Raw genomic sequence first — 56,512 nt, 5'->3', positions numbered from 1 at the left:
CATGTCGGCGGAGAAGAAAGAGGCGGGCAACCGCATGCTCGAGCAGTTGGGCACGAACGCCTCGCAGGCGGTGAATCGCCTGTACGACTACGTGCTGGAGAAGAAGCAGCTGCCGTTCCCCGAGCAGCAGGGGCGACGGAAGTACACGCAGGAGGAAATCGCGCAGGCGATCGCCTGGGTGGATAGTATAAAGATGCCCGATGTTTCCGGTCGTTTCGACAATATGACGCTGAAAGAAGTGAAGCGGGAGCGTCTTATCGCTCGGGGTCTTATGGATCCCGGTGATGGTCAATGAAGCTTATCGTTGATACGAACATCATCATCGATCATGTGAAGGATCGCGGTCCTTTCGGAAGCCCTGCGCAGAAGCTCATGATGTTGGGATTTCTTCATGAGTTAGAGCTTTGGATGAGCTCTTCCCAGATTACCGACGCATTTTACCTTCTGTCTGATGGAGGAAAGCCTTCGCTTGCAAGCAAAGTGAAGAGTAGTCTCAAAGGAGTGCGCGCTGCTGTACGCGTTTGTTCTTTCAGCGAGGCAGATGTCGACGCAGCGCTCGATTCGTCGTGGGTCGATCTGGAGGATGCGTGCGTGTACCAGTGCGCGCTCAGGTTGAAGGCCGACGCCATCATCACGCGCAACCAGAAAGATTTCGAGAAGTCGACCATCAAAGTGTTCGACTGCGACGAGTTGTTCGCCTACCTGGCCGAGGAAAAGGGTCTCACCTACGAGGAAATACCCTGGTAGCGAGAAGGCGGCCCCCGCAGGGCCGCCTTCGAAGAGCGTGCTGGATGCAAGTGCAGCCGCGCTAGTTCTTCAGGGAGTTCAGGGGGGCGGGCATGCGGCCGCCGCGGTGGGCGAACGTGGTGCCGGCGTACTGGTTCACGGGCATGACCGGGGCGTAACCTAGCAGGCCGCCGAAGTCGAGCTGGTCGCCCACCGTCTTGCCGATGGCGGGGATGAGGCGGACCGCGGTGGTCTTGCTGTTGATCATGCCGATGGCGCATTCGTCGGCGATGATGCCGAAGATGGTCTCGACGCTCGTGTCGCCGGGGACGGCGATCATGTCGAGGCCCACGGAGCACACGCAGGTCATGGCTTCCAGCTTCTCGAGCGACAGCGCGCCGTCCTCGGCCGCGCGGATCATGCCGGCGTCCTCGGACACGGGGATGAACGCGCCGGACAGGCCGCCGACGGACGAGGACGCCATGACGCCGCCCTTCTTCACCGCGTCGTTGAGCATGGCGAGCGCCGCCGTGGTGCCGGGGCCGCCGCACTGGCCCACGCCGATGGCCTCAAGGATCTCGGCCACCGAGTCGCCCTCGGCCGGAGTGGGGGCCAGCGACAAGTCGAGGATGCCCTGCTGCACGCCCAGGCGCTTGGACGCCTCGCGCGCCATGAGCTCGCCGGCGCGCGTGATCTTGAACGCGGTGGCTTTGATGGCTTCGGCCACCGACGTGATGTCGGCGTCTTTCGGCAGGTCGGCCAGCACGGCGCGCACCACGCCGGGACCCGACACGCCCACGTTCACCACTTCGTCGGCCTCGCCCGATCCGTGGAACGCGCCGGCCATGAAGGGGTTGTCCTCCACGGCGTTGCAGAACACGACCAGCTTTCCGGCGCCGATGCACTGGCGATCGGCCGTGGCCTCGGCGGTAGCCTTGATGATGCCGGCCATCTTGAGCACGGCGTCCATGTTGATGCCCGCGCGCGTGGAGCCCACGTTCACCGACGAGCACACGTTGTCGGTGACGGACAGCGCGTGGGGGATGGACTCCATCAGCTTGTTGTCGGCTTTCGAGGCGCCCTTGTGCACGAGCGCGCTGAAGCCGCCCACGAAGTCGACGCCCACCTCTTTGCCGGCCTTGTCCATGGCCACGGCGATGGGGGTGAGGTCGTGCGCGCTCGTGGCGGCGCAGATCTCGGCGATGGGCGTGACGGAGATGCGCTTGTTCACGATGGGGATGCCGTACTCGCGCTCGAGCTGCTCGGCCGTGGGCACAAGGCGCTCGGCGGCGGTGGTCATGCGGTCGTACACCTTGCGCGCCATGACGTCGATGTCGGCGTCCGTGCAACCCCGCAGGTTCAGCCCCAGCGTGATCGTGCGGATGTCGAGGTGCTGATTGCTCACCATAGCAAGCGTCTCGGCGATTTCAGCAGGCGTGATCTGCATGATGCCCCGTCTTTCTCTCAAGCGTTGTGTGATCGTGCGGAACAGCATAGCAAACCCCGTGGTCGGCGGCGTCGCGGTTCGCTCGATTTCGACGTTTCTTCTCAAGGGCAGCCCGAGGAAGGGAACGGATGTTTCACGTGAAACATCGGCGCGATCAAGTGGCGTGCGGGTTGCGTGCGGCGCGCGGCCACCCGTGCGGGCGGCGGGGTGGCGGGCTAGGTGAGCCGGGTGCTGACCTCGCCGTAGGGGAGCTCGCGGCGGGTTTTGTCGGGCAGTTCGACGACCAGCTTGAAGTCGGGCGTGAGGTCGACGGCGCGGGCGCGCACGCGCGAGGGACCCTGGCGCACGACGAGCGGTTGGCCCAGCAGGAAGCACCGGCGTCGGTACTCGTCGTAGAACGAGGCGTCGGCCACGTGCCGGTACAGGTTCCAAAAGCGCGCGAGGATGGCGGCGGCCAGCTCGCAGCGCACGGCGCCCGTGCGGTCGTCGAGCACGGCGCCCGCCACGTCGGCGATGTCGCGAGGGAAGCCATCGGCCGGCGGTTTCACGTTCACGCCGATGCCGAGCACCGCGTGCTCGAAGCGCCCCGACTCCATGTCCACCATGCCCTCGGTGAGGATGCCCGCCACCTTGCGCTCGTCGCAGTAGATGTCGTTCACCCACTTGATGAGGGCTTCCTTGCCGGTCACCTGCTCGATGGCCTGCGCGCCCGCCACGGCGGCGGCGCAGGTGAGGAACTGGCCGCGGTCGGCGGCCAGCGTGGGGCGCAGCACGATGCTGAGGTACAGGCCCGAAGACGCAGGAGAGAAGAACGTCTTGCCGGGGCGTCCCTTGCCGGCGGTCTGCTCCTCGGCCACGATGACGGTGCCCTCGGGCGCGCCCTCGGCGGCGCGGCGGCGCGCCTCGGAGTTGGTGGAGTCCACGCGCTTGCGCACGGAGATGGCGAAGGGGTGGCCGGGCGGCAGGAACCGCTCGATGCCCTGGGGCGACAGCAGGTCGTTCTCCTGCGACAGCGCGTAGCCCTTGTTCGTGACGGCATCGATGGCGTACCCCTCGGCGCGCAGCGCCTCGACGGCCTTCCACACCGCGTTGCGGCTCACGCCGATGGCCTGCGCCATCGCGGCGCCCGACACGTAGCGCTCGCGGTTCTCCTCCAGCAGGCGCAGCAGTTGTTCCTTGGTTCCCATGGGTGCATGGTAGGAGAGAGAGGCCGATCGTGTCAACGCGATCGGCGAAAGAAGGTGACAATGGGCGGAAGGCACGCGAGGCGCGCGAGGGCTTGGGCGCGCGAGGGCGGGGGGGGGTGGGCGAAGAAACGAACGAATGTTTCACGTGAAACATTCGGCACGCTGCCGCACGGGGAAGTGCGCGCGGCGCGCCGCAGGCGCGGCACGCCCCACGGGAGGCGGGCGCCCTGCGGCACGACGCGCATCGCGACGCGCCTCGCAGCACGCCGCGCCCCGCGACGCGCCTCGTGTGAAGGCGGGGTTCTCCCTCGTTGTGTTCCGGGGCGCGAACAGGTATACTGCTCGTTATTCGACAAGTTGTTCATTATTGACCCAACTGTTCAATTAGAGGTGATCATGACTACGACAACCGTTTCGCCCGCTCCCGTCGCTGTCGCGACGGCGCGAAGCACGGCTGCCCCGCAGGATCGCCGCATCACGCGATCGAAGCGCGCGCTCAGCGACGCGCTCATCGAGCTCATGGAGGAGCGCAGCTTCGACGGCTTCTCGGTGAACGACCTGTGCGAGCGCGCCGATCTCAACCGCGGCACGTTCTACAACCATTTCCGCGACAAGGACGACCTGCTGGCCCAGCTGGAGGCCGAGGTCATGGACGACCTCGACCGGCTCCAGGCGCAGATGCAGAACCTCACCGTGCGCGAGCTGCTGGGCTACCGGGCGCGCAAGAAGCCGCTGCCGCTGCTCGTGGAGCTGTTCGACTACCTGCGCGAGCAGGGCGCGTTCCTTCACGCGGCGCTGGGCCCGGGCGGCGACGTGGGCTTCGGCCCGCGCCTGCGCGACTCCGTGTGCACCAACCTCGTCCAATCCATCCTGCACGAGCGCTACCGCAACGATCCGTCGCCGTTCGTCGGCTACTACGTCGCGTTCTTCGCATCCGCGTACCTCGGCGTCATCACGCGCTGGATCGAAACGGGCATGCAGGAAAGCTCGGAGGAGATGGCCCTCATCGCCATGAGGCTGTTCTTCATCAAACCGGGCGAATCGATCAAGCTGTAAGGCAAGGGAGCTATGGAAGAGAACAACAACCTGCATATCGGCATCGACGTGGGCTCCACCACGGTCAAGCTGGCCATCCTCGACGAGGCCCACGAGGTGAAATTCTCAGTGTACCGCCGCCACCACGCCGACGTGCGCGCCACCATCGTGGAGGTGCTGTCCGAAGCGGCGGCCGATTTCGGCGCCGAGCGCATGACCATCGCCATCACGGGATCGGGCGGCCTGCTGCTCGCGCAGTGGCTGGGCATCGAGTTCGTGCAGGAGGTCATCGCCTCGAAGACGGCGGTGGAAACCTTCATCCCCGTCACCGACGTGGCCATCGAGCTGGGCGGCGAGGACGCGAAGATCATCTACTTCGACCAGGGCATCGAGCAGCGCATGAACGGCACGTGCGCCGGCGGCACGGGCGCCTTCATCGACCAGATGGCCGCGCTGCTGAACACCGATGCGGGCGGCTTGAACGTGCTGGCGCAGGGCGCCACCACGCTGTACCCCATCGCCAGCCGTTGCGGCGTGTTCGCGAAGACCGACGTGCAGCCGCTCATCAACGAGGGTGCGCGCAAGGAGGACATCGCCGCGTCCATCTTCCAGTCGGTGGTGACGCAGACCATCAGCGGCCTGGCGTGCGGCCGCCCCATCCGCGGCCACGTGGCTTTCCTCGGCGGCCCGCTGCAGTACCTCCCCGAGCTGCGCAAACGCTTCTACGAGACGCTGGAGCTGGACGACGAGCACATCATCGTGCCCGAGAACGCCCACCTGTTCGTGGCCAGCGGCTGCGCCATCGCGGGCGCGGCCAGCGAGACGGTGAAGGCCGAGCTGCTGGACGACGTGCTCGACCGCCTGAAGAACCTCGGCGACATCCAGGGCTCCGAAGTGGTGCGCCTGCCCCCGCTGTTCGCCAGCGAGGACGAGTACGCCCAGTTCAAGGACCGCCATGACGGCGAATGCGTGCGCCGCGGCGACCTCATGTCCTATGAGGGCACGGCCTACCTCGGCATCGACGCCGGCTCCACCACGTTCAAGGCCGCGCTCATCGGCGAGGACGGCGCGCTTTTGTGGTCGCACTACGCCAGCAACAAGGGCGACGTGCTGGGCTGCGCGCGCACCGCGCTGAGCAACCTGTACAACGAGATGCCGGTGGACGCCGACACGGGCGAGCCGCTCGTGCACATCGGCCACGCCACGGTGACGGGCTACGGCGAGCATCTGCTGCTGGAGGCGCTGCGCGTGGACTCCGGCGAGATCGAGACGGTGGCGCACCTGCGCGGCGCGCAGGAGATGCTGCCGGGCGTCGAGTTCATCCTCGACATCGGCGGCCAGGACATGAAGTGCCTGCGCGTCAAGGACGGCGTCATCGACCACATCATGCTCAACGAGGCGTGCAGCTCGGGCTGCGGCAGCTTCATCGAGAGCTTCGCCACGGGCCTCAACCTGGACGTGGCCGAGTTCGCGCAGACCGCCATCAAGGCCGAGCGTCCCGTCGACCTGGGCAGCCGCTGCACCGTGTTCATGAACAGCCGCGTGAAGCAGGCGCAGAAGGAAGGCGCCACCGTGGGCGACATCGCCGCGGGCCTGGCCATCTCCGTCATCAAGAACGCGCTGTTCAAGGTCATCAAGATCCGCGACCCGCACGATGTGGGCACGAAGGTCATCGTGCAGGGCGGCACGTTCCTGAACGACGCCGTGCTGCGCGCGTTCGAGCAGCTGTCCGAGGTCCAGGCCGTGCGCCCCGACATCGCCGGCAACATGGGCGCGTTCGGCGCCGCGCTGCTCGCGCGCGACCGCTACCACTCCGCCGTGGCGCTCGAGGCGCGCAAGGCCGAGGCCGGCGCCGCGTGGAGCTCCGAGAGCGAACAGCTGGCCGCGCCCGTCGCGGTGGGCTCGAGCCTGCTGTCGCTCGAGCAGCTGGCGGCGCTGTCGCCCACGCACAAGACCGTGCGTTGCAAGGCGTGCTCGAACCACTGCCTGCTCACCGTCAACGACTTCGGCGTGGACGAGACCACGGGCAAGCACCGCCGCTTCATCACGGGCAACCGCTGCGAGAAGGGTGCGGGCACGCTCGACGAGAGCAAGAACGTGCCGAACCTCTACGAATACAAGAGCAGCCGCCTGTTCGATTACGAGCCCCTCGCGCCCGAGAACGCCCCGCGCGGCAGCGTGGGCATCCCGCGCGCGCTCAACCAGTACGAGAACTACCCGTTCTGGTTCACCTTCTTCACGAAGCTCGGCTGGCGCGTGGTGCTGTCCGACCCGTCCACGAAGAAGACCTACGAGGCGGGCATCGAGTCCATGCCGTCCGAGTCGGTGTGCTACCCGGCGAAGCTCAGCCACGGCCATATCATGAACCTGCTGGACAAAGCTCCCGACTTCATCTGGTTCCCGTGCAGCAAGTGGGAGCGCCAGGAGGACGAGGGCGCGGGCAACCACTTCAACTGCCCCATCGTGGCCAGCTACCCCGAGGCGCTGCGCCTCAACATCGACGAGCTGCGCACGTCCGATGTGAAGCTGCTCACCCCGTGGCTGCCCTACGACCAGAAGGAGCACCTCAAGAAGCGCCTGTTCGTGGAGCTGGTCGAGGCGCATCCCGAGCTCATGGGCTCGGCCGCCGCGCCGACGCAGGCCGAGGTGGACGCCGCCGTGGACGCCGCGTGGGCCGAGGACGAGGCCTTCAAGCGCGACATCCGCGCGAAGGGCGAGGAGACGCTCGCCTGGATGGAGGCCACGGGCACGCACGGCATCGTGCTGGCGGGTCGTCCCTACCACAACGACCCCGAGATCAACCACGCCATTCCCGAGCTGCTGACCAGCTTCGGCCTGGCCGTGCTCACCGAGGACTCCATCGCGCACCTCGGCACGCTCGAGCGCCCCATCCGCCTCGTGGACCAGTGGATGTACCACACCCGCCTGTACGCGGCGGCGAAGGTGGCCACCGAGCGAGCCGACCTCGACCTCATCCAGCTTAACAGCTTCGGCTGCGGCCTCGATGCGCTGACCACCGACCAGGTGCAGGAGATCCTCGAGGCGGCGGGCAAGGTGTACACCGTGCTCAAGATCGACGAGGTGTCGAACCTGGGTGCGGCGCGCATCCGCGTGCGCTCGCTGCTGGCGGCGCTCAAGGACCAGGCCGACGAGAAGGCCGATGCCGAGCGCATGCCGCGCGGCTGCCCCGCCGTCAGCTTCGATCCCGACACGTTCGAGGCCACGCCCGAGGCGGCCATCGACGCGAAGACGGGCCAGACCGAGGCTGCCATCGCGGCGAAGCTGACCGGCGCCACCCCCGAGACGTTCACCCAGAAGGCGGCGCCCGAGGTTGCCGAGCGCTTCCGCCAGCGCGAAGGCGCCACCACCGAGTTCCCGCGCGCGGTGTTCACGCAGGAGATGAAGGATGCGGGCTACACGATCCTCTGCCCGCAGATGGCACCCATCCACTTCGACCTGCTCGTGGACATCTTCAAGCGCAACGGCTACAACTTCGAGCTGCTGCCGTCGGTCGACCACGGCGCGGTGGACGCGGGCCTCAAGTACGTGAACAACGATATTTGCTACCCGTCCATCCTGGTCACCGGCCAGATCATGGAGGCGGTCATGTCGGGTCGCTACGACACCGACAAGCTGGCCGTCATCATCACGCAGACGGGCGGCGGCTGCCGCGCCACGAACTACATCTCGCTCATCCGCAAGGCGCTGGCCGCCGTGGGCTTGCCGCACATCCCGGTGATCGCCCTGTCGTTCAAGGATCTCGGCGAAGAGAACCCGGGCTTCAAGGTGACGCCTTCCATGTTGCTGCAGGCGGCCTACGGCATCTTCTACGGCGACCTGCTCATGATGGCGCTGTACCGCACGCGCCCCTACGAGGTGGAAGCGGGCAGCGCGAACCGCCTGTTCGACCACTGGATGGCCACGTGCAAAGCCCAGCTGCGGCGCGGGCTCAAGCGACGCGAGTTCAAGGAGACGGTGCGCCGCATCGTGGAGGACTTCGACACGCTGCCGCTGACCGGCGAGGGCACGAAGCCGCGCGTGGGCGTGGTGGGCGAGATCCTCGTGAAGTTCCACCCGACGGCAAACAACCAGATCGTCGACGTCATCGAGCGCGAGGGCTGCGAGGCCGTGGTTCCGGGCCTGGCCGAGTTCTTCCTGTTCGGCATCGCGGGCGGCATCTTCCAGAAGGATCCGCTCGGGCGCTCGGCGAAGGGCGCGGTGGGCTCGCGCATCGGTCTGTGGGCCATCGCGAAGCTGCGCGCTCCCATCACGAAGGCGCTCGAGTCGTCGAGTCGCTTCGAGGCGCCGGCCGACATCTACGAGCTGGCCGAATACGCCAGCGAGATCCTGTCGCTGTGCAACTCGATGGGCGAGGGCTGGCTGCTGACGGCCGAGATGGTGGAGCTCGTCCGCACCGGCGCGCCGAACGTGGTGTGCACCCAGCCGTTCGCGTGCCTGCCGAACCACGTGGTGGGCAAGGCCGTCATCAAGGAGCTGCGACGCCGCTACCCTGACAGCAACATCGTGGCGGTGGACTACGACCCCGGTGCGTCCGAGGTGAACCAGCTCAACCGCATCAAGCTGATGATCTCGGTGGCGAAGGCGAACCTGGCCGACAAGGAAGCCGAGGCGAAGAAGACGCGCGACCGGTTCGTGAGCGCCGGGCGCCCCCAAGCCACCCAAGAGGACGCCGGCGAGCTCGAGATCGAGACGAAGCGCGCGTAAGGGGCGCCTGCGCGCCTGGAACCACCGATACGAGGAGGCCCGAGATGCTGAAACGGATGGTCGGGATCGTCATCGTCGCCGCGCTCGGCGCGGCGTTGACCGGGTGTGCGTCGGGCGTTGAGCGGCAAAATGTTCCGAACGACCGCGCCGTCGGCGAGCAGCCCGCCAAAAGCGAGCAGCCCGCCGGGGGCGCCGCTCCGACCGAGTCTGAGCCGCTTCGCGCGGGAAAAGGCGAGATCACCGTGCTCGTGCTGAACGCAAGCGGCGAGGAGGGGGCGGCGCGCGAGGCCGCCGATAGCATCGAGGCGCTCGGCTTCGAGCACGTCACGGTCGACAACGCCACGTATCACCAGAAGGGTAACCGGGTGTCGTACCACCACGAGGAGCATCGCGCCGAGGTGGACGAGGTCGCGGCGCTGTTCGACGCGCTCCCGCCTTACGACCCCTATTGCTACGAAGACGCCCGGAGCGGCGGTTGGAGCATGGACTACGACATCCTCGTCATGCTCGGCGAGCCGGGCACGGGGTGCCCTGTGCCCGTGTAGCGTACAAATGTTTCACGTGAAACACCGTCGGAAGCGACCTGCTCGCCGGGCCGTGTCTCGCGACCTCGCCTAGAGCTTCTCGCCCTTCGCCAGGTGGGCGAAGGTTTCGGCCATGACCTCGGGGGATTCTTTCATGCCGCTTTCCAGCCAGCAGAGCAGCACGTTGTAGAACGCGCCGGCGGAGAAGTACAGCCGGTAGCGCTCGGGGGAGCTTGCGGGCATGTCTCCTCCGGCAGCGATCTCGCAATCGGTGATGAGGTCGAGCAGCGACGTGCCCGCCTTCGCGCGATGGAACGCCAGCACGAGGCCGGCATGCTCCTGGTAGAAGCGGAACTTGAACTCGAGGCGCGCGCGGCTGTCGACGTCCCCATCCGGCATGCCCTCGTGGTAGCGCTGCGTCACTTGCCCGATGCCGTATTCGACCAGCTCCTCGACCGAGGAGAAGTTGCGGTAGAACGACGCGCGGGCGACGCCCGCCTGTTCGACCAGCTCGGTGACGGTCACCTTCGACCAGTCCTTGCGGCCGGCGAACTCGATCAACGCGGCCAGCAGCTGGTCTTTCACGCGCTGGTTCTCCTGCTTTCTCTTGTCCATGAGACAGATCACCCCGTTTTGTCTCCGGTGCACGGATTGACGGCGTACGCATATCTGATACAAAATGTATCACATCGGATGATACCACCGGAACGGGAGATACGCCATGATTTTGTACTTCAGCGGCACGGGCAACAGCCAATGGGCGGCGCGGCGGCTCGCCGATTTGCTCGACGACGAGGTCGTTTCCATCAACCGGGCGATGAAGGACGGTCATCCTGCGTCGTTTCGCTCAGAACGGCCGCTCGTGTTCGTCGCCCCCGTGTACGCATGGCGGCTGCCGCGGGTGGTCGACCGGTGGATTCGCGCTGCGCGCTTCGAGGGCAACCGCGACGCCTACTTCGTCATGACCTGCGGCGGGAAATGCGGAAACGCGGCCGCCTACGCACGGCGGCTGTGCGCGAGCACGGGTCTGCGCTATCGGGGGCTGGCCGGGGTGCCCATGCCGAAGAACTACGTGGTGCTGTACGACACGCCCGACGCCGAGGAGTGCCGCGCCGTCGTCGAGCGCGCCCGGCCGCGCATCGACGAGCTCGCCAGGCTCATCGGGCGGAACGAAGCGCTTCCGGAACAGCCCGTCGAGCTGAACGACCGCTTCCGCAGCGGCCCGGAGAACGCCCTCTTCTACCCGGCGCTCGTGCACGACGCGAAGTTCACCGCGTCGGACGCGTGCGTCGCGTGCGGGCGCTGCGTCGAGCGCTGCCCGCTCAACAACGTCGTGCTGGTCGACGGCAAGCCTACGTGGAACGGCACGTGCACGCACTGCATGGGCTGCATCGCGGGATGCCCGACCGAGGCCATCGAGTACGGCCCGAAGTCGAGCGGCCGGCATCGCCATGATCTGTGGACGGAGGAGCTCGCATGAGGCATGCGCACGACGTGACGATCGACGCGGGGCGCTGCATCGGGTGCGGCCTGTGCGAGGAGGATTGCCCCGCCAGCGCGATCGCGGTCGAAGGTGGGAAGGCGCGCATGGTCGCGCAGGACTGCCTCCTTTGCGGCCACTGCGTCGCGATCTGCCCGAAGGCGGCCGTGTCCATGACCGGCTTCGAGGACGAGCCGCGTGAGCTGGGCGTAGGCGCGCCGCCGGCCCTCGACGCGGATCGGCTGCTCGAGGCCATCGCCGCGCGCCGCAGCATGCGCCGGTTCAGCGACGAGCCCGTGGCGGAGGAGGACATCGCCCGCATCATCGAGGCGGGACGGCTGACGCCCACCGCGAAAAACGCGCAGGACGTGTCGTACGTGGTGCTGCGCGATGGCATCGCGCGCTTCGAGGCGCAGGCGGTTCGCCTGTTCAGGCGGGTGTTCCCTTTCGTGCGGCTCGTGAACTCGATGGCGCGCCGCACCAGCATCGACGACCGGTTCTTCTTCAAGGGCGCACCCGTGGCCATCGTCGTGGTCGCGCGCAACGATATCGACGGTGCGCTGGCGGCCTCCAACATGGAGCTCATGGCGCAGGCGTGCGGTCTGGGCGTGCTGTACAGCGGCTACTTCTCGATGGCCGCCGCCGTGTCGCGCGCGCTGCGCCGTGAGCTGGGGCTGTCTCGCGGCCAGAAGGTGGTCGCCACCCTCGTCGTCGGTCATCCCGCCGTGCGCTACCGTCGCACCGCCCCGAAGGAGGCAGCCGCGGTACGCTGGGCGTGAGGGGGTTTTCGCGTCGCCGCCGCGCGTCTGCAACGGATATATGACCGTTCCGTAAAATGTTAGTAACAAAGTATCATTAAACGGTATCATGGGTTCCACAACCGACGAACAACCCTCATCGAAAGAAGGACCCATGGCTTCCAGTATCTACGACTTCACCGTGAAGGACCAGCAGGGCAACGACGTGTCGCTCGCCGATTACCGGGGACGGGTGCTGCTCGTGGTGAACACCGCCACCGAGTGCGGCTTCACGCCCACGTACGCCCAGCTCGAGGAGCTGTACCGCGCGCTGCACGAGCGCGGGTTCGACATCCTCGACTTCCCGTGCGACCAGTTCGGCCACCAGGCGCCGGGCACCAACGAGGAGATCGCGGCGTTCTGCACGTCCCGCTTCGGCGTGACGTTCCCGCAGTTCGCGAAAATCGAGGTCAACGGCGAAGGCGCCGACCCGCTGTTCGCCTACCTGCAGCAGGAGAAGGGGTTCGAGGGCTTCGACGAGGGCCACGAGCTGACGCCGATCCTGGAGGACATGCTGGCGAAGGCCGACCCCGACTATGCCGGCAAGCCCGACATCAAGTGGAACTTCACGAAGTTCCTCGTGGATCGCGACGGCACCGTCGTCCGCCGCTTCGAGCCCACGACCAGCGTGCCCGACGTGGTCGCAACGGCCGTGGAGGAGCTGCTGTAGGTTCGCGCCCGGCACCCAAGATCGCGCAAGCCGCCGCGTCGAAGCTCGACGCGGCGGCTTTTTCGCGTCGGCGGGTCGGATGTTTCACGTGAAACATCCGTACGCGTTTGCGGTGCGGGGCGTTACGGTCGCATGCGACCGCGGTCGATGTCCGCGCCATCGAGGAACCAGTAGTCGTGGTGGTCGCCGACGAGGGCCGTGAAGGGTACCAGCTCGATGCCGCGCGCGGCGCCCTCGGCCAGCAGGTGGTTCCGCAGGATCCACGGGTCCTCGAGCCGCACGTTGTCGAGGTTCGCCACGCGGACGAGGTGCTGCTCGGTCGTGCCCAGGTCATGCGCGACCTGGGCGGGCGTCAGTCCCAGCCGGCGCAGGTTCTCGTCGAACTGCTCGATGGTGCTGGCTCGCTGCTGCGGGGATAACGACACGGTGCGGCTCCTTCCGGTCGGCGACGGCGGTCGTCGGCATCTATTGTAGCGCTGCTTCCGCCGCGATGTAGCCCGTCGTCCACGACATGGCGTTGCCGCCGAGGATCGTGGTGTTGTACAGGCCGGTGCAGTAGTTGCTCTCGCCGACCATGCCGCCCGCGGTGGAGAAGTTCGCGTACAGGCCCTCGATGACCTTGCCGTCGGCGTCCACCACTTCCATGCTGGGCGTCACGCGCACGCCGCACATGGTCTTGCCGAGCGAGGTGCCCAGGCGTGCTCCGTAATACGGCGGCTTCTGCACGGGCGTCAGCCAGTTGGGGTTGTAAGGGTACACCATCTCGGTGTCCTCTCCCTGCTCGCACAGCTCGTTCCAGTGCGCGACCGACTCCTTCAGCACCTCGGGGTCGAGTCCGAGCATGTCTGCCAGCTCGTCCAGCGTGTCGGCCTTCTTGATGACGCCGCGGTCGATGGCCTTTTCCACGTCGCCCAGCCAATCGCCGCTGAACAGGCTGCCTTTCGGCACGTTGTCGGTGTTCGTCACCGGCGAGGCCGAGGCGCTCAGCCCGTGCGCGAACACGTCTTCCGGATAGTTGCTGTCGAATACCTGGTAGTAGCGGTTGCCCATGCGCGACACCTGCGCCGCCACGACGCCCGTGTCGCCCATGCCGCCGTAGAAGTCGGGGCAGTCCTGCTTGCCGTCCGTCGCGTAGTACGGCACGCGGCGCCCGCGCTTGTCGATGGTCAGCCACACGTTGCGGCACAGCTGCGTCGCGCCGTCCCAGAAGTAGTGCCAGAACTCGCCCGTCTCCTGGTACTCCTCGAACCCTGCCAGCCAGCCGCACCACGAGTCGTGCCCGGACATGTCCGCGTTCAACCCCAGCGCCATGCGCGTGCACTCTCCGGTGTGGTAGAACATGGGACCGCCGAACGTCGCCACGTCGAGCGCCGTGGGCACGTACTTCTCCATCATGGCCAGGTTCATGCCGAACCCGCCCGAGCACAGGATGACGCCCCGCTTGCCGCGGTAGTGCACGGTGGCGCCGTCCTTGTCGGTGGCCTGCACGCCCACGACCTTCCCGTTTTCGACGACGAGGGCCGTGCACGTCGTGTTCGTGCGCAGGTCGGCCCCCTTCTTCGTGGCGCATGCGCCCATCGCGAGGCAGGTGGGCTGCATGCCGAGGATCTGGCTGTGCTCGCCGCTGATCACCTTCGTGTCCATGAACGCCTGGCCGCGGCAGGTCATCTCCACGCCGTCGTGCTCCTGGAGCCAGTCCATCACCCCGCCGGCCTTGAGCGCGATGTTCTTCAGCAGTTCGTCGTCGATGCTGAACTGGTAGTTCGGCAGGATGGCGCGCATGAACGCGTTGATGTCGAAGGGGTAGGACGGGTAGGCGTACTGCAGGGCCTCCTGGTCCTTCGAGCCGCCGGGCAGCAGGAACCAGCCGGCCGCATGCTGGGTGGCGCCGCCGATCTCGGCGTTCTTCTCGATGGCGATGACGGTGCTGCCGTTGTCCACCGCGTAGTTCATCGCGGCGAGGCCGCCGCCCCCGGTGCCCACGACCACGATGTCGGCTTCTCCGTCCCAGGTCGCGGGCGGGTCGACCGGGGCGATAGGCTCGGCCTCGGCCATGTCGATGTTCTTGAACACGCCGTGGTCGATGAGGCTCGCGCCCGCTGCCTCCTTGTCGGAGCTCGCGTCGGCCGAGCCTGCCGGGGCGCAGCCGCCGAGCGCGAACGCGCCGCTCGCGGCTGCCGTCGCCAAGGCCCCTTTCAAAAACGCTCGACGATCCATGCCCCGGTCCATTCCCCGTTCCATTCCCCGATCCATGCCCTCGGACTTCTTTTCGTTCATGATTCCCTCCTCGGCGTTCAGGCTGTGCGGGTTGCACGTTCCAACGGGCCCAGCTTCGCACGGCGTGGGCGCTCGCGCGTCGTTTCGGGAGGGTGATTGCGGCTTTCACACCGTTTGGGTGACGGATTCGGGCGGAGGTTCCGGCTGCGGCGCGCCCTTCTGCGACTATAATCGGCAGAGGAGAAGGATAGGTTGGTGGGGACGGGATTTCGATCCGGGTGAGGGGAGCGCTTTGTCCGCACGGGAGACGCAGAATGCGCAGGGCATATTCAAGGAGCAGCTGCTGCTCGTCGTCGCGGGCTCGTGCTTCGTGTGCCGCCATTTCCTCACGTTCTGGACATCGCCGTCCGATGCCAGCCTGATCTCGTCGTTCGGGCAGGGTTGGTCGTGGATGGTGGCGGTGGCGGCGTCCATCGTGTCGTGCGCCGCGTTCGTGCTCGTCTCGCGCCGCGCGGGTCGAACGACCGCGTCGGGGTGGTGGTACCTGAGCGGGTTCGGGCTGCTGCTGGTTGCGCTGTTGGTGGGCGCGTACGCCGGCTGGACGGGCTCCGACGAGCTGAGCTTCGCGGCAACCGTGCTGCTGGGGCTGGGCAACGGCGTGGCGTTCTGCATCTTCATCGGGGCCCATCTGGGCGAGAAGCCGGGGATCATCATCGTGCTGCTGGCCTCGGAGTTCCTCGTGGGGTCGGTGCTGTACCTGCTGGTGCACGCGTTCGTGCCGAACGTCGCGCTCGTGGTTCCGGCGCTCGCGCTGAACGTGGCGTCGGGTCTGCTGCTGTGGGCGTGCGCGCGATCGTCGGGCAAGCCGGCCTCCCTCGAGCCGGTGGCGAACCTCAGGCCGCCGGTCATCACGTTCAAGCAATTCTGCCTGGTCACCGTCTGTTTCTCGGCCTCGCACGGCATCGTTCGCACGCTGGTGACGCGCACGTCGAGCGGCTCGCTCGACATCGAGGTGCTCAGCACGCTCGTGGCGGCGCTCGCGCTGCTCGCGTTCGGCCTCGGGCGCGGCATCCGCTCGTCGCAGTCGTTCATCATGGTGATCGTCGGCATCTTCGCCGTGAGCTTCGTGTCCATTCCGCTGTACCTGTTCGACGTGTACGTGGCCTCGCTCATCCACGCGGCCGGATTCTCGCTGTTCCTGATCGTGTGCTGGGGGTTCGACGCGTTCTACGCGTCCGAGAACGGCGCGAGCCCGCTCGTGGTCGTGGGCGTCACCTACGCGTGCGTGCAGTCCGGCGAAGTGGTGGGCGGCCTGCTCATGCTGGTGTTCGTGCCGCTCTCGGAGCTGTTCTTGCACCTGCTGTCGTCGGCGCTGCTGTTCGGGCTCGTGGCGCTGCTCATGCTGTTCTTCATGCGGCAGCAGCGCACGAAAGAGGTGGACTACACGGCGTACTTCGAGCTGCTGGCGCAGGCGTGCGCCCGCCTGGCCGACGAGCACGGGCTGACGCAGCGCGAGCGCGAGATCCTCGAGCTGACGGCGCAGAAGAAGAGCAACGGCCAGATCATGAACGAGCTGTTCATCTCCCAGAACACGCTCAAGACGCACCTGCGCCACATCCACGCGAAGATGGGCGTCCACAACCGCAGCGAGCTGCTCGACCTCGTGGAGACGGAAGCCGCCCGCGCGTAGGTGCTTCCGGCGGACGAGGCCCCGGCGGATGTTTCACGTGAAACATTTGTTCGGAATCTGCTTGCGTGGCCGCGGCGTGGAGCGGCGGGCGGTAGCTTGCTGCGGACCGATGCGGGGAGGGGCGTCCGCCCGGTTTGTCAACGAAACGCGACAGGGGTTCGGGCTCGTGTCATCATCGGTTGGTGGATCGGGGCCGGTCGGCGGCTTACCATAGGTGGCAAGGAGTATGAATACCATGATCGGTTCGAACATTCAGAGCAGGCGCAAGATGATCGGGCTCACGCAAGAGCAGCTGGCCGAGCGCTTGGGCGTGTCGCGGCAGACCGTGACGAAGTGGGAGACGGGCGAATCCGCTCCCGACCTCGTGAACGCGGGAGCGCTGGCCCGCGCGCTCGACGTGTCGCTCGATGCGCTCGTGGACTACGACCCGCAGGGCACGGTGCTGCCCATGCCGCCGCGCGGCAAGCACCTGTTCGGCACCGTCACGGTGGGCGAGCGCGGGCAGATCGTCATCCCCAAGCAGGCGCGCGAGCTGTTCGGCATCGAGGCCGGCGACGCGCTGCTCGTGCTGGGCGACGAGGAGCAGGGTCTCGCCATCCTGAAAGCCGACGAGTTCATGGACCGCGTGTCGATGCTCCGCACCATGGTCGACCGATAGCCCCGCCGCCCGGCGGCGCGGGCTCCGAGGCGAGGAGGACGCATGAGCACCGTTGGGAAGAGGAGGATCGGCATGATCGCAGCTGTCGTCGTAGGAGTGCTGTCGGTGTGCATCGCGGCCGCGCTGGCGTGGTACGTGGATGCCAACCGCCACGGCGAGGAGCGCGATCTCGCGAAGGCGTACGCGGCCGGTTTCGTGGAGAAGCAGGCGCAGGTGAGCGTGCTGGTGCGTGGCGAAGAAGCGCCCGGCAGCGCCGCCATCGCCACCGTCAACTACGCCGAGGGCCCCGACAACGGCCCGGCGCTCGTGCTCGTGCACGGCCAGTCGATGCAGTGGGAGGACTACGCGCGCGTGCTGCCCGACCTGGCCGCACGCTACCACGTGTTCGCCGTCGACTGCTTCGGCCACGGCGAGTCGAGCCATGACGAGGCGCTCTACTCGTGCCAGGCCATCGGCGAGGCGCTCAAGGCCTTCGTCGCGCAGGAGATCGGCGGCCCGTACCTCGTGTCAGGCCATTCGTCGGGCGGCGTCATCGCCGCCTGGTTGGCCGCCAACGACGCCGAGCGGGTGACGGGGTGCGTGCTGGAAGATCCGCCGTTTTTCCGCGTGACGCCGGACGAGATGCGGCAGGAGCCCGGCTGCTTCGTATGGAAGGACGCATTCGAAGTGACGCACGCCTTCCTCAACCAGGACGAAGTGGCCGACCCCGCTGTGTTCTACGCGCAGCACAGCTACCTGTTCGGCCTGTTCGGCGGCTTGCAGTCCCAGATCGCCGCGTGGACGGAGGCCGAGCGCGCCGCCCGGCCCGACGCGCATCTCACGCTGGCGTGGGTGCCGCACGATTGGGTGCGCGGCCTGTACTTCTACGATGACTTCGACGTGCGATTCAGCGAGACGTTCTACGACGGCTCCTGGTTCGACGGCGTCGACCAAGCCGAGGTGCTGAGCCGCATCGCGTGCCCCACCGTGTACCTCAAGGCGAAGACGAACTACGGCGATGACGGCACCCTGTTTGCCGCCAACTCCGACGACGACGCCGCGCGCGTGCGGCAGCTCGTGGCAAACTGCGAGACGACGGTCGTCGAATCGGGCCACGACATCCACTACGAGAAGCCCCGGACGTTCATCGAGGCCGTGGACGCCGTCGGGGCCGCTCGTTCCACGAGCCGCGGCTGAAAAGGACGCCCCGCCGGACGCTCCGGAATGTTTCACGTGAAACATCCGTTCGCATCGCACTGCTTATCGCGCCGGCTCGCGGGCGTGCGGCTTACGCCTGCGGCGCGCGGGGGAGGAACAGCTCGCAGGTTTTGCGGGCGAACTCCTCGAGGGAGAGGCCCCGGGCGGTTTGCTGGAACTCGGGGGAGCCGCTGATGAACGCGGCCAGCAGCATGTCGGCGCGGAACGGCGCGTCGTCGCAGCCCGCGCGTTCGAACAGGGCGGCGAAGGGCTCGTGCAGCCGCTCGTAGACCGGGCTCTGCAGCGGCCCCGCCGCGCTGAGGGCCGACTGCTCCATACCCTTGAACAGGGGAATCTTCTGCTCCTTGAACTGGAGGTAGCGCAGCGTCATCCGCTCGAGCTCAGGGCGCGCGTCGTCGCGCGCGGCCGCGAGCGCGGCCAGCTCGTCGGCGAGCGTCATGAGGTGGTCCTGCATGAGCGCGAAGCACAGGTCGCTCTTGCTGCCGAAGTGGCGGTACAGCGTGCCGGCGCCCACTTCGGCCTCCTGCGCGATGCGGTTCATGCTGACGCTCTCCACGCCGTAGCGGGCGAACAGGTCGTGCGCCGTCTCGAGGATGCGGGCGCGGTTCTTCACGGCGTCTTGGCGCTCGCGGCGCGGGGCCTGCTCGGTCATCGTCGATCCTTTCGCTCGAAGCGTACCTTGTCCCTTGACAAACGGAGAGTACTCCGTTTACTATATCCGGAGAGTTATCCGTTTATACTAGCGCATGCGGGGCGATCGCGCAACGCTGAGGAGCCGCACCATGGAGCAAGCGAATTCCGCACCGACGAAGATCCCCCGCAAGGCCATCGCCATCGTGGCCGTCATGATGGTGGGCTCGTTCATTTCCGTCCTCAACCAGAACCTCATGACCACGGCCATCCCCACGTTCATGGGCGTGTTCTCGGTCGAAAGCAGCGCCGCACAGTGGCTGACCACGGCGTTCATGCTGGCAAACGGCATCATGGTGCCCATCACGGCCTACCTGATCCGCCGCTTCTCCACGCGCGCCCTGTTCTTCACGGCCATGGGGCTGTTCGCGGCGGGCACGGTGCTGTGCGCCAGCGCGCAGGTCTTCGAGATGCTGCTGGCCGGCCGCATCGTGCAGGCCTTGGGCGCCGGCATCACCATGCCGCTCATGCAGACGGTGCTGTTCACCGTGTTCCCGCCCAGCAAGCGCGGCACGGCCATGGGCTTCTTCGGCCTCGTGGTGGCGTTCGCCCCGGCCATGGGCCCCACGCTGTCGGGCTGGATCGTCGACAGCTTCCCGTGGCAGGCGCTGTTCCTGCTGCTGCTCCCCATCATCGCGGTCGATGTCGTGGTGGCGTTCTTCGTGGTGGGGAACGTCTCCGAGCGTTCGAACCCGCGGCTCGACGCGCTGTCGGTGGCGCTGTCGTCGCTCGGCTTCGGCGGGCTGCTGTACTCCCTGAGCATGGTGAGCACGCTGGGTTGGAGCAACCCGGTGCTGCTGGGCACGCTGGCGGTGGCCGTCGTGTCGCTCGCGTGGTTCGTGGTGCGGCAGCTTCGGCTGGAAACGCCCATGCTGGAGTTCCGCGTGTTCACGTCGCGCACGTTCACCGTGTCGATGGTCCTCGTGGTGCTGGCGTGGGCGTCGTTCATGGGGTCCGCCACCATGCTGCCGATGTACATGCAGAATACGGCAGGGTTCTCGGCGCTCGATTCCGGCATGACGCTCATGGCGGGCGGCATCGTGATGGGCGTGCTGTCGCCCATCAACGGCCGCGTGTTCGACCGCTTCGGGCCGCGCGTGCTGGCACCGGTCGGTCTCGCGCTCGTGTGCGCGGGCACGTTCTTGCTGGCGCACGTGGAAACCGCGAGCGGCATGGCGTACATCGGGGCGGCCTACGCCGTGCTCATGGCGGGGCAATCGATGGTGTCCATGCCGCTGACCACCGCGGCCATGAACGGCCTGCCGCCTGCGCTCATCCCGCACGGCACGGCCATGAACAACACGATGCGCTCCATCGTGGGCGCGCTGGGCACCGCCGTGTTCGTCACTATCATGGTGAGCGTGTCGTCGTCGGCCGCGCAGGCCGGCGCCGCGGGCAGCGCGTCGGCGGGCTTCGACGCCGCCTTCGGGACGATGGTGGTGCTCAATGCGCTCGCGTTCGTCGCGTCGCTGTTCGTGCTGCGCAAGCCCCGCAGCGCCGACGCCGCCTCGCTGGTCCAGCCGACGCGCGACCAGGAGGCGACGTCGAATTCCTAGAACGGGTAGGGATGCGGGGCGTGTTGGACGCTCGTCCAGTGGGTGCGGGTCATCTCCTCGAGGATCCAGCGGCCGTTGAAGCGGCCGAGGCCCGAGTTCTTCTCGCCGCCGAAGGGCACGTGCTGCTCGTCGGCCACGGTCATGTCGTTCACGTGCGTCATGCCGGCGTCGATCTTGAGCGCGAACGCGGTGGCGCGCTCCACGTCGCCGCCCACGACGGCGGACGACAGGCCGTACTCGCTCATGTTCGCGAACTTCAGCGCCTCGTCCTCGCCGTGCGCCGCGATAATGGGCGCGAGGGGGCCGAAGCTCTCCTGCAGGGCGATGTCCCAGGTGGGGTCGACGCTGCCGAACACCGTGGGCGGCAGCACGAGGCCGTCGGGCTCGGCGCCCAGCAGCGTTTCGGCGCCCTGCTGCTGCGCGCGTTCGATCTTGCTCAGCAGGCCGGTGAGTTGCGCGTCGTTGATGATGGGGCCGATGTCGGTCTTCGGGTCGAGCGGGTCGCCGCACACGAGGTTGGCGGCGCGGTCGACGAAGCGCTCGGTGAACTCGTCGACGAGCGACGCGTCCACGATGATGCGGTTCGTGCTCATGCAGATCTGCCCCTGGTGCAGGAAGCGTCCGATGATGGCGATGTCCACGGCGCGGGCCACGTCGGCGTCGTCGAGCACCACGAGCGGGCAGTTCCCGCCCAGCTCGAGCGCCACGCGTTTGATGTGCTTGCCGCCGGCCGTTTTCGCGCCGATGCCACGTCCCACCGCGGTGGAGCCGGTGAACGTGATGAGCTTCGGCACAGGATGCTCTACGAAGTAGTCGCCGATCTCACCGCCGCGTCCGATGAGCACCGACAGCAGCCCGGCCGGCAGGCCCGCTTCCTCGAAGATCTTCGCCAGCAGCAAGCCGCCCGTGACGGGCGTGTCGCTGGCGGGCTTGAGCACCACGGCGTTGCCGCAGCCCAGCGCCGTGGCCACCGAGCGGTTCGACAGGTTCATCGGGAAGTTCCAGGGGCTGATGACGCCCACCACGCCCAGCGGCTGGCGGTACACGCGGTTCTCCTTGTGCGGCGTGTCGGAGGCGAAGATGTCGCCGTGCACGCGGTAGGGGAACGACGCTGCCTCCTCGGTGATGTTGCGCGCTGCGCCCACCTCGAACTCGGCCTTCGCGCGGATGCTGCCCGATTCGCGCTGGCACCATGCCACCAGCTCGTCGTGACGCGCATCGAAGAGGTCGACGGCGCGGCGCAGCACGCCGGCGCGCTCGGCAGGCGCGGCGGCGGCCCACGCGCGTTGGGCGCGCTCGGCGGCGGCGTACGCGTCGTCGACGTCGGCGCGATCGGCCAGCACGTGGGTGGCCAGGACGTCCTGGTTGTAGGGGTTCACGTCCTGGGCCTGTTCGCCGCTGCCGCCGTCGCGCCAGGTGCCGGCGATGTAAAGCTTGTCGAGGCCGTCGTAGGGACGGGGAGCGGTTGGGTTTGGGGCGGTGGGGGATGCGCTCATGGGGAAGCCTCCGATTCTCGCGGGTTTGCTCCCAGTATAGGAAGCGTCCCGCGCGGTGCTTGCGCCCCGAAACGAACGGTTGCTCGGCTGGCATGGAAGCGTTTTGAGGGCCTGGTGGTATGCCGCAGCGCGCCGGGCGCCGTCCCCTTGCTAAAACCCTGCCCATTCGTCAAGATGGCAGGAGCGCGGTTTGAGGGGCTGCGCGACGGCGGAGGGAGGGCCGCATGAAGCGCGAGGTGTGGGTGGCGTACGTCTCGATGGGCCTGGCGGTTGCGGCTCTGGCGTGCTGTTTTTCGTCGATCTACTTCATTCAGTACTCCGTCATCGGGGGCAACGTCCAGTCCACGCTCGTGGTGTCCGTCAGCGCTGTCGTGGCGATGTTCGGGGCGGCGACCGTGGCGTACTTCCGTCCCTTGAAGCTGTGGTACGTGCTCGTGCTGTTCGTGGCGTTGCTGCTGGCGCGCTACGCGGTGCTGCCCGACGCCATCGGCGCGGAGCTTCCCGCCATGAACGTCATCATGGGATGCGTGCTGGGGCTGTGCCCTATCATGGCGGGCTGCGTCGCCACGTACCGATCGACGAAGACGTCGTTTCGGGTGATCCTGCTGGGCTTCGCGGGAGCGGCGCTGCTGCTGGGACTCTTGCGCGTGTTCTCGCCTATGAGCTACATGCACATCCAGGAGCTGTGCCTTATGGTGTTCGCGGTGGCCGTGGCGCTGTTCTTGCTGCTGCATCGCCGAGAGCCGGTGGCCCGCGCCTCCATCCGGAGCTCGCTGGGGCACGAGCGCGCCACGAGCTGGGTGGTGGCGCTGTTCGATTTGCAAGGGTCCACGCTGTTCGTGTTCGGGGGCTCGGCGCTGCTGTTGTTCTGCTACGGCGTGTTCGAAACCTACGCGCTGGCGAACGGGCAGGTGATGCGCGATTCTGGCGAGACGATGCTGGCCATCTTCGCGATCAGCATCGCGCTGCTCATCGCGGGCAGCGCGCGCTCCTCCTCGAAGCGGCTCGAATCCCTGTTCACGGTGCTGTACGTGGTGTATGTGGCCATCACGTTCGTCACGCTGCTGCTGGGCGTGTTCCCCGGGCCGCTGTTCCTCGTCATGGGCGTGGGCGCCATCGTGCTGCACATGCTGATATGGTTGCATCTCGCGCAGGCCACCATGTCGAAATCCGTCTCGCCGGTGTTCATGTTCGGCGTGGTGCTGGGCGCGGTTATGGTGTGTCACCGGCTGGGTTGGTTCACGGCCATGACGCTGACGGCGCTGTTCCCCGACGACGGCACGCTCGTGTCGAAGCTGGCCGCCGGCGTGCTGGCCGCCATCGCCTTGGCGGCGGCGGTCGTGCTGTTCGTGGCGATGCGGCGGGCGACGGCGTCGCCCGATCGCGGCTCGGCGGCCGACGCGGTCGCGGTGCGGGCGCAGGCGCTTGCCCGCTACTTCGAGGGCGCGGGCCTGACCCAACGCGAGAACGAGATCGCGGTGCTGTACTGCCAGGGCCGCAGCACGCCCTACATCGGCGACGAGCTGTTCATCTCCGAGACCACGGTCAAAACCCATATTCGCCACATCTACGCCAAGCTCGACGTGCACAACAAGCAAGACCTGTTGAGCGCCGCCGATCGTGCCGTTGCGGCCGAGGGCGAGCGGGCATCGGCATCGTAGCGATTAGGGCAGCGGGGCGGTCGCGCTCGCCGTTCAAGTGCGATCGAAAGATTCATCCCGGTCGTCCCGACAAGGGGACGAACCGGGACAGCAATAACATCCGAACCGCCGAAGCGAGTCCGAGAGCCGTGGGGAGTCAACAGCTCCCTGCGGCTCGCCTGTCATTGTACCGAGTCGTCTGCATCCGCGCAAGCCAAAAGGTGCCGACACCGGTGCATCGTGAACCCCCAGTTCAAACGTCCGTTTTTTCCCTATCATCACTTTGTGACGATGCATTTTCGCGAAATACTCCGAAACGGTCGCTGTCCAAACGAGCCCGTCCCGGTAATACTCCGGTCAGCAAGCAGCTCCGCGTTCGCACGAGGAAGCGGGGCGAGGGCACGGGACTTGAAGGAGGGCACTATGGGCATCAAAGGGAAAGAAGCCGACGGCCAGGCCAGAAACGACGCGATCCGCGCGCTCGCCGAGTCGGGCGTTCAGGTGGAGCCGGGCATCAGCCACGTTTCGCGCAGGGACTTCCTCAAAGTGGTCGGCGCGTTCGCGGGCACGGCGGCCGCCGCGGGAGCGCTGGGCGGTTGCAGCCCCGCCGCGAACACGGGCGCGGCGGCCGCGTCGGACGACGCGGCGGGAAAGGCGACCGGAGGCGCAACCGAGGTGGCGGAGCGGAAGGGCGCGGTGGCGCTCGACATCGACGAGGCCAACAAGACGTACCTGCCGCTGAACACCGAGTACGCCACGCCGGTCATGCCGGCGCCCGAGCAAACCGCGTATACCTGCGACGTCCTCGTCATCGGCGGTGGCCTCGCGGGCACGAACGCCGCGGTGGCGGCGGCGCAGGCGGGCAAGAGCGTCATCCTCGTGGACAAGAGCTGTCCGGGCTACTCGGGCCTGTCCGCCTGGCCCAGCTGCACGGCGTACTGGGATCCCGACAAGGACATCGATCTCGAAACCTGGCGCGACTACCACAAGGTGAAGTCGGTGTACTTCTCCGACCTCGACTGGGAAGAGCTGTGGGCACGCGAATCCAAGGGCGCGTTCGACCGTCTGAAGGAATGGGGCTGGATCGAGGAGCACGACCGCGCGGTGGATGCCGAAGGCGGCGCGTACTACCGGGACGGCCTCGTGTTCCACGACGACCGCTGGGGCTACCATCAGGCGAACCTCTCCCACGACCGCCATCGCGTGCTGGCGAAGATCCTCGAGGACAACGGCGTGACCATTCTCGACCACGTGATGATCGCCGACGTCATCGAGGCGGACGGGCGCGCGGCGGGCGCCGTGGGCCTGCACTATCGCAGCTCGACGCCCCTCACCATCGCGGCGAAGGCCGTGTGCATGTGCACGGGCTCCGGCTGCGTGAAGCCCGCCGGCTACCCGCTGGGCGGCGACACGTTCGACGGCTTGTGGATGGGCTACCAGCACGGTCTGCCCATCACGGGCATGGAGTTCGAGGACTTCCACCAGACGTCGAGCTACGCCCCCGGCAACATCCAGGTGAACTGCGGTTTCCAGTACTCCGAGAACATCTGGCCCACCGGCGGCACGGTGGCCAGCGCCGAGTTCAAGGCACCCGAGCTCATCTTCGAAGGGCGCGAGGCGACGTACGAATACGGTTTCTACCGGGGCGATTGGAGCAAGGTGGAGATCACCGAGGCCGCCTCGCAGTCCGTCGCCCATGCCGGCGGCGACGAAAGCGATCCGCGCATCGGCAAGTGGACCTCCCCCTCGCCGGTGGGCGACTGCTTCGGCGCGGCACCCGGCATGCCCATGCACTGCATCGCCGGCGTGTGGTGCGGCGTCGACGACAAGGAGGGCTTCACGGGCATCCCGGGCCTGTGGGTGGCGGGCGACGGCACCCATGCCGCCAACATGTCCGGCCCGAACTACGGCCACGAGCGCGGCTCGATGTCGAGCTTCGTGTCCATCGTCGGAGACATCGTCGGCAACGCCGCGGCGAAGTACATCGACGACGAGGGGGTCGCGGACGCCTCTCTTCCCGCCGATAAGGTGCAGGAAGTCACCGACCGGATGATGGCCCCGCAGACGCGCGAGCGCGGCTACGAGCCGATGTGGGTGCGCAACGTGCTGTTCGGCATCATCGCCCCCGGCTGGATCACCGTCGCGAAGTCCGAGGACAGCCTGTCCAGCGCGCTGTCGGACGTCAAGCGGCTGCAGGGCATCGCGTCGGGCAACATGATCGCCGAGAACGGCCACGACCTGCGCCTGTGCATGGAGGTGGAGCACCAGCTGCTGGCCATGGAGATGAAGCTGAAAGCCGGCCTCGCCCGCAAGGAGAGCCGCGGCCTGCACTACCGCACCGACTACCCGTTCAAGGACGACGCGAACTTCCTGCACTTCATCACCTACACGAAGGGCGAGGACGGCGCGATGGTGGAAGGCCAGGTGGAGGAGCCGGACGAGTGGAAGGGCGACCTGTCACTCAGCTACACCGAGCGCTATCCCGTGCTGGTTACGCCCGAGGAGATGCTGACCTACGGCACCGAGGAGCAGAAGAAGAACCTGACCCATTACAACGGCGTGGAAACCGTCGTCGGCGGCGGCCAGAACGAGGACTACGGAAAGAAGTAGGGGCCCGTCCGCACGGCAAGCGAACCCCTCATCTTCGGAAGGAGCATGAACATGTCTGTCATTCGAAACGATCTGAGCCTGTGCCAGGGCAGCACGTGCAGGATGTGCGAGAAGATCTGTCCCATGGACGTGATGTATTTCAGCGAGGAGCACGACAAGTCGGTCATCGCCTACGTTGACAACTGCATGAGCTGCGGCCAATGCTGGCTCAACTGCCCCAGCCATTCCCTGGGCTTCCAGACCGAGCAAACCGGCCCGGCTGTCAACGCCGGCCGCTGATCTCGTCCGGCAAACGCCCGAGCGCCTGCGCCGATCCCTCCCCGGCGCAGGCGCTGGTTTGGGCGCAAAACGGCACCGGTGACAATTTTGGGATGCGTCGGATGAGCTTCGAGGCGTCTACCGCATGCGAAAGCCCAGGTGGCGAAAGACGCAGATCGCCGCCGCCGTCTTTATGAGCGTTCGACTTTGTCACTGGTGCCGTTTTGCGCCCACCCTTTGCCGTTCCGTGCGCTTCGCATGATGGCAAAGGGTGGGCATCGTGTTGATGGGCGTGCCCAGATCGGTTGGCGCGAAGAGTGCGGTGCCTTATCCCACGTGGTCGTCGAGCCACTCGACGGCGTCGCGGATGACGCGATCCTTCTTGAACTCGTTGAATATCTCGTGGCGTAGGCCGGCGTAGATGCGCAGCGACTTGTCCTTCGACGAGACCTCGCGGAACAGGTCGATGCTGTCCTGCGGGCTGACCAGGCCGTCGTCGCCTCCGTGCAGCAGGATCACCGGATCGGCGAACGCGGCAGCCTGCTCGCGCAGCCAGAGATGGCCGTCATGCACGGCGCGCAGCAGCGCCACCGAGAACTCCTTGATCACGAAGGGGTCGGCCAGGTAGGCTTCGCCCACGGCGGGGTCGGAGCACACGCCGTCGCCCAGCTCGTTGGGCAGGTACGTTTCCGGGTCGAGCCCCTCCTCGACCGCACCGGAGGCCAGGCCCGCGTGGTCGCGCGTCCAGGCGCCCGACAGCACGTAGCCGGCCAGCTTGCCGGGGTGGGCGGTGCCGTAGCTGGCGGCGCCGAAGCCGCCCATCGAGTGGCCGATCATGAACAGCGGCAGGCCGGGGAACTGGGCGCGCGCTTCCTCGACGAACAGGTCGGTGTCGGACACGATCTGCGTGCGGTCGTCGTACCACACCTTCTTGCCCATGGAGCGCCCGTGCCCGCGATGGTCGAAGCGCACGACGGCGTACCCGGCCTCCAGCAGCCGTTCCACCACGTGGTCGTAGCGCCCGAAGTGCTCGCACAGGCCGTGGACGATGACGACCGCCGCCTTCGGCCGCTCCGGCGCGTCGATGCGCCCGACCAACAGGAAGCCTTCGGCGGTCTGTTTCGTGAGTTGCTGCTGCATGCGCGTTCCCTTCTCTCGGGTCGAAATGCTGGGGACATTGTAGCGCACCCAAGCGCTCGCGATTGCTAAGCGTCGTGCTCGACGAGCCAGTCGTCTTTGCGATAGCCTTCGGCAGACTTCGTCTCGTCCCAGTTCGCGGGCTTGCTGGGCACGAGATCTCCGGTGAGGGCATGGATGGTGGCATAGCGTCCGGAAGTCATGCACGACCCGCACGACATATTCCCCATGTAAAGCGACCAATCGCCGTCGCCGCACAGGTCGCCCGCGCCGAATCCGACGGCGTACAGGCCGGCGATAGGATTGTTCTCGCTATCGACCACCTGGTAATTACCGTCGACGGTAATGCCGCAGCACATGGCCGTGAGGCGGATCCATTGGTGGATGCCCCAGAACGGCGGCTCGACGATGGGCGCGAGGTACTGCTGCTGCTTGCCGAAGTCGGTGTCGGCACCCTGCTCGCACAGCTCGTTGTATCGTTCGACGCTCTTCTTGAGGTTGTCCGCAGGTATGCCCAGCTCCTCTGCCAACTCGTCAAGGGTGTCGCAACGATGCGTGTCGACGAGGTCCTTGATCACGCCGGTGGGGTTCTCCACGGCACCGGGAACGTACTTCAAAAGCGAATCGCGATCCGTCGGCTTGTATCCCCAGGCGGTAGCCGTCTCCACGTAGTCGTTGTCGAAGATGCGGCAGAATTTCCCGGGATCTTCAGCGCCTTGGAAGCGCAACGTCTCGTCCCAATAATGCATGGGCGTCTCTTCGTTCATGAACCGCTCCGCATTCTCGTCGACCGCGAGGAACGGGATGTCGATCATCATGTACGGACCGGCGTCCATATCGTGCATCTGCTTGCTGTGGCCGACCGGGGTGATGTGGCCGCCCGCCGTTGCCGACATCAGGATACCATCGCCGGTTTTGTTCGACTGCTTGCAGGTGAAGCGTGCGAGGTCGGGAGCAAATTTGCTCACCATGCTTTTGTTGTTCTGATAGTCGCCGGTGGCGAGGATGACGGCTTTGTTCGCATTGAAGCGAATGTAGGAGCCGTCCTTGGCTTTTCCGACGATGCCGGTGACGCGATCCCCGTCCTTGATAAGCTGCACGCCCGGTGTGCTGTAGCGTATATCTGCACCGAGCGACTCGGCGTAATCGGCCAGCGCGCGCACCAGATTTCCGTTGTTCTCGGGCTTCACGCCGAACGCGTTCTTGGTCTGGGTTACGTAGTTGCCGTCAGGGAAGTCGAAGTGCAGCGACCACGAGTCGGCGGGAGCGTATCCGGCCGCTGCGGACTGCTTGGCCATCCACATGGACGTTTCGCCCGAATGGTAAGCGAAGAAACGGGCGAGGTCCATATTCACGCGGTAGTTACAGGATTTGCGCCACTCTTGCAGCCACATGAGCACTCCTGCCTCGGTAGATGCCTCGAGGCATATGCCGCCGTCCCCGCCGCCTTGGGCGATGGCGGTGGACTCCTTTTGCAGGCAGACGACGCTCGCTCCCTCTTCGAGTGCGGTCAGCACCGCCGGCATGCCCGAGGTGCCTGCGCCCACCACGACGATGTCGTAGGTTTTCTCGTCGGCGAAGGAGTCTATAGGCTCGTATACGACGCTGGAATCCTTGAAGTCTTCCGCAGAGAAGCCGTCGGGATAGGTTGCGCCTGCGTCCGCCTCCTTGGCGGCAGCGTTCGGCGCGCATCCGGCGAGGCCGAACGCCGCCACGCCGGCCGCTCCGGCGGCGACGACGCCGGTGGACTTCAAAAACGTGCGCCTGCTAGGGTTGTACTGCATGATTCGTTCCCCTTCCTTGTTGGTTTGATGCCGGGGCTCGGCTTCCGATACGCTTGGACCCGTCGCCTATCATGGGTGGCGCATTCGCATCGTGCCAGCTCCGGAAGGGGGTGCGACCCTCCCCCGAAAAGGGGTGTTTTCGATTCCGCGCGCCCAAGAGGCTCCTGATGGGTGAAAAGCGCTACACTGGAAGGAAGGATTTGGGGAAAGGGAGGGGATCGCCGTGCGTGAGCGGGCGGATGCGTTGCAACGTGCGAAGGACGTGCGATCCTCGGCGCACCCGAGCGGGATTTCTCTGCGGTGGTTCTACTTCGGATTGTGGACGCTGTACGTTTGGCGTCTTTGGATGAGCAACAACTTCGGGCCGCTGCCCGTTCCGATGACGTGGCAGTGGCTGTTCGGCGTGATGTCGATCGTGTTCCTTGTTGCGATTGTCGGCGCGCTGTGGCGCCGCCATGCCGGCTTGCCGGTTGGCGGTGCGAGACTGGTTGGCCCGGCGCCTGCATGGGCGGCGGCGGGGCTTATGGCGGTGTCCACGGCGTTTGCGGGTGCGACGGCCATCTGTCCGGCAGCGCTTGCGCAGGGGCTTGCGGCGGCATCGCTGGTTGTAGGCGGTGTGGGCGTGGCGTGCGCCTATGTGCAATGGGGCGTGTTCCTGTCGCTGGTGGACGTGAAGGCTGCTGTCGCGTACCTGTTCGGAGGGGGCATTGTCGCTTCTGTGGCGAAAATGCTCCTGTTCTTCCTCCCGCTGCCCGTCGTCGTTCCCGTCATAGCCTGTTTGCCCTTGCTGTCGGCTTGGTGCTTGCTCCGATCGGTGGGAAACGTGCCGCGCAGCGAGCGCCCGCGCATTCGGTTCCACGCGAAAAGCTACCTCGGCCTCTGGAAGGTTGCGGCGGTCATCGTCTCGTTCAGCCTGGCGAATGCCGTTCTGCTCTCGCTGTTCAAAGGCCCGGCTGAAACCTCGTCTCCTCTGTTGTTCGCCATCGGCAGAACCGTTGAGGTCGCATTCTCCGCGTGCGTGCTTTTGTGGGTGTTTCGCTGGAAGCGATCGTTCGACTTCGCGCAGCTATGGCGGTTCATCCTATTCGCCTTGGGCACCGTGTTGCTGTTGAACGTGCTGGTGGGGGAGGTGAGCTTTGAGGACGCGCTCATATCGGCGTCCTTCAACTTCATCACGCTGTTCGTTTGGCTGACATGTGCGGACATTTCCCGCAGAAGCGACTTGGGGGCAGTGCTCGCGTTCTCGTGCGGATGGTTGGCCTATACGGTGCCGTTGTTCGGCGGGGCGGTGCTGGCCGCCGCGTTCTCGCTCGGCCAGTATGACGACTACAAAATGGCCTTCGTGCTCATGTATGCGATGGCCGTCGTCATCGCGGTGTGCTTGAGCGACCGCGATTCAGGCATGCGGTTCTTGTTCTCGGATCTGAACGCGCGGAGTCTTGAGCCGGAGGATTTCTCGTCCATCGACGAGAGATGCGCTGCTTTGGGCGCGCGGCGCGGCTTGAGCCCGCGCGAGTTGGAGATCATGCAGCTCATATGCAAAGGGCGCTCGAAAGCCTACATAGCCGAGACGCTGTTCATCGCCGAGAGCACCGTCAAGGGCCACACGAAGCATCTGTATGCGAAGCTCGACGTGCACAGCAAGCGCGAGTTGCAGGATTTGGTAGGCGCATAGCTTTCTGCGTTCTCGGCTGTGCCCTTTCCGTCGAGAGCGTGGGGCGCGCGTTTGCCAAGGGGGCTTGCATGCCCGACAATGGACGGCACGACAAATGCACGACGCGGAAGGACCTCCATGGCTGGCAAGCTCATCATCTGCCCGACGCCCATCGGCAACCTGGGCGACATGACCGAGCGCGCGCTCGAGGCGCTGCGCTCGGCCGACGCCGTGTGCGCCGAGGACACGCGCGTCACGGGCAAGCTGTTGGCCGCCTACCGCATCGAGAAGCGGATCGAGCGCTTGGACGAAGCGCTCATCGGCGAGCGCGCGGCCTCGCTCGTGGAGCGCGTCGGTGCGGGCGAGGTGATCACCTACTGCTCCGACGCCGGCATGCCGGGCGTGTCCGACCCGGGGCTGCGCCTCGTGCGCGCGGCGCGCGATGCCGACGTGCCGGTGGAGGTGCTGCCGGGCCCCACCGCCGTCGCGACGGCGTACGTGGCCAGCGGCAGCGCGAACCCGCGCTTCTACTTCGGCGGCTTCTTCCCGCGCAAGGACGCCGAGCGGCGCGCCACGGTGGAAAGCCTGCGCGCGCTCGACGCGGCGCTGCTGTTCTACGAGAGCCCGAACCGCCTCGTGGCGGCGCTCGACGCGCTCGCCGCCGTGCTGCCGCATCGCGAGATCGCCGTGTGCCGCGAGCTGACGAAGCTGCACGAGGAAGTGGTGCGCGGCCCGTTGCCGCAGGTGCGCGACGTGTTCGCGGCGCGCGAGCAGGAGGGTGCGGGCATCAAGGGCGAGATCGTGCTCGTGATCGACGGCCCGAGCGCCGCCGAGGACGCCGCTGCCGAGCAGGACGCCGAAGCCGCCGCGCGCGAGCGCGCCGTCGAGCTCAAGGCCGCGGGCGCGCGCAACAAGGAGATCGCGCGCGCCATCGCCGAGGAGTTCGGCATCGCGCGCAACGCCGCGTACGATATCGCGCTGGGAGCATAGGCGGCGGGCGTGGCACGCGAAGCGAGCATAGCCGGAGCCTCGTCGATGGCGCGCCCGTTCGCGCGCTACGTGTCGCTCAACGTGCTGGGCATGGTGGGCCTGTCGGCGTACATTCTGGCGGACACGTTCTTCATCGCGAACGGGGTGGGGTCGGACGGCCTTGCCGCGCTCAATTTCTCCATCGTGCTGTACACGGTGCTGCAGGCCACGGGCCTCATGCTGGGCATCGGCGCTGCCACCGAGTTCCAGGTGTGCGCCGCGCGCGGCGACCGCGTGGGGGCGAACCGCGTGTTCACCACGGCGCTCGTCATGGCGGCCGTCGCGGCGGCGGTGCTGCTCGTGGTCGTGGAGGCGTTCGCATCGCCGATGTCGTCGCTGCTCGGCGCCGACGAGGTGACGCTGCCGCTGACCGAGACGTACCTGCGCACCATCTTCGCGTTCGCCCCGCTGTTCCTGCTGAACAACGTGCTGCTGCCGTTCGTGCGCAACGACGGCAGCCCGCAGCTGTCTATGGCGGCCATGCTCGTGGGCAGCCTCGGCAACATCGCGCTCGATGCGCTGTTCATCTTCGGGTTCGGGTGGGGCATGTTCGGCGCGGCGTTCGCCACGGGGTTCGCCCCGCTCATGAGCCTGGCGGTGCTGTCTATCCACTTCTTCAAGAAGCGCAACACGTTTCGCCCGGTGCGCCTGCACCTGCGCGCGCAGCTCGTGGGGCACATCGCGGCGCTCGGGTTCTCGTCGTTCGTGGTGGAGTTGTCGGGCGGACTCGTGCTGCTCGTGCTCAACCTCGTCATCCTCGCGTTCGAGGGCACCATCGGCGTGGCGGCCTACGGGGTGGTGGCGAACTTCGCGTTCGTGGCGAACGCCCTGTTCGTGGGCATCGCCCAGGGCATCCAACCGCTGGCCAGCAACGCGTACGCGCGCGGCAGCACGCGCGACGTGCGCGCGGTGCTGCGCCTGGCGCTGCTGACGGCCCTCGTCATCGCCGCGGTCACGTACGCGGCGGTGGCGCTCGCCGCCGAGCCGCTGGCGCTCGCGTTCAACCGCGACAACGACCCGCAGCTCACCGCGCTCGCCGTGGACGGCATGCGCGTGTACTTCCTCGGGTACTTCTTCGCGGGCGCGAACATCGTGGCGGCGGCGTTCTTCAGCGCGGTGGAGAAGCCGGCGCGCGGCCTGGCCATCTCCATCGTGCGCGGGCTCCCGGCCATGCTCGCGTTCGCCGCCCTGCTGGCGGCGCTGTTCGGCATGGCGGGCGTGTGGGCCACGTTCCCCGCGGCCGAGGCGGCCACGTTCGCGCTGACCGCCGCGTTCCTCGTGAGGTTCGTGCGCGGCTCGCGCGAGCAGCGGGCGGTGGCCCCATGAGCCCGCGGGCGCGCTCGGGGCGCACGCAAACGCAGGCGTCGCAGCCGCCCGTCGAGCTCGTGGTGGACGGCCTGGTCGTGCGGCTCACGCGCAAGCGCATCAAGAACCTCAACCTGCGCATCCATCGCAGCGGCGGCTTCGTGGAGGTGTCGGCCCCGACGTACGTGCGCGATCGGGACGTGGAGCGGTTCGTGCGCGAGAAGCGTCCGTGGATCGACGCGAAGATCGCGCAGGTTGCCGCATCGCCGGCCGCCGTGGCGGCCGAGGCTGCGCCGGAGCAGGTGGCGGCGTGGCGCGCCGTGGTGGAGGCGTGCGTGCCCGCGCTCGTGGAGGCGTGGGAACCCATCATGGGCGTGAAGGCGGGCAAGCTGGCGTACCGCAACATGACGAGCCGGTGGGGCAGCTGCCAGCCGTCCACGGGCCGCATCTGCATCAACGTGCGCCTCGCGCTCTACCCGCCCGAGTGCCTCGAATACGTGGTGGTGCACGAGCTGTGCCACCTGCTGGAACGCGGCCACGGCCCCCGTTTCAAGGCTCTCATGGACACGTTCATGCCCGACTGGCGCGCCCGCCGCGCGAAGCTGCGGTGACGGCTCACCCGACCCAGATTCTCACACGCTCGCCCTCGTCGTGGTCGGTCACGTCGATGATGGTGCCCAGCTCGCCCTCCTCGACGGCGCGCAGGATGGCCTCCAGGTCGAAGCCTTCCAGCGCCGTGTTGTTCGCGATCGCCGGTTGGGCGAGGGCCACGTTGGCGGCGAATTTGACGATGGACAGCGGTATGGACACGTCCACGTTGTCGCCCTCGCGCCCGCCCGTCACCTGGATGTGGACCCAGGCGTTCTTGGATGCGGTCGACGGGCGGGACGTCGGATCGGCCGCAGTTGTTGGGGTTGCCGCCGCGGGTTCGCTCGCGGCGGCGGCGTCCGCTGCGCCTTCGGCCGGCGCGCCCGCCGATGCCGCAGCTCCCGTGAGCAGCTCGTCGACGGTCGTCTCCAGCAGCCTCGCGAGCGGGGCAAGCAGCGTGACGTCGGGGTAGTTCAGATCGTTCTCCCACTTGCTGACCGCCTGAGCGCTCACGCCCATCTCGCGCGCCAGGCGCTCCTGCGTCATCCCTTTCGCCAGACGACGTTGGGCGATTCTTCTTCCGATGGATTCCTGCATGGCTCGTTCCTTTCGCGTCGGCTCGATGCGGCACGCCCATCATCGCGGAAAACGGCGCGCAAGGAAAGAACGTATCCGTTGCGCGCGCACTCGTTGAGCGATTTCCCTCCAAACTCAACCCCCGGTTGTGCGCCCGCGCCCGCCCCAGCGCCCGCCCAACCGCCGCATGCGACGACCGAGCGGCGGCAAGGGCTCACGCAGGAGGCCTTCGATCCTGCTCGATGAGGTCGATCAGCTCCTGCTTGTTATGTATGCCCAGCTTGGCGTATATCCTGCGCCGATAGGTTTTCACGGTGTTCTCGGAAAGGTAGAGCGTTTCGGCGATGTACGGGGTTGAACGTCCTCTGATCAGCAACATGAGCGTATCGAGTTCGCGTGCGGTCAGCTTGCACTTCTTGGCAAGCGCGCTGCATCGCTGCATGTCCGATGCCTTGGAAACGCGCTCTCGCTTGCTGATTTCGGACGTGAGGAACTGCATTCCAGGAGAGCGCGCCGGCAGCAGAAAGACGATGACGAACAAAATGACGAACAGGAGAACCGACGAAAGCGATACGTTCTGGGGAACGATATGGAAGTAGGTTACGAACGATCTCACCGACCAATCCAGAATGGATATGATCGCATAACCTCCGGCTATCACGACCGATGGGGCGTAAGCGCTCCTGCGCGCCAATCGGATAAGGAAGTAGATCAGGAAAATGAACACCGGCTGCGAGGAGGCGCTCAAAAATACCTGGACGATGCTTGTGGCTCCGAAGAGTGACATGGCCAGCAGCCCGATGCCGAGGCAGAAATAGGCGACTTGCCAGAAGAACGTCCAATCGATGGATCGTTTGAGCCTGACCGTCCAATGCAGCATGAACACGCTGAATCCTATGTCGATAGCCTGGGCTAGCAGCAGCTGCCAGGGAGACGAGCTGCCTGCTAAAGCGAAGTGTCCAACGTTCAGATTGAGGGCGACGTTGAGGAAGGACCACAGGACGAAGAACACGATAATGGCGAGCAGCGTTTGCCAGAGCGAGAAGAACGTGCGCATCGTGTAAGGCTCCTGTAGGCGCGCGTTCTGCCGAGAGACGTCCTTTCCCCGTAAGGCGACCGTGGTCGCCGCCGCGATGATGCCGATGAGGTAGGGGGAGATCGCGGGAAGAAGGCCCGTGGCCACCTTCACGACCGAGATGCAGATGATGCCTACCAGCATGCATGTCAAGTCTTCGCGAGCATCCTTCGACGCGTAGTGGGTTCCCCAGCGGGAGACGACCCAGGCAAGAAACGCGCCAGCGAATATCGCACCCACGATGAGGATCGACTTGTTGCTAGCCCATGTCCCGTTCGAGAGGATGGCGACGGAGGCAAGTCCTGCTAGGCACAATCCAATGTCGAGCGTTCTGGTAACGAATTTCGAGAGTCGGAAACGCCACAGCATGACGGCGAACAGGATGCAGGCGACTCCGCAAAACCCAAAGTAATTGAGCCACCAGAGGTCTCCCGCATACAAAAACAAGCGGTAGCTTATCCAGTAGCCTACGCTGTACCAGCCCCAGAATCCTATGGATTCCCCAACGTACGCCAATCCGCTCGGTATCGGCAGAACGATCTTCTTGCGTTTTGGCCCCATGGCTCCACCCTCCCCAGCTTTTATAGTACAGCACGCGAAACGCGGTATCGAAAAATGTCTCCTTTTCGGGTGACAGCTTTTTTGGATTGTCTCCTTTTCGCACTCATGCGAGCAAGTACTTCGACTCTAGCATGGTCGCTGAGCCGCGAAGCTGAGCGGTAGGAGCTGAAGGGAAAGGGGAGCGTCATGACCGATTCGTTGTTTCAAACCAGGAGGAGCTTCATCAAAGCGGCTGGAGCGGCGACGCTCGGAGCGCTTGCGCTTGGAGCAACGGGGTGCGCCGCAAAGAACCCGGAAAACGATGCGGCCTCCTCGGTGGCGGATATCGCATGGGACGAGGAGTGCGACGTTCTCGTGGTGGGAGGGGGTGCCGCTGGCATGGCGACGGCGATTGCCCTTTCCGAGGCGGATCCTGCCCTCAAGGTTCTCCTGCTGGAAAAAGGAGGATCGGAGCTGGGCAATGGCAACAGCGTGTTCTCGTCGGGCGTCATTTTCACGGGCGAGAACGCTGCCGACATCTTCGAATACCTGAAAGAGCTGCGTGGGGAATATTCGGGAACGCCGGATGAGGTCCTCAAAGCCTTCGCGGAAGAGATAGTCGGGCACAAGGAATGGCTGTTCGGCCTGGGCGCTACGCAAACCATGATCAAGGATTACCCGGGGCATGGGTGCGAATGGTGCGAGCTGCCCCACGCGTTCGCTTCGAAAGCCGTTCTTTTCGACAAGGAAGACCCCGATGGGATGACCCATGTGGTGAAGTTCCTCGATTCGGTGCTGCAGAAGAAGGGGGAGGTTGTCGAGCGCAAGACGAACGCGCCGCTGACGGCGCTCGTTCAGGACCCGGAGGGTGCGTCCGTGATAGGCGGCGTCTACGAAGACGGTTCGAAGAGCGTGTACGTGAAGGCGAACAAAGGGGTCGTCATGACGTGCGGAGGTTTTGAAAACGACGAGGTTATGAAGCAGGATTACCTGTCGTATCCGCGGTCGCACCCTGCTGCCGGCGTGTGCAACACCGGGGACGGCCACCGTATCTGCGGCAAGTTGGGTGCCGATATGTGGCACATGAACAGTTATGCCGGCGGGTGGAACAATGCCGTTAAGCTCGACGGTTCGGAGATGGCTCCCTATCGCATGCTCAAGAAGAATCAGGGTATCAGCGTCGGGGTGAACGGTCGCCGCTACTACATGGATTGGGACGGCACCACCATGTACAAAGATTGGGCCGGCACCGATCTCTCGCTGAACTACGGATGCCGGCATGGTCATCAGAACGTCGGCGGTGATTGGAACCATGTGCAGCAGCCTGTCGTTTCCTGGTTCGTATTCGATAGCAATGGGCTGGCGAACAGCGCCTACCTGGGTAAATACGCTTCAACGAACACGCTGCAAACGCAAACTCAGACCACGCAGAACGAGTTCGAGGTCGATCCTGTCGCCGACGGTTACGGCTATGCCGCTGCTAGCATCGAAGAGCTGGCAAGTCTCATGGGCGTCCCCGTTGAGGAGTTGACGAACACGATCGCCGTTTGGAACGATGCGTGCGCTGCGGGCGATGACGCCCAGTTCCATCGTCCTGCCGATACGCTCGTGCCTATCGACAAGCCGCCGTTCTATGCGGTGAAATGCCTTCCCGAAGTGCTCAACACCGATGGAGGCCCGCGCCGCAACGAGAAAGCGCAAATCCTCGATTTGGACGGAAATCCGATCCCTCGCTTGTATTCGGCTGGCGAGTTCGGGTCTGTTTGGTGCGACAAGTACCAAGGTGCCGGCAATATCAGCGAATGCCTCGCGTTCGGTCGGATTGCTGCGCGCAGCATAGTGGAAGAAGGCTAGAACGAGCCCTGTCTTATGCGGTCGGTGCATTCCCTCCCTTGCGCTGACGCGTTGATGCGGGGAGGCTTGCCGTTCGGCGGGCCTCCCCGCTTCGTTGCGCGCCCGTTCTTCTCGTGCCTCTTGCACACGCTGCTATCATGGGGGTATGGAGCGAGCGAACCCAACAGATCGGGAGGTCGACGGGCTGCCGAAACGGCAGCGCACCGTGGTGCTCGCGGTCATGATGGCCGGCACCACCGCCGCCTGCATCTCGCAGAGCATGATGATCGCCGCGCTGCCCACCATCATGCACGAGTACGGCGTGAACGCCTCGCTCGGCCAGCTGCTCACCACGTCCTACATCTTCACACTCGGGCTCATCTCGGCCATGACGGCGTACCTCGTCCATCGCGTCAACTCGAAGAACCTGTTCATCGCATCCATGGTGTGCTTCGTCGCGGGTTGCGCGGCCGCGCTCGTGGCGCCGAACTACCCGCTGCTGCTGATCTCGCGCCTGCTGCAAGCAGGCGGCGCGGGCATCGCGCTGCCGCTCATCCAGGTGGTGGCTCTGTCGGTGTATCCGAAAAGCGAGTACGGTCGCGCGATGGGCCTCGTGGGCCTCATCATCGGCTTCGCGCCCGCCATCGGCCCCACCGTGTCGGGTTTCCTCATCGACTTCTGGGGATGGCGGTCGGTGTTCGTGGTGCTGGGCGCCGTGACGGTGGTCGTCGTGGCGCTCTCGTTCTTCGTGCTCACCGACGCGGTGAAGCGCGAAGGGCCGCGCGAGCGCTTCGACGTGCCGTCGGGTCTGCTGTACACGGTGGGCTTCTGCGCCATCATGCTGGGGACGACGGTGATGGAGTCCGACGGCGCCTTCGACCCCGTGTCGCTGGCGGCGCTCGCGGGCGGGGCCGGGGCGCTCTTCGCGTTCGCTCGCCGTCAGCTGCGCATCGAGCATCCGCTGCTCAAGCTCTCGTGCTTCCGCAACCGCACGTTCGCCGTGTCGACGATGCTCGTGATGGTGTCGCAGATGGCGTTCATGGCCGGATCCATCATGGTGCCGCTGTTCGTGCAGGACGTGCAAGGCGGCAGCGCCACGGTGTCGGGGCTGACCATCCTGCCGGGCGCGGTGCTGCTGGGGTTCTTGAACCCGGTGACGGGGCGGCTGCTCGATCGCCATGGCGCGCGGCCCCTCATCGTGGTGGGGAGCATCGTGCTCGCGGCGGGCACGCTGGCGTTCGCGGCTTGCGACGCGAGCACGCCCGAGTGGGCGGTGACCGTGCTGTACGGCGTGCGCACCGTGGGCGTCGCGTGCCTCATGATGCCGATGACCGCCCATGCGTGCGCGGCGCTGCCCCTCGAGGACATCGCGCAGGGCACGGCCATCATCACGTCGTTCCGCCAGATCTTCGGCGCGCTCTCGTCGTCGGCGCTCATCGCCGTCATGGCTTGGACGTCGGCCAACGAGCTGGGCGTGGATGCCTTCGGCTTCGGCGTGAGCTTCGAAGTGCAGGCGGCCCTCATCGCGGTGGGCTTCGTTGCCGGCATGGCGTTCCTGCCGCGGAAGGGACGCGCGAAGGGCTAGGAGCGGGCGGTTTCGATGTAGGCGTCGATGGCGTCGGCGGTTTGGGTTTGCTGGTCGGCGGGGGTGATGGTGGCCTCGCCGTCGCCGTTTTGCGGGCCGTAGGTGCCGAAGCTCGCATGGTTGCCGCCCTCGATCTCCACGGTTTCGGCCCCCTCGGGCAGCAGGTCGGCGTTGTCCTCGAGCTTGGTGCGGTTGAGCACCTGGTCGTTCGAGCCGTAGAGCGAGATGACGCCCAAGTCGGTGTCCGACAGGTCGCTGGCAGAGTAAGAGCCCAGCAGCACGAGGCCGTCGAGCGCGCCGTCGTCGGCATGGTCGGCCGCGTACTGCGCCGCCATCGAGCCGCCCAGCGAATGGCCGCCCACCCACCACGCGTCCACGGCGGGGAAGTCCGCGCGCACCCGGTCGGCGGCGTTGATGTCGAAGAAGGCGAAGTTGAACGGCATCTGCACCACCACGGCCAGGTAGCCGCGGTCGGCCAGGTCGCGCATGAGCGGCGCGTACGCGCTGTACTCCACCTTCGCGCCGGGGTAGAACACGAGGCCGACCTCCGCGTCGGGGTCGCCGAACGCCAGATAGTTGGTTCCCTGTTGGACGGGCAGCGCCTCGGTGGACACGAGGTTGCGGTGGTTCGCGTCGAGGTCGTGGTACGAGTCGCTCGCGTACGCGAAGAACGCGGCCGCCAGCACGCACAGCAGGATGGCGAGGGCCGCCAGCACGACGACGAGCTTGCGCGGCTTGCGACGCGGCACGGCCTCGGCCGGGGATGTGGGTTCGTTCGTTTCCATGACGGATATGGTAGCAAAAGAACCGCGCTTGCGGTTCCGCGCAGGGTTCCGGATGCGCAACGTCTGGCTTGCGTTTTCCCATTGTGTCAAGTATACTTGTCATCGTGATAAGAAAACTTGGCAGAATGAGCGAACGAATGTTTCACGTGAAACATTGAAACATTCGGAGGCGAAGGCGGCGCGGCGGGGAGGTGCGGCATGGATAAAGACGAGATCCTCGAGAAGAGCCGGCGGGACAATGGAGACGTCGACGAACGGTTCAAGCTGATGCAGTGGCGCGCAAGCTACGTCATGGTCACGGTGATGCTGGTGGTGTGGGCGCCGCTGTTCGTGTGGGATTCCCTTCACGGTCAAAGCACGGACGTGTCGTTCGCCATCGTCATGTCGGGCATAGCGGCCATGAACTTCTATCAGTATTACCAGTTCCGCTACAAAACCGCCCTCGGGGTGGGCATCCTGGTGACGCTTGCAGTTCTCGGCATGATCGTCCACCACGTCCTCGCCACGATGTAGGGTTGCCTGATGATCAAACTACCGTCCCTCGGGTTCGACGATGTGCACGACAACGACGGCGAGCTCGAACTCTGCAACCGGTTGAAGGCGGCGCGCGCCGAGGCGGGGCTGTCGCAGCTCGAGCTCGCGCAGCTCGTGGGCGTGTCGCGCCAGACCATCTCGTCCATCGAGACGGGGCTGTTCAACCCCACGGCGAAGCTGGCCCTCGTCCTGTGCATCGCGCTCGACAAGAAGTTCGAGGACCTGTTCTACTTCGAGTGACGGGTGGCCTCGGCCGCGCCCTCCTCACTTCCAGATCTTGCGGGCGGCGGGGTCTGCGGCCAGCAGCAGCTCGCGCAGCACCTCGAGGTCGTCGGCTTCCACGTCTGCGGGGTCGTCGTACTCGAGCGTGTCCACCACGGCGAACGCGAAGCCGTCTTCGCCGTGCTCGTTCCACAGCTGCTGCAGCGGGCGGTTCGGGTGCCCGCCCCCGTCCAGCTTGGCTCGCAGGCTGTTGCGCTCCTTGGCCGCATCGCGGGTGGTGCCCAGAAAGCGCTCGCCCGTGGCGATGCAGCGCAGCTCCACCACGCCCATGTCGGGGCGGCGGCTCTTGTATGCGTCTCGCAATTCCTTGCGTCGGTCGGTTTGCATGCGTATCACCTCGCAGCCTACGGTATCGCATACGCCCCCGCAGCGCAATCTACGGATCGTCGACAGCGGTGCCGGCGTCGACGCATCCCGCCCTGCCTCGCAACCGCGCGTCAGGCGGCTTCGGCGTGCGCGGAACCGGCCTGCATCCAGGCGATGTACGTGTCGGGGTAGTGGGCGGTGAGCACGGCCGACAGGTCGAGGCCGATGAACGACCGCACGGCGCCCATGATGCCCAGCGGGCTGGCCAGCACGTCGAGGGTGGGCACGTGGTTGGACGCCGTGGAGCCGAACGCGCTCAGCGCGCTCAGCGCGTCCTCGTCGCATCCCAGCGCGTAGCCGGTGTTGCGCTCGTAGGCGGTCTGCACGACGGCGTACGAGTCGTCGAAATCGTCGCTCGCGGTGCTCGGCAGGGTGATCTTGGAGCCGTAGCGCCCGAATCCCCAGGAGGAAAGCGGCAGCTGCGTGACGATGTCCGCCTCGTTCACCACGTTGAAGATGTTGCCGAACGCCTCGTCGTGCCGGTCGGCCGCGCGCGTGGCGCACGGGGCGGCGAACGTGTAGGCGTAGATGCCCGACGAGGGCGCCAGCGCCGAGACGTCGTCTTCGGGCGCGTCGAGGTCGGCGGCCAGCAGGTTCGCGATGGCCCCGCCGCGGCTGTGCCCCGTGATGAGGATGCGCGTGTGGGCCGGGTCGAGGCCCAGCTCGTGCGCGTAGGAGCGCACCGCTTCCTCAACCTCTTCCTCGGCGGCCTTGAACCCGCGATGGTCTGCTTCGCCCGCGCTTTGGCCGAAGAAGTTGAAGTTGCTGAGCCACTCCGTGCCGTACGTGCCGCGGATGCCCACGAACAGCAGCGTGACGGGCTGCCCGTCCTGCTCTGCGGCGATGGTCTTGCTGGCCAGCGTGTACGCGGCCACGTCGCTCGACCCCATCAGCAGCGAGCTCACCTCATCGAGGATGCTGCTGCGCATCGCGTACGACTCGGTGCGCACGTCGTGGAACCCCAGCGCACCCAGCGTCCGCTCGGCGTAGGGCACCGATCCGGCCACGCCGTCGTAGTACTGCGATTCGGAATTGCACACCGCCGCCAGCACCGAGCAGGCCGTGGCCAGGTCGTGCTGGTAGGTGCGGGCGTCGCGGAAGAACCAGGAGTCGTCGAACGTCATCTGCGTGGACGTGCGCCCGGACGGGTTGGCCGGGTCGAGGGCGGCCACCACCTCGCTGCAGTATTCGGCGGTGACGGTGCTGCGCGGCGTCGGCGAGACGTACGCGACCTCGGCGCTCGCGTCGGCATGCGCGACGGGGACGAGGCCCGACTCGTAGCCCAGGTAGCGCAGCTGCACCATGAACAGGGCGATGAGGAGGAAGCATCCAAGCAGGGAGCCGAGCACCGATGCGAAGCGTCGCACGGGGTTCGTCTGCATCGTCTCCTCCTTCGCCTTCGGGTGCCGTCGGACGCCGGCGGTCGGGTAACCTTCGTTGCAGCCAGTATACGGTGCCGTGCCGCCTTGGTGACCGATCCTCACACAACGCAAGTGAAACTTAAGCGTGCTGTAAGCATTTCTTAAGGTTCGGAACGCTGTGCGGTAAGGAATGGGTGCCCCCGCGTGAAACATTCGCGCGCGATCTGCGCGGACGCTTGGGAGAAGGGCGGCTCGTGCTAGAATAGCCAGTTGCCACCAACCGATGCCGAACGTCGGCTGGTGGGTTTTGTCCCGGCACGCCGCATCATGAGCGGCAACGCCCGAAAACCGGCCGACGAGGCATCATGCGCCGCGCGGCCCCGAGATGTGAGGAAACACCATGTCAAAGGGAACCTACTCGTTCACCACCCCCATCTACTACGTCAACGCGGCCCCGCACCTCGGCACGGCGTACACCACCATCGCGGCCGACACCGTGGCGCGCTACCAGCGCATGAACGGCTACGACGTCGCGTTCGTCACGGGCATGGACGAGCATGGCCAGAAGGTGGCCGACACGGCCGCCGCCAAGGGCATGACCCCGCAGGACTGGTGCGATTCCATGGAGCCCGCGTTCCGCGACGCGTGGGACATGCTGGGCATCACGTACACCGACTTCGTGCGCACCACCGAGCCGCGCCACGCCGTTACGGTGCAGAAGTTCTGGCAGGAGCTCTACGACAAGGGCTGGTGCTACAAGGGCAGCTACGAGGGCTGGTACTGCGTGCACGAGGAGACGTACTACGCCGAGAGCGACCTCGAGAAGAACGACGAGGGGCAGCTCGTGTGCCCCGACTGCAAGCGCCCCGTGCAGAAGGCGGGCGGCGAGGAGAACTGGTTCTTCAAGCTGTCCGAGTTCGGCGACAAGTTGCTGGAGTTCTACGAGGAGAACCCCGACTTCATCCGTCCCGAGACGCGCAAGAACGAGATCGTGTCGTTCGTGAAGAGCGGCCTGAAGGACCTTTCCATCAGCCGTTCCACGTTCGACTGGGGCGTGCCGCTGCCGTTCGACGAGGGCCACGTGGCCTACGTGTGGGCCGACGCGTTGCTGGCGTACCTCACCGGCATCGGCTACGGCGACGAGGGCGCGCGCGCTGGCGAGTTCGACCGCCGCTGGCCCATGCAGTACCACTTCGTGGGCAAGGACATCACGCGCTTCCACTGCGTCATCTGGCCGGCCATGCTCATGGCGGCCGGGCTGCCCATCACCCACACGGTGTTCGGCCACGGCTTCCTGCTCACCAAGGGCGAGAAGATGTCGAAGTCGAAGGGCAACGCCCTCAAGCCGGCCGACCTGTGCAAGGTGTTCGGCGTGGACGCGTACCGCTACTACTTCATGAGCGACGTGCAGTTCGGCTCCGACGGCTCCATCTCCATGGAGCGCATGGTGCAGGTGTACAACGCCGATCTGGCGAACACCTGGGGCAACCTGTGCAGCCGCGTGTTCAACATGACGAAGAAGTACTTCGACTCGGCTGTGCCGGAGGTGCCCGCCGAGGTGCTGGCGAAGGAGAACCCGCTGCGCGCGATCTCCGACGAGCTGTACGCCGAATACGACGCCGCCCTGGGCGCCGCAGACTTCACCCGTGCCGCCGCCGCGGTGCAGAAGCTGGCCGGCCGCGTGAACCTGTACGTGGAGGAGAGCGCGCCGTGGAACCTCGCGAAGAGCGAGGAGACCGCGGCCGAGCTGGCCGAGGTCATCTACAACGCGCTCGAGGCCATCCGCATCATCGCGCTGTACATGGCGCCGCTCATGCCGAACACGTCGGCCGAGGTGTTCCGTCGCCTGTCGCTGGGCGACGTGGCGGCCGTCACGGACGTCGAGGCGGCCACGGCCTGGGGCCAGCTGCCCGCCGGCAACCCGGTGGAGATCGGCGACCCCCTGTTCCCGCGCCTGGACATGGACGCCATCGATTTGAACATGGAATAGCCATGGTCCGCCGGCCTGCCGGCCGGCGGAACCCCCTTTGCTTGACCTGCGATGTAGAGAGGACGCGACCATGACCGACGAACAGCACGCGGAGCCCGTCTTCGACGACCCGCTGTTCCGCCAGAAGCGCAAGCACGGCACGTACCGCGTGGTCGACGCCCCGCAGCTCGAAGGGCCGGTGGCTGACACGCATACGCACGTGCAGCTGCTGCCCGACCCATCCTACGCGCTCGCGCGCTGCGCGGCGCACCAGGTGGAGTTCGTCTGCACCATCGTGGACGTGTTCGAGGACGGCTCCACCACGTTCGACCGCCTGAACTCGTGGCGGTTCGAGGCCGCCGCCGCGGCCAAGCGCTTCGTCGGCTGGACGTGAAGCGACCCGTTCCCGCGCGTGCCGCGGGTCCGCATCGCCGTCGGCTGCCATCCGCATAACGCGAAGTTCTACGACGACGGCCTCGAGGCTGAGCTGCGTCGCCGGCTCAAGGACCCACGCGTGGCGGCGCTCGGGGAGATCGGCCTCGACTACCACTACGACTTCTCGCCGCGCGACGACCAGCGCGCGGCCTTCCGCCGCCAGATCCGCCTGGCGAAGGAGGCGGGGCTGCCCATCGCGCTGCACCTGCGCGAGGCGCACGACGAGGCGCTGGCCATCATGCGTGAGGAGGGCTTTCCCGAGGCGGGCACGCTGCTGCACTGCTTCAACCTGGACTGGGCCACGCTCGAGCCGTGGGTGGAGGAAGGGTGCTACGTGGCGTTCGGCGGCGCACTCACGTTCAAGAGCGCGGACGACACGCGCGAGGCCGCGGCCCGCGTGCCGGCGGACCGCCTGCTCACCGAAACCGATGCGCCGTACATGACGCCCGAGCCCATGCGCGGCATGACCTGCCTGCCCGATCACGTGCTGTTCACGGCGGAGCGGCTGGCCGAGGCATGCGGACGGGCGCCCGGAGCGCAGCGCGAGGAGTTCCTCGCCCAGCTCATGGCCAACGCGCGCGAACTGCTGGATCGCCCGGCGACCGCCTGGCAGAAGAACGAAGGAGCGTGACGCTTGTGAAGCGACTCATCATCAGCGGGTCCCCCCGGGCACGGGGGCGCAGCGCGGGCGTTGCGGAGGCCGTCCGCTTCGCGTTCGAGGAGGCTGCCCCCGACGACCGCGTGGAGCTCGTGTCGCTTGCGGACGTGCGCATCTCCCCCTGCACGGGATGCGAGACGTGCGCCAGCAACAAGGGCCGCAACGAGCTGTACTGCATCATCTCCGACGACATGCTGCGCGTGCGCGAGCAGCTGAACGCCTGCGACGAGCTCGTGGTCGTGTCGCCCGTGTACTTCGCGGGCGCTCCGTCCCAACTCAAGGCGTTTCTCGATCGTCTGCAGCCGTACTTCTACGCCAACTGGCGCGCCAAGCCGAAGCGTCCGGCCAGCCTGTACGTGGTGGGCGAGGGGGGCGACCCGCACGGGTTCGGCCCGCTCGTGGGCGAGGTGCGCTCGGCGCTGGCCGTGGCGGGCTTCGCGCTGGAATCCGTGCACGACTGGGTGGGCCTCGTCAGCGCCGACGGTGCGCTTCTCTCGGGCGCCGACGTGTTCGAGGGCGGCCGCGTGCACCCCGCTTCGGCGTACACGTGCACGGGCCCCGAGGGCACGTTCCCGCTCGGGGCGGGGCAGGCCCGATGACGAAGCTCTCGCCGTTGGCCAGCGTGTCGGAGACGCGCGCCGTCCTGGAGGCGCACGGCCTGTCCACCAAGTACTCGCTCGGCCAGAACTTCCTCATCAACGACGCCATCCTGCAGAAGATCGTCGCGCTGGCCGACCTCGCGCCCGACGACTACGTGCTGGAGGTGGGGCCGGGCATCGGCACGCTCACCATCGCGCTGCTGAGATGCGCCGGGCGCGTGCTGTCGGTTGAGCGCGACCCCGACCTGCCCGCCGTGCTGGCCGAGACGCTCGCGCCCTGGTCCGAGCGGTTCGCCCTGATCAGCAAAGACGCGCTCGATTTGACGATGGATGACCTGCGCGAGGCCGGCGCCCCGTCGGGCGCGTTGCCCGACAAGTTCGTGGCGAACCTGCCCTACGCGGTGGCCGCCACCGTGGTGCTCGACTACTTCGAGCAGTTCGCGTCGCTCGACAGCGCCACCGTCATGGTGCAGAAGGAGGTGGCCGACCGCATGGCTGCCGTCCCGGGCACGAAGAACTACGGCGCCTACACGGTGAAGCTGCGCCTGCACGCCGAGCCCGCGGGGCGCTTCGGCGTGGGGCCGGGCAACTTCTTCCCGCCGCCGCGCGTCGAGAGCGCCGTGCTGCGCCTCGATCGCCGCCCGGTCTTCGACGACGACGGCGTGCAGCTCGACGCGGACGCCGTCGCCGCCGCCTGCACCATGGCCGAGGCCGCGTTCGCCACGCGCCGCAAAACGCTGTCGAACTCCTGCAAAACCTACTTCGCCGGCCGCGGCCCGCAGGGAGCCGCCGTCATCGCCGCGCTCCCGCAGCTGTTCGAGCGCGCCGGCGTCGATCCCAGGCTTCGCGGCGAGACCCTCGACCTCCCCGCGTTCGTCCGCCTGGGCCGCGCCTATCAGCAGCTCGGCACGCCAGCCTGACCCTGTGCGCGAAATCGCGCCTCGATGTGCTGAAAAATCGGGTTTTTGGCAATTTCGCCGGTCGCTGAGGGCTCGGCGACCGTGCCGGAAGAATCATGACCGGGGGTTTCTTCGAGACGAGGTTCGTTTCGCGGTGCCGAAACCCGAAGAGGATTGCCAAAAACCCGATTTTTTTGCACATCGCCCTGCAATTCAGTGCGCCATTCGAGGATCCTTATCGGTTGCAATCCATTTTTAATGCCCTTAAGCTGGGGAAACTCAAGCGAAAGGGACTCCGATGGACAACAAGCTAGACGACAACATAGCCGGCATCGTCGTGCTGAAAAACGGCGCGATGGTGCACGAGGCGTACGACAACGGATGCGACGAAACCACGGCCATCCATGGGTTCTCGGTCACGAAAAGCGTGGTCGCGCTGCTGTTCGGCATCGCGCTGGACCAAGGCCTCCTCGAAAGCGTCGACCAGCGCGTGCTCGACTTCTTCCCGGACTACGCGGTCAAGCGCGGCGAGCGTACCATCCAACGCATCACCCTGCGCGATATGCTCACCATGACCGCGCCGTACAAGTACCGCTTCGCCCCCTACGCGAAGTACTTCGCCAGCGACGACTGGGTGCGCGCGTCGCTCGACCTGCTGGGCGGCAAGGGACGGGTGGGGGAGTTCCGCTACGCGCCGCTCATCGGCCCGGACATCCTCACGGGCGTTCTCGTGCGGGCGACGGGCCGGCCGGTGCTCGCCTTCGCGCAGGAGCACCTCTTCGGCCCCCTCGGCATCGACGTCGCGGGAAGCATCGCGTTCGAGAGCAAGGAAGACCAGCTCGCGTTCAACAAGGCGAAGGGCGTCAGCGGCTGGGTGGTTGACCCGCAGGGCGTGAACACCGCGGGCTGGGGCCTCACGCTCACGCCGCGCGACATGGCGAAGATCGGCCAGCTGTGCCTCGAAGGCGGCACCTGGGACGGTCGCCAGCTGGTGTCCCGGGCGTGGCTCGACGAATGCCTGCGCGAACACGCGCGCTGGAAGAAGATCGACCAGGGCTACGGCTACCTGTGGTGGATCGTCGATGCCGGCGAGGGCGCCTGCGCGGCCCTCGGCGACGGCGGCAACTGCATCTACTTCAACCGCGAGAAAGGCCTCGTCGTGGCCATCGCCTCGCTGTTCAAACCCCGCCCCAAAGACCGCATCGACCTCATCAGGACAAGCATCGAGCCGAAGTTCGCGTACGCCTAAGCGAGCGCTACTTCGCGCCGCCGAGCTTCTTCGCGCGGACGGCCTTGCCTTTGCCGCACTTGGGCTTCGCGAGGGGGCAGTGCTTCTTGCAGCACGGGCACACGCAGCCTTCCAGCGCGACGGCGGCCGTGGCCTTCGCCGCTTTCGCCTTCTTCTTCGCTGCTTTCTTCTGCTTGTGCTCCTTCGAGCTCACGGGCTTGTCCTTTCGCGCGTCGTCGTGCGCTCATTCTAGCATGCGTGCACGACGACGCCCGAGGCCCCTCCGCGGGCGGCAGGCCCCGGCGGCCCTGGCCCTACAGCAGCATCATCGCGATCGTGAGGATGATCACGCTGGCCAGCCCGATGACCACGATGGGCACGGCGGCCCATTTCAACCACGTGGGGTACTCCACCTTCGCCATCATGAGGCCGGGCAGGAACGCGGCGGTGGGGCTGAACAGGTTCGCCAGGCCGTTGGCGGCCACGAACAGCATGACCACCACGTCGGGCGAGAACGACAGCGACGAGGCCAGCGAGCCCATGATGGGCATCGACAGCGTGGCCAGCGCCGACGACGACGTGATGATGAACGACAGTCCCAGGAAGATGAGGAAGCTGACGGGCGCGAACACGGCGGCGCCGGCGCCTTGCAGCACCTGCGACACGTTGTCGAGGATAACCACGTCGAGGTGCGTCGACTCCATGAGGATGGCGATGGCGCGCGCGAGGCCCACGACGAGCGCGACGCCCACCATGTCGGCCGCGCCGTCGATCCACGTGTTCACCAGCTTGCTCTCGGACATGCGCGCCACCACGCCGATGACGATGGACATGATGAGGAACCACACCGACGCGTCCTTGAAGTACCATTCGCCCAGCGGCGCGCCCGTGATCCACGCGCTCCACGGCAGCACCGTCCACGCGCCGGCCGCCTCGTCGTACACGCCGCCCAGCGTGAACAGGTCAACGCCGAAGTTCTGCCAGGGGATGAAGCCGACGATCATGACGAGGAACGCCAGCCCGAACAGCGCGAGCGCGATAGCCTGCACGCGCGTCATGGCCGGCGTGCTCGCGTCCTCCTGCGCTTCGGCCCCTTCCTGCGCCTCGGTGCCGAACGCCTGCTCCATGGCCTTCTGCTCCTGCAGCGAAAGGATGGTGGAGCCCTTGTCGGCCTTCACCTTGCGCGCGTAGCGCATGACGAAGAACACCGCGATGGCGTACGACACCGCCAGCAGGATGAGGCCGAGGATGATGGTGTTGCCCGTGTTCACCTCGATGCCCGCTTGCCGCAGCGTGTCGATGGCCACGCCGTTCGCGAAGGGGTCCACCGTCGCGCCGAGGCAGCCCACGCCCGCGCCCAGCAGCACCGTGGCCGAGGCCACCATGGTGTCGAAGCCGGCCGCCACCATGGTCAGCGACAGCAGCGCGTAGAACGGCACCGCCTCTTCGCAAAAGCCGTACGAGCTGCCCAGCAGCGCGAAGATGGCCATGATGATGGGGATGAGCAGCAGCTCGTGGCCCTTCATCTTGCGCACGAGCGCGGTGATGCCCGCGTCGAGCGCGCCGATTTTCGTGACGATGCCCAGGCAGCCGCCCAGGATAAGCAGGAAGAACGAGATTTCCGCCGCGTCGATGAGGCCCTCCACCGACGAGTCGAGCACCTCGGGCAGCGTCGCCGCGCTGATGCTCGGCGTGAAGAACGAGCAGATGACCGTGATGATGGCCACCGCGAAGATGATGATGAACAGGATGCTGTACGAAGACAGCGGTTCGCGCTGCTTCTTGTCGGTCGATCGAGCCATGGTGTCCCCTTTGTGGCGGTATCCGCGATGGGAAGAGTATAGGTTGCCCACCGGGCGAAGGGGACCAAAACACCAAGCTTCAACTGGTGTTTTAGGATTGGGGCAGGCACGTATCCCACCTGCGGATACCTGCCTGGAAGACCGATCAATTGTTATGGATTTGGGGACAATCCGTGCAGATTCTGTAGAGTATTGACTTAGGTGGTATAATTTTAGGCTGTCATTTCTGCACACTGGCATACGCGAGAAAGAGTGAGCATGGATTTAGCGAAACAAGCCAAAATCGTCGACTCCATTCATGATACGTTACATGACTTCGTCGGTCAACGCCTGAAAGTTCGGGCCAACATGGGTCGTTCGAAAATCGTCGAGAGCGAAGGCGTTCTCATGCAGGTGCACCCGCAGCTGTTCATCCTCGAGGTGGACCGCAAGCGCGGCCGCACCTCCCGCCAGTCCTACCAGTACGTCGACGTGCTGACGGGCATGGTGGAGCTTTCCCAGAACGGCGAGCCGCTGTTCGAGCCGTTCGTGCCCGAGTCTGCCGAGGGCGTTCCCGCGGCGGAAAGCGTGGACGAGCAGGAAGAGGAGAAGGTCCTGTCCTAACGGCTCAGGGCTGGTTCCGGCAAAGGCACGGGTGTCGCGGTTGCGGCACCCGTTTTTGCATTCTAGGGAGAGTTCCTCTGCCGCGCGGCGAGGTCAGCGTATAGAATAGCGGGATGAAGCCGAGCCGGAATCGGCATCGACGCAGAAGGAGGGGATCGTGGCGCAAGACCAGGCGAAGGAAGGCGTGCGCTTGCCGTACGTGCTGCGGCATTTCGACGTGTCGTACCTGGGCATCTGCGCGCCGCACGTGTGGATCTACTGCGTGGCGCACCGCGCGGGCCTCGACTTCGGCGGCGTGGTCACCGGCATCCCCCTCTACATCGCGCTGTCGGCGTTCATGCTGGTGGTGATGCTGCTCGCCTGGAAAGGGAAGGCCAGCAGCATCGCGCCCAAGCTGGACTGGCCGCTGGCTGCGCTGCAGGCGGCGGCCACCTTGCTGCTCGTGGTGCCGCTTCCCGTCACGGGAGCCGCCAGCGCCACGGTGGCCGCGATCGCGGCGGGCATCGGCGTGGCGTGGCTGTACCTGCAATGGGCGCCGTTCTACGCGAAGCTCGCCATCCGCGATGCCATCGCCTGCATCTTCTGCGCCATGGCCGTGGGCTCCGCGCTCAAGGTGCCCATCGACCTGCTGCCGCCCGTCCCGGCCGCCGTCGTGCTCATGGCGCTGCCCTTCGCCTCGGCCGCGCTGGCGCGTCGCGCGCAGCGCAAGCAGCCGCCGGTGGAGCGCGCGCCGCGGCTGTTTTACGACGAGAACCCCACGTCCATCCCGTGGAAGATCATGTTCGGCGTTGCCGCGTACAGCCTGATCATCGGCGTGATCCAGGGCATGCCCATCGAGGCCGACCACACGCCGTTCTGGATGATGACGTCCGCGCACCACGGGGCCGAGATCGTCGTGGCGCTGTGCGTGCTGTGGTGGGTGTTCTCGAAGGGCGGCCTGCTGCGGTTCTCCAGCCTGTGGCGGGCGATCCTGCTGTTCACGGCCACGGGGCTGTTCTTCCTGCCCGTCATCGGATCGGCGTGGGCGGGCTGGGCGCTCGTGCTCATCTCCATCGCGCAGACGCTCGTGGTCATGCTGTTCTGGACGATGCTGGCCGACGTGGCGCACCACTCGCGCACGTCGCCCTACGTCATCTTCGGCTCGGGATGGATCGCCTACTCGCTGCCGTTCGCCCTGGGCGAGGTGGCCGGCAAGCTGGAGGGCGTGCACGGCGTGGGCGCCATGGTGCTGCAGGTGCTGGCGTACCTGCTGACCATCGCGGCCGTGTTCGCGCTCAACGAGGGGAACTTCTCGCAGCGCCGCATCTTCGCCGACCTCGAGGGCCCCACCCCCGAGCAATCGATGTTCGCGCATATCGACGAGGGCTGCGAGCGCCTGGGCGCCGAGCGCGGCCTCACTGCGCGCGAGGTGGAGGTGCTGCAGCTGCTGTGCAAGGGCCGCTCGAAGAGCTACATCGCGGAAAGCTTGTTCATCAGCGAGAACACCGTGCGCTCCCATTCGAAGCACCTCTACGCCAAGCTCGACGTCCACTCGAAGCAGGAGATCCTGGACCTGATCGCGCGCGGGTAGGGCGGGCAGCGCCTACGCCTCGTGCACCGTCCCGTCCCGGTCCACGAACCACGCGCCCAGAATCGCCTCGTGCGCGCGGGCGAACGCTATGCCGCGTTCGATCCCCAGCGCCAGCAAGGTCGTCGAGTAGCCCTCGGCGTCGATCGAGCGGCGGGCCACCACGGTGGCTCCCGCGGCGTCCGTCGTCGCGGGGAAACCCGTCTTCGGGTCGAGGATGTGGTGGTAGAACGCGCCGTCGCGCTCGAAGCAGCGCTCGTACACGCCGCTCGTCACGGCCGAGGCGTCGCGCACGGCCACGGCGCCCACGATGGCGTTCTTGTCGCGCGGATCCTGCAACCCCACGCGCCACGGGCTGCCGTCGGGCTTCTGACCGTGCGCCATCACGTTGCCGCCCAGGTTCACCACGAACGCGTCCAGCCCGTGCTGCGCTAGCAGCGCGGCCAGCTGGTCGGCGATCCACCCCTTCGCGATGCCGCCCACGTCCACGGCCGCTTGCGGGTCGGCCAGCTGCGCCCACGATCCGCCGCGTCCCCCGGCCTCGCTCACGCGCAGCGCCCTCCAATCCACGTGCGCCAGCGCCCGCTCCACGTCGGCGCGGTCGGGCACGACGCCCTCGTGGAAGTTCCACAGCCGCACCACCGAGCCCACCGTGACGTCGAACAGCCCCTCGCTGTCGGCGCAGTACCCGACGGCGGCGCGCAGCAGCTCCGCGGTGTCGTCGTGGACGGCCACGCGCTCGCCCGCGGCCGCGTTCAACCGCGAGATGTCGGAGTGCGGCAGCGTGCGCGACAGCCGGCGCTCGAACGCACGGCTCGCGGTGCGCGCCGCATCGAACGCGGGCGCGCACCGCGCGGCGTCGGCGTAGGCCTGCAAGGTGATGACCGTGTTGAACGCGTAGAACTGATGCGTCATCATGCCCGCGTCGTTGGGCCCGTGCGTCTCGTGCACGTCCTCGAGCGGAACGGGGTCGTATGCGTCGTGATATTCCATGCCGAACAGTATATCACCCGGTTCGTGTCATGGGGCAACCTGCGAAAACACCCGGTCCGTGTACTGTTCCGCCGCCCGCCTCCGCCGCATCATGGATCCATCGCAATCGGCCGGCGAGCATCCCCTCCCTGATCTCCCCGCCCGCCAGCCGATTGCGATTCGGCGGACGGCCCGGCAAGGGGCCGCGCCGAACAGGTGAGGGAACAGAATCGAACCAAGGAGGAGCCATGATCCAGAATCCGAACGAAATCGCCGCCCGTGCCCGCATGGAGGAAGCCATGAGCCGCATCGAGGCGAACGTGCGCACGCGCTTCCAGCTGAACCGTCGCCAGTTCATCTGCGGCAGCGCCGCCACCATGGCGCTGGCCATGCTCGGCCTCGCCGGCTGCTCGCCGAAGGCCGACGCGAACGGCGGCGCCGGCGCGCAGGCCTACCAGGCCGGCACGTACGAGGCCAGCGCCGAGGGCCGCAACGGCGCCATCAACGTGAAGGTCACGTTCACCGACGACGCCATGGACGCCATTGACGTCGAGCACGAGGAAAGCCGCAACATCGGCGACGCCGCCATCAACATCCTCAAGGACAAGTACCTCCAGTCCCAAAGCCTCAACTTCGACACCGTCACGGGCGCGTCGCTGTCGTCCATGGCCTTCGCCACGGCCGTGGCCGAGTGCGTCGACCAGGCGGGCGGCGACGTGAAGGCTCTCAAGAAAGCCGACACGGGGCTCGAGCCTGCGCCCGCCATCGACGAGGACTGCGACGTCTGCATCGTGGGTTCCGGCGGCGCGGCGTTCGCGGCGGCCGTCACCGCGGCCGAGGCCGGCAAGACGGTGGTCATGCTCGAGAAGATGGACATCTACGGCGGCAACACGAACGCCGGCGAGGGCACGCTCAACGCGCCCGACCCCGAGCGTCAGGAGCCCCTCGGCATCGAGGACTCGGCCGATTTCTTCTACCAGCAAACGTTCGAGGGCGGCGACGAGCTGGGCGACCCCGCGCTCGTGCGCATCCTCGCCGACAACGCGCTCGACGCCGTGCACTGGATGGAAGATCACGGCCTCGTGTACGAGAAGGAGCCGTTCACGGCCATCGGCGGCCTGTGGCAGCGCGGTCACGCCGTCGAGGTGGAGAACAAGGGCGACCAGGGCGGCAGCTACTACGTGTCGTGCCTGAAGGACTGCGCCGACAAGAGCGGCAAGGTCACGCTGTACACCGATGCGAAGGTGGAGCAGCTCACGGAGGAGGGCGGCGAGGTGACGGGCGTCACCGGCACGCGCCCCTCGAGCGGCGCGACGGTCACCGTGCGCGCGAAGTCGGTGGTGCTGGCGACGGGCGGCTATTCCCGCAACGCCGAGCTGGCCATGGAGTACGACAAGCGCGTGACGAAGGACATGCCCTCGTCCAACGTGTGCTCGTCCACGGGCGACGGCCTGGGCCTCGGCGAAGGCGTGGGCGCCGGCCTGCGCAACATGGAGCTCGTGCAGATCCACCCGCTGGGCGATCCGCAGAACGGCGGCGTGGCCACGTTCGTGGGCAACTGGCTGGGCGTGGAGGACTACGTCATGGTCAACGACGACGGCAAGCGCTTCATCCGCGAGGACGAGCGCCGCGACACCATCGCCGACGCCATCCTCGAGCAGCCGAACGACGAGATGTGGCTGCTCGTCGACTCCACCGACATCGCGTCCGACCGTGCCGACCAGATCGCCGAGCTCGTGGAGAAGGGCCACAGCTTCAAGGCCGACGACATCAAGGATCTTGCGAACCAGATCGGCGTGCCGGCCGATGCCCTGGCCGAGACCGTGGACGGCTACAACGCCTGCGTGCGCGCCGGCGCCGACACGCAGATCGCGCCCGGCAAGGAGCTGCTCGGCACCGAGCTGTCCGACCCGGCGTACTACGCCTCGAAGCGCATCCCCACGATCCACTACACCATGGGCGGCCTGTGCATCACCACCGACGCGCAGGTGTGCACCGAGGCCGGCGACCCCATCCCCAACTTGTTCGCGGCGGGCGAGGTGACGGGCGGCGTGCAGGGCGGCAACCGTCTGGGCGGCAACTCGTTCACCGACCTCATCGTGTTCGGCCGCATCGCCGGTGCCTCGGCGGTGGCGAACGCGTAACGAGCGTAACCGACGACGGTCGGCCCGCGTTTCCCGTTTCGATCTCAATCAGAAAGGCCGGCGCCCGTTCGGGGGCGTCGGCCTTCCTGCGTTCGATGCTACTTTCCCGATGCGGCGCGCGAGAGCCTCAGCCGAGCCATCTCGGACTGCTCCGCCACGGCATGGAGCGCTTCGTCGCGGATGTAGACGACATCGTCGCTGGTGGAAGCCCCGCATATGAGGGAGCTGAGAGCCTTGGAGATATCGATGAGGCGTTTGTTCAATTCACGATCCGCGGGAGTGTTCATCAACGTCATCCCTTTCAAGTCCGATGGTTCGCTCGTGTTCTCGTTTCTTGCGTTCACCGTAGGTCGCGGCGTATGCGCGCTGCGGTTGCAAGGAGGTATCGTTCAAGGTGCGGCAGCACCGGGTTCTCGGCGGCGTCCGCGTAGGCAAGGCATAACGGGACGGTCATCTGGTCCTCCGCGTGCAGAGGCCGCACGACGGCCGAGGGATACAGCGTGCCGAGGCCGACGTCGGGCGCCACGAACAGGGCACCGCGCTCGTTTTCGAGGAAGTGCCGGTTGCGGTCCACGAACGGCTCGAGGGGGACGAAGTGC

Annotated in this window: 51 protein-coding genes (2 of these 51 running past the window's edge); 32 read left to right on the top strand and 19 right to left on the bottom strand. The window is 66.5% G+C overall.

Translation table 11 applies throughout. From position 1 onward, the window contains the following. Positions 1-295, top strand: partial view of a type II toxin-antitoxin system RelB/DinJ family antitoxin gene (locus GS424_RS15230; protein WP_101723545.1) — the 3' portion only. 26 nt of this gene lie to the left of the window's left edge; only the last 295 of its 321 coding nucleotides appear in the window; its start codon lies beyond the left edge, outside the window; its stop codon occupies positions 293-295. Next, positions 292-747, top strand: coding sequence for a type II toxin-antitoxin system VapC family toxin (locus GS424_RS15225; protein ID WP_160941310.1), 456 nt, complete (start codon positions 292-294; stop codon positions 745-747). Before GS424_RS15230 ends, GS424_RS15225 begins: the two co-directional genes overlap by 4 nt. Positions 748-808: 61 nt before the next feature. On the opposite strand, the gene GS424_RS15220 is transcribed toward GS424_RS15225, so the two are convergent. Then, positions 809-2,173, bottom strand: coding sequence for a PFL family protein (locus GS424_RS15220; RefSeq protein ID WP_160941309.1), 1,365 nt, complete (start codon positions 2,171-2,173; stop codon positions 809-811). A 215-nt stretch (positions 2,174-2,388) separates the two neighbouring features. Next, positions 2,389-3,360 carry a biotin--[acetyl-CoA-carboxylase] ligase gene (locus GS424_RS15215; protein ID WP_160941308.1) on the bottom strand — a complete coding sequence of 324 codons (972 nt, stop codon included), beginning with the start codon at positions 3,358-3,360 and terminating at the stop codon, positions 2,389-2,391. Between the two features lie 396 nt (positions 3,361-3,756). Here GS424_RS15215 and GS424_RS15210 point away from each other — a divergent pair, with 396 nt between their 5' ends. Genes GS424_RS15210 through GS424_RS15200 form a run of 3 tightly spaced genes read left to right on the top strand, consistent with a single transcriptional unit; the run spans position 3,757 to position 9,665 of the window. Further along, on the top strand, positions 3,757-4,416 hold the full coding sequence (locus GS424_RS15210; protein WP_015761347.1) for a TetR/AcrR family transcriptional regulator: 660 nt from the start codon (positions 3,757-3,759) through the stop codon (positions 4,414-4,416). Positions 4,417-4,428: 12 nt separating this feature from the next. After that, a complete protein-coding gene (locus GS424_RS15205) occupies positions 4,429-9,120 on the top strand; it encodes a 2-hydroxyacyl-CoA dehydratase (RefSeq protein ID WP_160941307.1) in 4,692 nt (1,563 codons plus the stop codon). A gap of 44 nt (positions 9,121-9,164) precedes the next feature. After that, positions 9,165-9,665, top strand: coding sequence for a LytR C-terminal domain-containing protein (locus GS424_RS15200; protein WP_160941306.1), 501 nt, complete (start codon positions 9,165-9,167; stop codon positions 9,663-9,665). 69 nt (positions 9,666-9,734) lie between these two features. Here GS424_RS15200 and GS424_RS15195 read toward each other — a convergent pair whose 3' ends face one another. Further along, the gene (locus tag GS424_RS15195) at positions 9,735-10,259 is read right to left on the bottom strand and encodes a TetR/AcrR family transcriptional regulator (protein ID WP_160941305.1); all 525 of its coding nucleotides are present in this window, start codon (positions 10,257-10,259) and stop codon (positions 9,735-9,737) included. A 106-nt stretch (positions 10,260-10,365) separates the two neighbouring features. Between GS424_RS15195 and GS424_RS15190 the strand changes: the two genes are divergently transcribed. The 3 genes from GS424_RS15190 to GS424_RS15180 all read left to right on the top strand — a co-directional run bounded on the left by GS424_RS15190 (position 10,366) and on the right by GS424_RS15180 (position 12,591). After that, on the top strand, positions 10,366-11,124 hold the full coding sequence (locus GS424_RS15190; protein ID WP_160941304.1) for an EFR1 family ferrodoxin: 759 nt from the start codon (positions 10,366-10,368) through the stop codon (positions 11,122-11,124). Beyond that, positions 11,121-11,903 (top strand): nitroreductase family protein, encoded by a 783-nt coding sequence (locus tag GS424_RS15185; protein ID WP_160941303.1) that lies wholly within the window; start codon positions 11,121-11,123, stop codon positions 11,901-11,903. Before GS424_RS15190 ends, GS424_RS15185 begins: the two co-directional genes overlap by 4 nt. 133 nt (positions 11,904-12,036) lie before the next feature. Further along, a complete protein-coding gene (locus GS424_RS15180; protein ID WP_160941302.1) occupies positions 12,037-12,591 on the top strand; it encodes a glutathione peroxidase in 555 nt (184 codons plus the stop codon). A 122-nt stretch (positions 12,592-12,713) separates the two neighbouring features. On the opposite strand, the gene GS424_RS15175 is transcribed toward GS424_RS15180, so the two are convergent. Both GS424_RS15175 and GS424_RS15170 read right to left on the bottom strand, forming a co-directional pair. Beyond that, a complete protein-coding gene (locus tag GS424_RS15175) occupies positions 12,714-13,016 on the bottom strand; it encodes a DUF2316 family protein (RefSeq protein WP_160941301.1) in 303 nt (100 codons plus the stop codon). Between the two features lie 40 nt (positions 13,017-13,056). Continuing rightward, positions 13,057-14,868 carry an FAD-dependent oxidoreductase gene (locus GS424_RS15170; RefSeq protein WP_160941300.1) on the bottom strand — a complete coding sequence of 604 codons (1,812 nt, stop codon included), beginning with the start codon at positions 14,866-14,868 and terminating at the stop codon, positions 13,057-13,059. Positions 14,869-15,100: 232 nt separating this feature from the next. Between GS424_RS15170 and GS424_RS15165 the strand changes: the two genes are divergently transcribed. The 3 genes from GS424_RS15165 (at position 15,101) to GS424_RS15155 (ending at position 18,332) form a co-directional block, all read left to right on the top strand. Then, positions 15,101-16,498, top strand: coding sequence for a helix-turn-helix transcriptional regulator (locus GS424_RS15165; protein ID WP_160941299.1), 1,398 nt, complete (start codon positions 15,101-15,103; stop codon positions 16,496-16,498). A 235-nt stretch (positions 16,499-16,733) separates the two neighbouring features. Then, on the top strand, positions 16,734-17,156 hold the full coding sequence (locus GS424_RS15160; RefSeq protein ID WP_101723535.1) for a helix-turn-helix domain-containing protein: 423 nt from the start codon (positions 16,734-16,736) through the stop codon (positions 17,154-17,156). A 42-nt stretch (positions 17,157-17,198) separates the two neighbouring features. Beyond that, on the top strand, positions 17,199-18,332 hold the full coding sequence (locus GS424_RS15155) for an alpha/beta fold hydrolase (RefSeq protein WP_160941298.1): 1,134 nt from the start codon (positions 17,199-17,201) through the stop codon (positions 18,330-18,332). Between the two features lie 91 nt (positions 18,333-18,423). Here GS424_RS15155 and GS424_RS15150 read toward each other — a convergent pair whose 3' ends face one another. After that, positions 18,424-19,005, bottom strand: coding sequence for a TetR/AcrR family transcriptional regulator (locus GS424_RS15150; protein ID WP_160941297.1), 582 nt, complete (start codon positions 19,003-19,005; stop codon positions 18,424-18,426). Positions 19,006-19,135: 130 nt separating this feature from the next. Between GS424_RS15150 and GS424_RS15145 the strand changes: the two genes are divergently transcribed. After that, positions 19,136-20,599, top strand: a complete 1,464-nt coding sequence (locus GS424_RS15145) for a DHA2 family efflux MFS transporter permease subunit (protein ID WP_160941296.1) — start codon at positions 19,136-19,138, stop codon at positions 20,597-20,599. Here GS424_RS15145 and GS424_RS15140 read toward each other — a convergent pair. Further along, positions 20,596-22,095 (bottom strand): aldehyde dehydrogenase family protein, encoded by a 1,500-nt coding sequence (locus GS424_RS15140; protein WP_160941295.1) that lies wholly within the window; start codon positions 22,093-22,095, stop codon positions 20,596-20,598. The two genes, GS424_RS15145 and GS424_RS15140, sit on opposite strands and share 4 nt — an antisense overlap. 224 nt (positions 22,096-22,319) lie before the next feature. Here GS424_RS15140 and GS424_RS15135 point away from each other — a divergent pair, with 224 nt between their 5' ends. From GS424_RS15135 to GS424_RS15125, 3 genes are all read left to right on the top strand, one after another. Continuing rightward, positions 22,320-23,756, top strand: a complete 1,437-nt coding sequence (locus GS424_RS15135) for a helix-turn-helix transcriptional regulator (RefSeq protein ID WP_160941294.1) — start codon at positions 22,320-22,322, stop codon at positions 23,754-23,756. A gap of 402 nt (positions 23,757-24,158) precedes the next feature. After that, positions 24,159-26,345, top strand: coding sequence for an FAD-dependent oxidoreductase (locus GS424_RS15130; RefSeq protein WP_160941293.1), 2,187 nt, complete (start codon positions 24,159-24,161; stop codon positions 26,343-26,345). A gap of 51 nt (positions 26,346-26,396) precedes the next feature. Then, the gene (locus tag GS424_RS15125) at positions 26,397-26,624 is read left to right on the top strand and encodes a 4Fe-4S dicluster domain-containing protein (protein ID WP_160941292.1); all 228 of its coding nucleotides are present in this window, start codon (positions 26,397-26,399) and stop codon (positions 26,622-26,624) included. 306 nt (positions 26,625-26,930) lie between these two features. On the opposite strand, the gene GS424_RS15120 is transcribed toward GS424_RS15125, so the two are convergent. Together GS424_RS15120 and GS424_RS15115 are read right to left on the bottom strand one after the other, a co-directional pair. Next, on the bottom strand, positions 26,931-27,743 hold the full coding sequence (locus tag GS424_RS15120; RefSeq protein ID WP_160941291.1) for an alpha/beta hydrolase: 813 nt from the start codon (positions 27,741-27,743) through the stop codon (positions 26,931-26,933). A 65-nt stretch (positions 27,744-27,808) separates the two neighbouring features. Next, on the bottom strand, positions 27,809-29,524 hold the full coding sequence (locus tag GS424_RS15115) for an FAD-dependent oxidoreductase (protein ID WP_160941290.1): 1,716 nt from the start codon (positions 29,522-29,524) through the stop codon (positions 27,809-27,811). Between the two features lie 346 nt (positions 29,525-29,870). On the opposite strand from GS424_RS15115, the gene GS424_RS15110 reads away from it, so the two are divergent. The 4 genes from GS424_RS15110 to GS424_RS15095 all read left to right on the top strand — a co-directional run bounded on the left by GS424_RS15110 (position 29,871) and on the right by GS424_RS15095 (position 34,123). Next, on the top strand, positions 29,871-31,199 hold the full coding sequence (locus GS424_RS15110) for a helix-turn-helix transcriptional regulator (RefSeq protein ID WP_160941289.1): 1,329 nt from the start codon (positions 29,871-29,873) through the stop codon (positions 31,197-31,199). A 117-nt stretch (positions 31,200-31,316) separates the two neighbouring features. Then, complete coding sequence (rsmI, locus tag GS424_RS15105) at positions 31,317-32,168, top strand: 16S rRNA (cytidine(1402)-2'-O)-methyltransferase (protein ID WP_160941288.1); 852 nt, start codon at positions 31,317-31,319, stop codon at positions 32,166-32,168. A gap of 9 nt (positions 32,169-32,177) precedes the next feature. Continuing rightward, a complete protein-coding gene (locus tag GS424_RS15100; protein WP_160941287.1) occupies positions 32,178-33,533 on the top strand; it encodes an MATE family efflux transporter in 1,356 nt (451 codons plus the stop codon). Beyond that, on the top strand, positions 33,530-34,123 hold the full coding sequence (locus GS424_RS15095; RefSeq protein ID WP_160941286.1) for a M48 family metallopeptidase: 594 nt from the start codon (positions 33,530-33,532) through the stop codon (positions 34,121-34,123). The genes GS424_RS15100 and GS424_RS15095 overlap by 4 nt, the downstream gene beginning before the upstream one ends. Before the next feature lie 4 nt (positions 34,124-34,127). Here GS424_RS15095 and GS424_RS15090 read toward each other — a convergent pair whose 3' ends face one another. Next, positions 34,128-34,697: a helix-turn-helix domain-containing protein gene (locus GS424_RS15090; protein WP_160941285.1), complete on the bottom strand. Its 570-nt coding sequence runs from the start codon at positions 34,695-34,697 to the stop codon at positions 34,128-34,130. 193 nt (positions 34,698-34,890) lie between these two features. After that, complete coding sequence (locus tag GS424_RS15085) at positions 34,891-36,312, bottom strand: response regulator transcription factor (protein ID WP_160941284.1); 1,422 nt, start codon at positions 36,310-36,312, stop codon at positions 34,891-34,893. Between the two features lie 186 nt (positions 36,313-36,498). Here GS424_RS15085 and GS424_RS15080 point away from each other — a divergent pair, with 186 nt between their 5' ends. Both GS424_RS15080 and GS424_RS15075 read left to right on the top strand, forming a co-directional pair. Beyond that, positions 36,499-38,145: an FAD-dependent oxidoreductase gene (locus GS424_RS15080; RefSeq protein WP_160941283.1), complete on the top strand. Its 1,647-nt coding sequence runs from the start codon at positions 36,499-36,501 to the stop codon at positions 38,143-38,145. Between the two features lie 145 nt (positions 38,146-38,290). Next, the gene (locus tag GS424_RS15075) at positions 38,291-39,709 is read left to right on the top strand and encodes a DHA2 family efflux MFS transporter permease subunit (protein ID WP_160941282.1); all 1,419 of its coding nucleotides are present in this window, start codon (positions 38,291-38,293) and stop codon (positions 39,707-39,709) included. Here GS424_RS15075 and GS424_RS15070 read toward each other — a convergent pair. After that, on the bottom strand, positions 39,706-40,494 hold the full coding sequence (locus GS424_RS15070; protein ID WP_160941281.1) for an alpha/beta hydrolase: 789 nt from the start codon (positions 40,492-40,494) through the stop codon (positions 39,706-39,708). The two genes, GS424_RS15075 and GS424_RS15070, sit on opposite strands and share 4 nt — an antisense overlap. A 198-nt stretch (positions 40,495-40,692) precedes the next feature. Here GS424_RS15070 and GS424_RS15065 point away from each other — a divergent pair, with 198 nt between their 5' ends. Further along, positions 40,693-41,007 (top strand): DUF6442 family protein, encoded by a 315-nt coding sequence (locus GS424_RS15065; protein WP_160941280.1) that lies wholly within the window; start codon positions 40,693-40,695, stop codon positions 41,005-41,007. Between the two features lie 9 nt (positions 41,008-41,016). Continuing rightward, positions 41,017-41,268, top strand: a complete 252-nt coding sequence (locus GS424_RS15060) for a helix-turn-helix transcriptional regulator (protein ID WP_101723524.1) — start codon at positions 41,017-41,019, stop codon at positions 41,266-41,268. A 24-nt stretch (positions 41,269-41,292) separates the two neighbouring features. Here the strand turns inward: GS424_RS15060 and GS424_RS15055 are convergent, their stop codons facing one another. Together GS424_RS15055 and GS424_RS15050 are read right to left on the bottom strand one after the other, a co-directional pair. Continuing rightward, entirely contained in the window at positions 41,293-41,637 is a 345-nt protein-coding gene (locus GS424_RS15055; RefSeq protein ID WP_160941279.1) for a GIY-YIG nuclease family protein, read from the bottom strand. A 110-nt stretch (positions 41,638-41,747) separates the two neighbouring features. Then, a complete protein-coding gene (locus GS424_RS15050; protein WP_160941278.1) occupies positions 41,748-43,058 on the bottom strand; it encodes a lipase family protein in 1,311 nt (436 codons plus the stop codon). A 379-nt stretch (positions 43,059-43,437) separates the two neighbouring features. On the opposite strand from GS424_RS15050, the gene metG reads away from it, so the two are divergent. The 6 genes from metG (at position 43,438) to GS424_RS15020 (ending at position 48,846) form a co-directional block, all read left to right on the top strand. Then, on the top strand, positions 43,438-45,027 hold the full coding sequence (gene metG, locus GS424_RS15045) for a methionine--tRNA ligase (protein WP_160941277.1): 1,590 nt from the start codon (positions 43,438-43,440) through the stop codon (positions 45,025-45,027). Between the two features lie 70 nt (positions 45,028-45,097). After that, positions 45,098-45,400, top strand: a complete 303-nt coding sequence (locus GS424_RS15040; protein ID WP_160941276.1) for a nitrate ABC transporter substrate-binding protein — start codon at positions 45,098-45,100, stop codon at positions 45,398-45,400. A gap of 18 nt (positions 45,401-45,418) precedes the next feature. Beyond that, entirely contained in the window at positions 45,419-46,072 is a 654-nt protein-coding gene (locus tag GS424_RS15035; RefSeq protein WP_160941275.1) for a TatD family hydrolase, read from the top strand. 5 nt (positions 46,073-46,077) lie between these two features. Then, entirely contained in the window at positions 46,078-46,698 is a 621-nt protein-coding gene (locus GS424_RS15030) for a flavodoxin family protein (RefSeq protein ID WP_160941274.1), read from the top strand. Then, positions 46,695-47,618, top strand: a complete 924-nt coding sequence (gene rsmA / locus GS424_RS15025; protein WP_160941273.1) for a 16S rRNA (adenine(1518)-N(6)/adenine(1519)-N(6))-dimethyltransferase RsmA — start codon at positions 46,695-46,697, stop codon at positions 47,616-47,618. The genes GS424_RS15030 and rsmA overlap by 4 nt, the downstream gene beginning before the upstream one ends. Before the next feature lie 277 nt (positions 47,619-47,895). After that, positions 47,896-48,846, top strand: a complete 951-nt coding sequence (locus GS424_RS15020) for a serine hydrolase domain-containing protein (RefSeq protein WP_160941272.1) — start codon at positions 47,896-47,898, stop codon at positions 48,844-48,846. Positions 48,847-48,853: 7 nt separating this feature from the next. Here the strand turns inward: GS424_RS15020 and GS424_RS15015 are convergent, their stop codons facing one another. Beyond that, positions 48,854-49,039 (bottom strand): hypothetical protein, encoded by a 186-nt coding sequence (locus tag GS424_RS15015; protein ID WP_160941271.1) that lies wholly within the window; start codon positions 49,037-49,039, stop codon positions 48,854-48,856. Between the two features lie 100 nt (positions 49,040-49,139). Next, entirely contained in the window at positions 49,140-50,627 is a 1,488-nt protein-coding gene (locus GS424_RS15010; RefSeq protein WP_160941270.1) for a YfcC family protein, read from the bottom strand. Between the two features lie 258 nt (positions 50,628-50,885). On the opposite strand from GS424_RS15010, the gene GS424_RS15005 reads away from it, so the two are divergent. Both GS424_RS15005 and GS424_RS15000 read left to right on the top strand, forming a co-directional pair. Next, on the top strand, positions 50,886-51,230 hold the full coding sequence (locus GS424_RS15005; RefSeq protein WP_154332984.1) for a Veg family protein: 345 nt from the start codon (positions 50,886-50,888) through the stop codon (positions 51,228-51,230). 157 nt (positions 51,231-51,387) lie between these two features. After that, positions 51,388-52,800 (top strand): response regulator transcription factor, encoded by a 1,413-nt coding sequence (locus GS424_RS15000; protein WP_160941269.1) that lies wholly within the window; start codon positions 51,388-51,390, stop codon positions 52,798-52,800. A gap of 12 nt (positions 52,801-52,812) precedes the next feature. Here the strand turns inward: GS424_RS15000 and GS424_RS14995 are convergent, their stop codons facing one another. Further along, the gene (locus GS424_RS14995; protein WP_160941268.1) at positions 52,813-53,790 is read right to left on the bottom strand and encodes an FAD:protein FMN transferase; all 978 of its coding nucleotides are present in this window, start codon (positions 53,788-53,790) and stop codon (positions 52,813-52,815) included. 227 nt (positions 53,791-54,017) lie between these two features. Between GS424_RS14995 and GS424_RS14990 the strand changes: the two genes are divergently transcribed. Beyond that, complete coding sequence (locus GS424_RS14990; RefSeq protein ID WP_160941267.1) at positions 54,018-55,913, top strand: flavocytochrome c; 1,896 nt, start codon at positions 54,018-54,020, stop codon at positions 55,911-55,913. A 98-nt stretch (positions 55,914-56,011) separates the two neighbouring features. On the opposite strand, the gene GS424_RS14985 is transcribed toward GS424_RS14990, so the two are convergent. Beyond that, positions 56,012-56,200 carry a phenylalanyl-tRNA synthetase subunit alpha gene (locus GS424_RS14985; RefSeq protein ID WP_154332987.1) on the bottom strand — a complete coding sequence of 63 codons (189 nt, stop codon included), beginning with the start codon at positions 56,198-56,200 and terminating at the stop codon, positions 56,012-56,014. A 53-nt stretch (positions 56,201-56,253) separates the two neighbouring features. Next, on the bottom strand, positions 56,254-56,512 hold the 3' end of the coding sequence (locus GS424_RS14980; RefSeq protein WP_160941266.1) for a LysR family transcriptional regulator. 656 nt of this gene lie beyond the right edge of the window; only the last 259 of its 915 coding nucleotides appear in the window; its start codon lies beyond the right edge, outside the window; it ends in the stop codon at positions 56,254-56,256.

The sequence above is a fragment of the Eggerthella guodeyinii genome (genome assembly GCF_009834925.2).
Lineage (GTDB): Bacteria > Actinomycetota > Coriobacteriia > Coriobacteriales > Eggerthellaceae > Eggerthella > Eggerthella guodeyinii.
This window is presented reverse-complemented; position numbering and strand designations above follow the sequence as displayed.

Bases quoted from the DNA above. Each gene is read 5' to 3' on its own strand.
- GS424_RS14990 (WP_160941267.1), top strand. From the start codon at position 54,018: ATGATCCAGAATCCGAACGAAATCGCCGCCCGTGCCCGCATGGAGGAA.
- GS424_RS15065 (WP_160941280.1), top strand. From the start codon at position 40,693: ATGGATAAAGACGAGATCCTCGAGAAGAGCCGGCGGGACAATGGAGAC.
- GS424_RS15115 (WP_160941290.1), bottom strand. From the start codon at position 29,524: ATGCAGTACAACCCTAGCAGGCGCACGTTTTTGAAGTCCACCGGCGTC.
- GS424_RS15190 (WP_160941304.1), top strand. From the start codon at position 10,366: ATGATTTTGTACTTCAGCGGCACGGGCAACAGCCAATGGGCGGCGCGG.
- GS424_RS15070 (WP_160941281.1), bottom strand. From the start codon at position 40,494: ATGGAAACGAACGAACCCACATCCCCGGCCGAGGCCGTGCCGCGTCGC.
- GS424_RS15130 (WP_160941293.1), top strand. From the start codon at position 24,159: ATGGGCATCAAAGGGAAAGAAGCCGACGGCCAGGCCAGAAACGACGCG.
- GS424_RS15170 (WP_160941300.1), bottom strand. From the start codon at position 14,868: ATGAACGAAAAGAAGTCCGAGGGCATGGATCGGGGAATGGAACGGGGA.
- GS424_RS15110 (WP_160941289.1), top strand. From the start codon at position 29,871: ATGAGCAACAACTTCGGGCCGCTGCCCGTTCCGATGACGTGGCAGTGG.
- GS424_RS15220 (WP_160941309.1), bottom strand. From the start codon at position 2,173: ATGCAGATCACGCCTGCTGAAATCGCCGAGACGCTTGCTATGGTGAGC.
- GS424_RS15135 (WP_160941294.1), top strand. From the start codon at position 22,320: ATGAAGCGCGAGGTGTGGGTGGCGTACGTCTCGATGGGCCTGGCGGTT.
- GS424_RS14995 (WP_160941268.1), bottom strand. From the start codon at position 53,790: ATGGAATATCACGACGCATACGACCCCGTTCCGCTCGAGGACGTGCAC.
- GS424_RS15150 (WP_160941297.1), bottom strand. From the start codon at position 19,005: ATGACCGAGCAGGCCCCGCGCCGCGAGCGCCAAGACGCCGTGAAGAAC.
- GS424_RS15225 (WP_160941310.1), top strand. From the start codon at position 292: ATGAAGCTTATCGTTGATACGAACATCATCATCGATCATGTGAAGGAT.
- GS424_RS15125 (WP_160941292.1), top strand. From the start codon at position 26,397: ATGTCTGTCATTCGAAACGATCTGAGCCTGTGCCAGGGCAGCACGTGC.
- GS424_RS15215 (WP_160941308.1), bottom strand. From the start codon at position 3,360: ATGGGAACCAAGGAACAACTGCTGCGCCTGCTGGAGGAGAACCGCGAG.
- GS424_RS15055 (WP_160941279.1), bottom strand. From the start codon at position 41,637: ATGCAAACCGACCGACGCAAGGAATTGCGAGACGCATACAAGAGCCGC.
- GS424_RS15060 (WP_101723524.1), top strand. From the start codon at position 41,017: ATGATCAAACTACCGTCCCTCGGGTTCGACGATGTGCACGACAACGAC.
- GS424_RS15050 (WP_160941278.1), bottom strand. From the start codon at position 43,058: ATGCAGACGAACCCCGTGCGACGCTTCGCATCGGTGCTCGGCTCCCTG.
- GS424_RS15145 (WP_160941296.1), top strand. From the start codon at position 19,136: ATGGAGCAAGCGAATTCCGCACCGACGAAGATCCCCCGCAAGGCCATC.
- GS424_RS15180 (WP_160941302.1), top strand. From the start codon at position 12,037: ATGGCTTCCAGTATCTACGACTTCACCGTGAAGGACCAGCAGGGCAAC.
- GS424_RS14985 (WP_154332987.1), bottom strand. From the start codon at position 56,200: ATGAACACTCCCGCGGATCGTGAATTGAACAAACGCCTCATCGATATC.
- GS424_RS15005 (WP_154332984.1), top strand. From the start codon at position 50,886: ATGGATTTAGCGAAACAAGCCAAAATCGTCGACTCCATTCATGATACG.
- GS424_RS15160 (WP_101723535.1), top strand. From the start codon at position 16,734: ATGATCGGTTCGAACATTCAGAGCAGGCGCAAGATGATCGGGCTCACG.
- metG (WP_160941277.1), top strand. From the start codon at position 43,438: ATGTCAAAGGGAACCTACTCGTTCACCACCCCCATCTACTACGTCAAC.
- GS424_RS15020 (WP_160941272.1), top strand. From the start codon at position 47,896: ATGGACAACAAGCTAGACGACAACATAGCCGGCATCGTCGTGCTGAAA.
- GS424_RS15080 (WP_160941283.1), top strand. From the start codon at position 36,499: ATGACCGATTCGTTGTTTCAAACCAGGAGGAGCTTCATCAAAGCGGCT.
- GS424_RS15205 (WP_160941307.1), top strand. From the start codon at position 4,429: ATGGAAGAGAACAACAACCTGCATATCGGCATCGACGTGGGCTCCACC.
- GS424_RS15200 (WP_160941306.1), top strand. From the start codon at position 9,165: ATGCTGAAACGGATGGTCGGGATCGTCATCGTCGCCGCGCTCGGCGCG.
- GS424_RS15075 (WP_160941282.1), top strand. From the start codon at position 38,291: ATGGAGCGAGCGAACCCAACAGATCGGGAGGTCGACGGGCTGCCGAAA.
- GS424_RS15140 (WP_160941295.1), bottom strand. From the start codon at position 22,095: ATGAGCGCATCCCCCACCGCCCCAAACCCAACCGCTCCCCGTCCCTAC.
- GS424_RS15155 (WP_160941298.1), top strand. From the start codon at position 17,199: ATGAGCACCGTTGGGAAGAGGAGGATCGGCATGATCGCAGCTGTCGTC.
- GS424_RS15040 (WP_160941276.1), top strand. From the start codon at position 45,098: ATGACCGACGAACAGCACGCGGAGCCCGTCTTCGACGACCCGCTGTTC.
- GS424_RS15085 (WP_160941284.1), bottom strand. From the start codon at position 36,312: ATGGGGCCAAAACGCAAGAAGATCGTTCTGCCGATACCGAGCGGATTG.
- GS424_RS15090 (WP_160941285.1), bottom strand. From the start codon at position 34,697: ATGCAGGAATCCATCGGAAGAAGAATCGCCCAACGTCGTCTGGCGAAA.
- GS424_RS15210 (WP_015761347.1), top strand. From the start codon at position 3,757: ATGACTACGACAACCGTTTCGCCCGCTCCCGTCGCTGTCGCGACGGCG.
- GS424_RS15120 (WP_160941291.1), bottom strand. From the start codon at position 27,743: ATGCAGCAGCAACTCACGAAACAGACCGCCGAAGGCTTCCTGTTGGTC.
- rsmI (WP_160941288.1), top strand. From the start codon at position 31,317: ATGGCTGGCAAGCTCATCATCTGCCCGACGCCCATCGGCAACCTGGGC.
- GS424_RS15185 (WP_160941303.1), top strand. From the start codon at position 11,121: ATGAGGCATGCGCACGACGTGACGATCGACGCGGGGCGCTGCATCGGG.
- GS424_RS15010 (WP_160941270.1), bottom strand. From the start codon at position 50,627: ATGGCTCGATCGACCGACAAGAAGCAGCGCGAACCGCTGTCTTCGTAC.
- GS424_RS15195 (WP_160941305.1), bottom strand. From the start codon at position 10,259: ATGGACAAGAGAAAGCAGGAGAACCAGCGCGTGAAAGACCAGCTGCTG.
- rsmA (WP_160941273.1), top strand. From the start codon at position 46,695: ATGACGAAGCTCTCGCCGTTGGCCAGCGTGTCGGAGACGCGCGCCGTC.
- GS424_RS15095 (WP_160941286.1), top strand. From the start codon at position 33,530: ATGAGCCCGCGGGCGCGCTCGGGGCGCACGCAAACGCAGGCGTCGCAG.